Source organism: Streptococcus catagoni, assembly GCF_011421425.1.
Lineage (GTDB): Bacteria > Bacillota > Bacilli > Lactobacillales > Streptococcaceae > Streptococcus > Streptococcus catagoni.
Genome location: NZ_WPCW01000001.1, coordinates 57672 through 115342 on the forward strand (window position 1 = coordinate 57672; position 57671 = coordinate 115342).

At 36.6% G+C, this 57671-nt stretch carries 57 protein-coding genes, 1 pseudogene and 2 other annotated features (2 of these 60 cut by a window edge); of the genes and pseudogenes, 52 read left to right on the forward strand and 6 right to left on the reverse strand.

All coding sequences use genetic code 11. The features are described from left to right. The 3 genes and pseudogenes from pheT to HBN42_RS00295 form a co-directional block, all read left to right on the forward strand. On the forward strand, positions 1 to 283 hold the final stretch of the coding sequence (pheT, locus tag HBN42_RS00285) for a phenylalanine--tRNA ligase subunit beta (RefSeq protein WP_165992617.1). The gene continues 2123 nt to the left of window position 1, outside the view; 283 of the gene's 2406 nt are visible here — the last part of the coding sequence; its start codon lies off the left edge, out of view; its stop codon occupies positions 281 to 283. A 72-nt stretch (positions 284 to 355) separates the two neighbouring features. Next, positions 356 to 736 carry an OsmC family protein gene (locus HBN42_RS00290; protein ID WP_165992619.1) on the forward strand — a complete coding sequence of 127 codons (381 nt, stop codon included), beginning with the start codon at positions 356 to 358 and terminating at the stop codon, positions 734 to 736. A 39-nt stretch (positions 737 to 775) separates the two neighbouring features. Then, positions 776 to 985 (forward strand): annotated as a pseudogene (locus HBN42_RS00295) (hemin ABC transporter ATP-binding protein); the annotation flags it as partial. 34 nt (positions 986 to 1019) lie between these two features. On the opposite strand, the gene ypfJ reads toward HBN42_RS00295, so the two are convergent. After that, on the reverse strand, positions 1020 to 1928 hold the full coding sequence (gene ypfJ / locus HBN42_RS00300) for a KPN_02809 family neutral zinc metallopeptidase (protein WP_165992620.1): 909 nt from the start codon (positions 1926 to 1928) through the stop codon (positions 1020 to 1022). A 176-nt stretch (positions 1929 to 2104) separates the two neighbouring features. Here ypfJ and rexB point away from each other — a divergent pair, with 176 nt between their 5' ends. From rexB to rpsU, 4 genes are all read left to right on the forward strand, one after another. Continuing rightward, positions 2105 to 5347, forward strand: a complete 3243-nt coding sequence (rexB, locus tag HBN42_RS00305; RefSeq protein WP_165992622.1) for an ATP-dependent nuclease subunit B — start codon at positions 2105 to 2107, stop codon at positions 5345 to 5347. Further along, the gene (addA, locus tag HBN42_RS00310) at positions 5347 to 8997 is read left to right on the forward strand and encodes a helicase-exonuclease AddAB subunit AddA (RefSeq protein ID WP_165992624.1); all 3651 of its coding nucleotides are present in this window, start codon (positions 5347 to 5349) and stop codon (positions 8995 to 8997) included. The genes rexB and addA overlap by 1 nt, the downstream gene beginning before the upstream one ends. Positions 8998 to 9172: 175 nt before the next feature. Beyond that, entirely contained in the window at positions 9173 to 9277 is a 105-nt protein-coding gene (locus HBN42_RS10015) for a hypothetical protein (RefSeq protein WP_235925329.1), read from the forward strand. A 462-nt stretch (positions 9278 to 9739) separates the two neighbouring features. Continuing rightward, positions 9740 to 9916, forward strand: coding sequence for a 30S ribosomal protein S21 (gene rpsU, locus HBN42_RS00320; protein ID WP_000048058.1), 177 nt, complete (start codon positions 9740 to 9742; stop codon positions 9914 to 9916). A gap of 172 nt (positions 9917 to 10088) precedes the next feature. Here the strand turns inward: rpsU and mscL are convergent, their stop codons facing one another. Further along, positions 10089 to 10475: a large conductance mechanosensitive channel protein MscL gene (mscL, locus tag HBN42_RS00325; protein ID WP_165992626.1), complete on the reverse strand. Its 387-nt coding sequence runs from the start codon at positions 10473 to 10475 to the stop codon at positions 10089 to 10091. Between the two features lie 126 nt (positions 10476 to 10601). Between mscL and dnaG the strand changes: the two genes are divergently transcribed. The 21 genes from dnaG to HBN42_RS00430 all read left to right on the forward strand — a co-directional run bounded on the left by dnaG (position 10602) and on the right by HBN42_RS00430 (position 33235). Further along, a complete protein-coding gene (dnaG, locus tag HBN42_RS00330) occupies positions 10602 to 12413 on the forward strand; it encodes a DNA primase (protein ID WP_165993745.1) in 1812 nt (603 codons plus the stop codon). An 8-nt stretch (positions 12414 to 12421) separates the two neighbouring features. Next, entirely contained in the window at positions 12422 to 13531 is a 1110-nt protein-coding gene (gene rpoD / locus HBN42_RS00335; RefSeq protein WP_165992627.1) for an RNA polymerase sigma factor RpoD, read from the forward strand. Positions 13532 to 13831: 300 nt separating this feature from the next. Then, on the forward strand, positions 13832 to 14167 hold the full coding sequence (locus HBN42_RS00340; RefSeq protein ID WP_165992629.1) for a metal-sulfur cluster assembly factor: 336 nt from the start codon (positions 13832 to 13834) through the stop codon (positions 14165 to 14167). 105 nt (positions 14168 to 14272) lie between these two features. Then, complete coding sequence (locus HBN42_RS00345; RefSeq protein ID WP_165992631.1) at positions 14273 to 15193, forward strand: glycosyltransferase family 2 protein; 921 nt, start codon at positions 14273 to 14275, stop codon at positions 15191 to 15193. Between the two features lie 10 nt (positions 15194 to 15203). Beyond that, positions 15204 to 16058 (forward strand): dTDP-4-dehydrorhamnose reductase, encoded by an 855-nt coding sequence (gene rfbD / locus HBN42_RS00350; RefSeq protein WP_165992633.1) that lies wholly within the window; start codon positions 15204 to 15206, stop codon positions 16056 to 16058. Positions 16059 to 16175: 117 nt separating this feature from the next. Continuing rightward, the gene (cps2T, locus tag HBN42_RS00355) at positions 16176 to 17330 is read left to right on the forward strand and encodes a beta 1-4 rhamnosyltransferase Cps2T (RefSeq protein WP_165992635.1); all 1155 of its coding nucleotides are present in this window, start codon (positions 16176 to 16178) and stop codon (positions 17328 to 17330) included. Beyond that, a complete protein-coding gene (locus HBN42_RS00360) occupies positions 17320 to 18267 on the forward strand; it encodes a glycosyltransferase family 2 protein (protein WP_165992638.1) in 948 nt (315 codons plus the stop codon). Before cps2T ends, HBN42_RS00360 begins: the two co-directional genes overlap by 11 nt. After that, a complete protein-coding gene (locus HBN42_RS00365; RefSeq protein ID WP_165992640.1) occupies positions 18264 to 18989 on the forward strand; it encodes a glycosyltransferase family 2 protein in 726 nt (241 codons plus the stop codon). The genes HBN42_RS00360 and HBN42_RS00365 overlap by 4 nt, the downstream gene beginning before the upstream one ends. Beyond that, the gene (locus HBN42_RS00370) at positions 18989 to 19339 is read left to right on the forward strand and encodes a DUF2304 domain-containing protein (RefSeq protein ID WP_165992642.1); all 351 of its coding nucleotides are present in this window, start codon (positions 18989 to 18991) and stop codon (positions 19337 to 19339) included. Before HBN42_RS00365 ends, HBN42_RS00370 begins: the two co-directional genes overlap by 1 nt. Then, positions 19336 to 21096, forward strand: coding sequence for a hypothetical protein (locus tag HBN42_RS00375; protein WP_165992644.1), 1761 nt, complete (start codon positions 19336 to 19338; stop codon positions 21094 to 21096). The genes HBN42_RS00370 and HBN42_RS00375 overlap by 4 nt, the downstream gene beginning before the upstream one ends. 61 nt (positions 21097 to 21157) lie before the next feature. Next, complete coding sequence (locus HBN42_RS00380) at positions 21158 to 21982, forward strand: LicD family protein (protein WP_165992646.1); 825 nt, start codon at positions 21158 to 21160, stop codon at positions 21980 to 21982. A gap of 2 nt (positions 21983 to 21984) precedes the next feature. Then, complete coding sequence (locus HBN42_RS00385; protein WP_165992648.1) at positions 21985 to 22707, forward strand: IspD/TarI family cytidylyltransferase; 723 nt, start codon at positions 21985 to 21987, stop codon at positions 22705 to 22707. Between the two features lies 1 nt (position 22708). Further along, positions 22709 to 23764 (forward strand): NAD-dependent epimerase/dehydratase family protein, encoded by a 1056-nt coding sequence (locus HBN42_RS00390; protein ID WP_207927383.1) that lies wholly within the window; start codon positions 22709 to 22711, stop codon positions 23762 to 23764. Positions 23765 to 23771: 7 nt separating this feature from the next. Beyond that, positions 23772 to 24707, forward strand: a complete 936-nt coding sequence (locus HBN42_RS00395) for a glycosyltransferase (RefSeq protein ID WP_165992652.1) — start codon at positions 23772 to 23774, stop codon at positions 24705 to 24707. Between the two features lie 10 nt (positions 24708 to 24717). After that, positions 24718 to 26073: a DUF2142 domain-containing protein gene (locus HBN42_RS00400; protein WP_165992654.1), complete on the forward strand. Its 1356-nt coding sequence runs from the start codon at positions 24718 to 24720 to the stop codon at positions 26071 to 26073. A 4-nt stretch (positions 26074 to 26077) separates the two neighbouring features. After that, a complete protein-coding gene (locus tag HBN42_RS00405) occupies positions 26078 to 27502 on the forward strand; it encodes a flippase (RefSeq protein WP_165992656.1) in 1425 nt (474 codons plus the stop codon). After that, complete coding sequence (locus HBN42_RS00410; RefSeq protein ID WP_165992657.1) at positions 27495 to 28328, forward strand: glycosyltransferase; 834 nt, start codon at positions 27495 to 27497, stop codon at positions 28326 to 28328. Before HBN42_RS00405 ends, HBN42_RS00410 begins: the two co-directional genes overlap by 8 nt. Next, positions 28318 to 29451, forward strand: a complete 1134-nt coding sequence (locus HBN42_RS00415) for a glycosyltransferase family 4 protein (RefSeq protein WP_165992659.1) — start codon at positions 28318 to 28320, stop codon at positions 29449 to 29451. Before HBN42_RS00410 ends, HBN42_RS00415 begins: the two co-directional genes overlap by 11 nt. A gap of 28 nt (positions 29452 to 29479) precedes the next feature. After that, positions 29480 to 31405 carry an N-acetylmuramoyl-L-alanine amidase gene (locus HBN42_RS00420; protein ID WP_165992661.1) on the forward strand — a complete coding sequence of 642 codons (1926 nt, stop codon included), beginning with the start codon at positions 29480 to 29482 and terminating at the stop codon, positions 31403 to 31405. 85 nt (positions 31406 to 31490) lie between these two features. Continuing rightward, the gene (gene pepT / locus HBN42_RS00425; protein WP_165992663.1) at positions 31491 to 32714 is read left to right on the forward strand and encodes a peptidase T; all 1224 of its coding nucleotides are present in this window, start codon (positions 31491 to 31493) and stop codon (positions 32712 to 32714) included. Between the two features lie 32 nt (positions 32715 to 32746). After that, positions 32747 to 33235 carry an EbsA family protein gene (locus HBN42_RS00430; protein WP_165992665.1) on the forward strand — a complete coding sequence of 163 codons (489 nt, stop codon included), beginning with the start codon at positions 32747 to 32749 and terminating at the stop codon, positions 33233 to 33235. On the opposite strand, the gene HBN42_RS00435 is transcribed toward HBN42_RS00430, so the two are convergent. Continuing rightward, entirely contained in the window at positions 33222 to 33419 is a 198-nt protein-coding gene (locus HBN42_RS00435; protein WP_165992666.1) for a ferredoxin, read from the reverse strand. The genes HBN42_RS00430 and HBN42_RS00435 overlap by 14 nt on opposite strands. A 46-nt stretch (positions 33420 to 33465) precedes the next feature. On the opposite strand from HBN42_RS00435, the gene HBN42_RS00440 reads away from it, so the two are divergent. The 5 genes from HBN42_RS00440 (at position 33466) to rplT (ending at position 36018) form a co-directional block, all read left to right on the forward strand. Beyond that, complete coding sequence (locus HBN42_RS00440) at positions 33466 to 33978, forward strand: SAG1386/EF1546 family surface-associated protein (RefSeq protein ID WP_165992668.1); 513 nt, start codon at positions 33466 to 33468, stop codon at positions 33976 to 33978. A 14-nt stretch (positions 33979 to 33992) separates the two neighbouring features. Then, positions 33993 to 34670: a (d)CMP kinase gene (gene cmk / locus HBN42_RS00445; protein WP_165992670.1), complete on the forward strand. Its 678-nt coding sequence runs from the start codon at positions 33993 to 33995 to the stop codon at positions 34668 to 34670. 26 nt (positions 34671 to 34696) lie between these two features. Continuing rightward, positions 34697 to 34819: a sequence feature (ribosomal protein L20 leader region), on the forward strand. A gap of 14 nt (positions 34820 to 34833) precedes the next feature. Next, positions 34834 to 35364: a translation initiation factor IF-3 gene (infC, locus tag HBN42_RS00450; protein WP_165992672.1), complete on the forward strand. Its 531-nt coding sequence runs from the start codon at positions 34834 to 34836 to the stop codon at positions 35362 to 35364. A 40-nt stretch (positions 35365 to 35404) separates the two neighbouring features. Beyond that, positions 35405 to 35605 carry a 50S ribosomal protein L35 gene (rpmI, locus tag HBN42_RS00455; RefSeq protein ID WP_018365831.1) on the forward strand — a complete coding sequence of 67 codons (201 nt, stop codon included), beginning with the start codon at positions 35405 to 35407 and terminating at the stop codon, positions 35603 to 35605. Between the two features lie 53 nt (positions 35606 to 35658). Further along, complete coding sequence (gene rplT, locus HBN42_RS00460; protein WP_037625813.1) at positions 35659 to 36018, forward strand: 50S ribosomal protein L20; 360 nt, start codon at positions 35659 to 35661, stop codon at positions 36016 to 36018. 399 nt (positions 36019 to 36417) lie between these two features. Here the strand turns inward: rplT and HBN42_RS00465 are convergent, their stop codons facing one another. Continuing rightward, positions 36418 to 38589, reverse strand: coding sequence for an LTA synthase family protein (locus HBN42_RS00465; protein ID WP_165992674.1), 2172 nt, complete (start codon positions 38587 to 38589; stop codon positions 36418 to 36420). A gap of 134 nt (positions 38590 to 38723) precedes the next feature. Here HBN42_RS00465 and HBN42_RS00470 point away from each other — a divergent pair, with 134 nt between their 5' ends. The 5 genes from HBN42_RS00470 (at position 38724) to gorA (ending at position 43661) form a co-directional block, all read left to right on the forward strand. Continuing rightward, on the forward strand, positions 38724 to 39887 hold the full coding sequence (locus HBN42_RS00470; protein ID WP_165992676.1) for a class I SAM-dependent rRNA methyltransferase: 1164 nt from the start codon (positions 38724 to 38726) through the stop codon (positions 39885 to 39887). After that, complete coding sequence (gene aroD, locus HBN42_RS00475) at positions 39884 to 40564, forward strand: type I 3-dehydroquinate dehydratase (RefSeq protein ID WP_165992678.1); 681 nt, start codon at positions 39884 to 39886, stop codon at positions 40562 to 40564. The genes HBN42_RS00470 and aroD overlap by 4 nt, the downstream gene beginning before the upstream one ends. A gap of 67 nt (positions 40565 to 40631) precedes the next feature. Next, positions 40632 to 41798, forward strand: a complete 1167-nt coding sequence (aroC, locus tag HBN42_RS00480) for a chorismate synthase (RefSeq protein WP_165992680.1) — start codon at positions 40632 to 40634, stop codon at positions 41796 to 41798. Between the two features lie 58 nt (positions 41799 to 41856). Continuing rightward, the gene (locus HBN42_RS00485; RefSeq protein ID WP_165992682.1) at positions 41857 to 42195 is read left to right on the forward strand and encodes a YlbF/YmcA family competence regulator; all 339 of its coding nucleotides are present in this window, start codon (positions 41857 to 41859) and stop codon (positions 42193 to 42195) included. Between the two features lie 116 nt (positions 42196 to 42311). After that, the gene (gene gorA / locus HBN42_RS00490; protein WP_165992684.1) at positions 42312 to 43661 is read left to right on the forward strand and encodes a glutathione-disulfide reductase; all 1350 of its coding nucleotides are present in this window, start codon (positions 42312 to 42314) and stop codon (positions 43659 to 43661) included. 95 nt (positions 43662 to 43756) lie between these two features. On the opposite strand, the gene HBN42_RS00495 is transcribed toward gorA, so the two are convergent. Next, complete coding sequence (locus HBN42_RS00495; protein WP_165992686.1) at positions 43757 to 44179, reverse strand: DUF6556 family protein; 423 nt, start codon at positions 44177 to 44179, stop codon at positions 43757 to 43759. A gap of 231 nt (positions 44180 to 44410) precedes the next feature. On the opposite strand from HBN42_RS00495, the gene HBN42_RS00500 reads away from it, so the two are divergent. The 9 genes from HBN42_RS00500 (at position 44411) to HBN42_RS00540 (ending at position 51896) form a co-directional block, all read left to right on the forward strand. Continuing rightward, a complete protein-coding gene (locus tag HBN42_RS00500; RefSeq protein ID WP_165992688.1) occupies positions 44411 to 45553 on the forward strand; it encodes a cysteine desulfurase family protein in 1143 nt (380 codons plus the stop codon). 1 nt (position 45554) lies between these two features. Further along, on the forward strand, positions 45555 to 46769 hold the full coding sequence (gene thiI / locus HBN42_RS00505; protein ID WP_165992690.1) for a tRNA uracil 4-sulfurtransferase ThiI: 1215 nt from the start codon (positions 45555 to 45557) through the stop codon (positions 46767 to 46769). 79 nt (positions 46770 to 46848) lie between these two features. After that, entirely contained in the window at positions 46849 to 48042 is a 1194-nt protein-coding gene (locus tag HBN42_RS00510; protein ID WP_165993746.1) for a CapA family protein, read from the forward strand. 372 nt (positions 48043 to 48414) lie between these two features. After that, positions 48415 to 48489 (forward strand) — a sequence feature (ribosomal protein L21 leader region). Positions 48490 to 48523: 34 nt separating this feature from the next. Further along, positions 48524 to 48838 (forward strand): 50S ribosomal protein L21, encoded by a 315-nt coding sequence (gene rplU / locus HBN42_RS00515; RefSeq protein ID WP_165992693.1) that lies wholly within the window; start codon positions 48524 to 48526, stop codon positions 48836 to 48838. Positions 48839 to 48847: 9 nt separating this feature from the next. Beyond that, positions 48848 to 49171: a ribosomal-processing cysteine protease Prp gene (locus tag HBN42_RS00520; RefSeq protein ID WP_165992694.1), complete on the forward strand. Its 324-nt coding sequence runs from the start codon at positions 48848 to 48850 to the stop codon at positions 49169 to 49171. Between the two features lie 26 nt (positions 49172 to 49197). Continuing rightward, on the forward strand, positions 49198 to 49491 hold the full coding sequence (rpmA, locus tag HBN42_RS00525; protein WP_012658244.1) for a 50S ribosomal protein L27: 294 nt from the start codon (positions 49198 to 49200) through the stop codon (positions 49489 to 49491). Between the two features lie 153 nt (positions 49492 to 49644). Continuing rightward, complete coding sequence (locus tag HBN42_RS00530) at positions 49645 to 50556, forward strand: LysR family transcriptional regulator (RefSeq protein WP_165992696.1); 912 nt, start codon at positions 49645 to 49647, stop codon at positions 50554 to 50556. A 1-nt stretch (position 50557) separates the two neighbouring features. Next, positions 50558 to 51004 (forward strand): signal peptidase II, encoded by a 447-nt coding sequence (gene lspA, locus HBN42_RS00535; protein ID WP_165992698.1) that lies wholly within the window; start codon positions 50558 to 50560, stop codon positions 51002 to 51004. 1 nt (position 51005) lies between these two features. Next, positions 51006 to 51896, forward strand: coding sequence for an RluA family pseudouridine synthase (locus tag HBN42_RS00540; protein ID WP_165992700.1), 891 nt, complete (start codon positions 51006 to 51008; stop codon positions 51894 to 51896). Positions 51897 to 52158: 262 nt separating this feature from the next. On the opposite strand, the gene HBN42_RS00545 is transcribed toward HBN42_RS00540, so the two are convergent. Beyond that, the gene (locus HBN42_RS00545) at positions 52159 to 53331 is read right to left on the reverse strand and encodes an IS30 family transposase (RefSeq protein WP_165992702.1); all 1173 of its coding nucleotides are present in this window, start codon (positions 53329 to 53331) and stop codon (positions 52159 to 52161) included. Between the two features lie 369 nt (positions 53332 to 53700). Here HBN42_RS00545 and sagA point away from each other — a divergent pair, with 369 nt between their 5' ends. From sagA to HBN42_RS00570, 5 genes are all read left to right on the forward strand, one after another. After that, on the forward strand, positions 53701 to 53865 hold the full coding sequence (gene sagA / locus HBN42_RS00550) for a TOMM family cytolysin streptolysin S (RefSeq protein WP_165992704.1): 165 nt from the start codon (positions 53701 to 53703) through the stop codon (positions 53863 to 53865). Between the two features lie 220 nt (positions 53866 to 54085). Then, the gene (locus HBN42_RS00555; protein WP_165992706.1) at positions 54086 to 55036 is read left to right on the forward strand and encodes a SagB/ThcOx family dehydrogenase; all 951 of its coding nucleotides are present in this window, start codon (positions 54086 to 54088) and stop codon (positions 55034 to 55036) included. Further along, the gene (locus HBN42_RS00560) at positions 55033 to 56097 is read left to right on the forward strand and encodes a streptolysin associated protein SagC (protein WP_165992708.1); all 1065 of its coding nucleotides are present in this window, start codon (positions 55033 to 55035) and stop codon (positions 56095 to 56097) included. The genes HBN42_RS00555 and HBN42_RS00560 overlap by 4 nt, the downstream gene beginning before the upstream one ends. A 12-nt stretch (positions 56098 to 56109) precedes the next feature. Further along, positions 56110 to 57468 (forward strand): YcaO-like family protein, encoded by a 1359-nt coding sequence (locus HBN42_RS00565; RefSeq protein ID WP_165992710.1) that lies wholly within the window; start codon positions 56110 to 56112, stop codon positions 57466 to 57468. Continuing rightward, positions 57443 to 57671: the beginning of a CPBP family intramembrane glutamic endopeptidase gene (locus HBN42_RS00570; protein ID WP_165992712.1), read on the forward strand. It continues 443 nt past the right edge of the window; the window shows 229 of its 672 coding nt (coding positions 1–229); the start codon lies at positions 57443 to 57445; its stop codon lies beyond the right edge, outside the window. The genes HBN42_RS00565 and HBN42_RS00570 overlap by 26 nt, the downstream gene beginning before the upstream one ends.

Here is a 57671-nt window from a genome sequence, read left to right on the forward strand (position 1 = left end):
AAAGGTACCAGCCGTATCTCGTGATATTGCCCTCCTTCTCAATCAGACAGTTAGCCATCAAGAAATTATTGATGTTATCCAATCTGTCGGCATTAAGACCCTAAAAAGCATTAAATTGTTTGATGTTTATGCTGGAGAAAACATCGAAGAAGGTAAAAAATCAATGGCTTATAGCCTAAGCTTCCAAACTCCTAAGGAAAGTCTAAGAGATGAAGAAGTAAGCAAATATGTTGAAAAAATAACAAAAGCACTGGAAATGCAAATTGGTGCTCAGATTAGATAGTTTACAAGAGGGGTTCTTTTATATAAAGAGCTCTTTTTGCTATAATAAAGCTAAAATAGTGGGGGAAATAAGATGTATCAAACAAAAATAAACAGTATTGGCTACTTACAGACCTCTTCTCAGGCTTATGGAGAATCAGTAGAACTTTTTGCTGATACCGACCTGGGGGAAACACCAATGAGTCTGGTAACCATTGCTCTTGCTTCCTGTGTTAACATGTGTGTGCAATCCTTTTTTTACCATCGTTTTTCACAGAAAGACGTTCAGGTAAGAACCAATGCCCAGCTCTCAGAAAGAAGTGTTTTCTTGCAGATTGAGATCCTTGGGCAGGATACCTTAGAAGTGGCCAGTAAAGAGCAGCTTATTAGCTTTATAGAAAGCCATTGTAAGGTCAAGAAACTATTGGCTACAGATATTCATTTTGACTATGAGTTTTCTGGATCAAAAGAGTGAATGGGATGATAAGGGAGTTTAGGGAGGTTTTTAGCAATTAATGATCCTGCCTTAATCTTAGCTGATGAACCTACAGCTAGCTTAGATACTGAAAAAGCTTATCAAGTAGTAGTCTTATTAGCACAGGAATGTCGTGAAAAAAGGAAGAGCATCATTATGGTAACCCACGATAGAAGGATGATTAAAGACTGCGACCAGGTCTATAAGATTGAAGATGATCTAGTAAGTAAAGAAGCACAAAAGAGTTAGGAAGCTTATTATAAGCTTCCTAACTCTTTTTGTCTTATAAATCATTATAGGGAACAGCAAAGGTATCACCATGCTTAAAGTCGCCATAGTTAAAACCTCTGTTAAACCATTTTTGTCGTTGTTTGGAGCTGCCATGGGTAAAACTATCTGGAACAATTCGTCCATAGGCTTTCTTTTGAAGCTGATCATCGCCAACAGCACCTGCTGCAGTCAGAGCCTCTTCAATATCACCCTTGTCTAGTAGGTCTTGCCCCTGGACATAGTGTGACCAGGCCCCAGCATAATAGTCAGCCTGTAATTCTAATTGGACATTGAGCTGGTTGACTTCTTTGTTACTTTTTCCTTGACGAGCTCGGGCATACTTTTCCATTGTTCCTAGTTCGTTTTGCACATGATGGCCTACTTCATGGGCAATGACATAGGCCATTGCAAAGTCTCCAGCGGCTCCATACTTGGAGGAGAGCTCATCATAGAAGGAGATGTCTAAATAAACCTTATTGTCTCCTGGGCAATAAAAGGGTCCGGAAGCAGCCTGCCCAGTCCCACAAGCTGTCCGGGTTGAGCCTGTGTACAAGACTAGAGTAGGCTTTTTATAAGTTAAGCCTTCTTCTTTAAATGTTTTTGTCCAATAATCTTCGGTAGAGGCAAAAACCTTACTGACGAATTCAACCTGCTTATCATCGGCCTTATCTCCACTGGTTCTGGTCACCCTGGTTGACTGATAATTATTGCTATGTTGTGATTGGCCTCCACTTAATATGCCTGAGAGCCCACCGCCTCCTATGAGGATGATAAGGATTAAAAGAACAAGCTTTGTCTTCCAACTCCCACTTGAAAAAAGAACTTGCAGCAGCCTGCCAGAACGTCCACTAGTGTAGGAATCTGAGGATTGACCACGACGATCTTCAACATTTTGGCTTTCTCTTAGCTTGTCAGTCTTCATCTTCGTCTCCTTGAATTTCTTTTAAAACTATTATAAAGGATTTTTATGAGAATTGCATGATTATTTAACTTAAATTTTCTCTTTCTTTAGCAAGAGGAGCTGCTTTTTTCTTAATGGAAAATCCTTGTCTATTTGCTATAATAGTAAAGACAAGGCTAAACTAAAAGAGGGACATTATGAGGTTACTTTATACAGAAATCCATTATTCTATAAGGGAAATATTAACAAAAGAAGCACACGACTATGCTAAAAAGGGCTACCGTGTTTTTTATATTGCCCCAAGCTCCCTTTCATTTGAAAAAGAAAGAGCCGTTTTAGAAGAGCTTCCAGAAGAAGCTTCTTTTGATATTACCATTACACGTTTTGCTCAAATGGCTCGCTATTTTACGCTTAATAGCCAAAAAAATACTGAGAACCTAGATGATAATGCCTTGACAATGTTGATATATAAAGCACTTTTACAAATTGATGAGAAGGATTTGTTACTCTATAGTGCCTTAAAAGCAGATTTAACCTTTATTCAGGAACTACTGGATTTGTATAAGGAGTTGAAGACTAGTCAGTTAAGTGTCTTTGACTTAGTGCTAGAAAATGAGGCAAAAAAACAGGATCTGATTACCATTTTTACGAAATTAGATGAGCTCCTCAGTCAGACCAATTACACCTTCTCAAGCAAGCTGATAGACTTTGCAGAAGAGATCGAAAGTGGTCATCTGGATCAAAATTTAGCCAAAACAGTTATTATTATTGATGGTTTTACACGTTTTTCAGCAGAAGAAGAGTATCTCATTCACCAGCTTAATAAGCGATGCAAAGATATCATTATTGGGACTTATATCAGTAAAAAAGCTTATAAAACTAACTTTTTTGCAGGAAATGTCTATGAGGCTAGTTTAGATTTTGTGGCTAAATTGGCTGCTGACTACCAAAGAAAACCCGAGTATGTAGAAGGAGTGAAGGAGTATTGCCAAAGCTTTCAGAAGCTTTCTCACTTCTTTGAAGCTAAGCATGACTTTACTCAATTGGAACCATTGCTGGAGGAAGAAGATAAAAAGCACATCAGTATCTGGCAAAACAGTGACCAAAAAGAAGAAATTGAAAATGTTGCTAAAGACATCCGTCAAAAGCTCTATACGGGCCATCGTTATAAGGATATTTTAGTATTATTGGGTGACGTTGAGGCTTATCAATTACAAATTGGACATATTTTTGATAAGTTTGACATTCCTTACTATTTTGGAAAGGCAGAGACAATGTCTCACCATCCTCTGGTTCAGTTTATAGATTCCCTAGAAAGGTGTAAACGATATAACTGGCGCAGAGAAGATCTTATTAATCTCCTAAAATCAGGACTCTTTTCTAAAATCACAGAGAATGAATTAGATCATTTTGAATCTTATTTGGATTTTGCTGATATTCATGGTTATACAAAGTTTTCTAAAGATTTCACCATTAATTCAAAAGCTAAGCAGGATAAGCTTAAGTTTGACCTGAAGTCCCTAAATCAACAGAGAAAGCTAGTCTTTTTTCCACTTCAAAAACTCTTTAAGAGTCAAAAACAATTGGGTTCTTCATTGATCAAACAGGTAATGGCATTCTTTTCGGAGATCTCCTTGGCAGCTAATTTTCAAAAAATGAGCCAGGGACAAAATGAAACGATTCTGGAAAGAGAAGAGCAGGTTTGGAAGACCTTTACAGATATTTTAGAACATTTTTATCATATTTTTTCTGATCAGAAAATGACTCTAGATGAAGCACTTTCTCTGATAAAGGTTGCTATGCTGTCAGCTGATTACCGTGTCATTCCTGGAAATCTTGATGTTGTTTCTGTCAAATCCTATGATTTGATTGAACCCCATCATAAAGCCTTTGTCTATGCTATTGGTTTGACCCAGTCCAACTTTCCAAAGGTAGTGATCAACCATAGCCTCATCAGTGATCAGGAGAGGGCTAAAACAAATGAATTGAGACAGGCCTTTAAACATTTTGATATTGCCAGTGAAGAAAGTGGTAAAAAAGGTCTCTACACTGCCTTATCCTTATTTAATGCAGCCCAGGATCAGCTGATTTTGAGTTCACCCCTGGTTTTAAATGAGGTCAGTGAAGAGCAATCTGTCTACTTAAAGGAATTGCTTTCCTTTGGAGTTCCCTTTATTGAAAAGGATCGGGAGCCCTTAACCAATCTGGATGCTGATATTGGTAACTATAAATCTCTCTTATCTAAAATGATTGAGATTAATCGGAGTGAGCTGGACTTAAATCCTGATGAAAAGAATTTCTGGACTGTTATGCTCCGCTATTTGAAAAAAAGACTGGAAGCTAATACACTCTTTTGGGAGCAAAATCCTAATCATATCCAAACAAAAACTGTTTCAGAAGAGGTTATGAACCTACGTTTTCCAGAAGATAAGCCCCTTAACCTTTCTACTTCTGCACTGACTATTTATTATGAAAACCAATATAAGTATTTCTTACAATATGTCCTTGAACTTCAGGAATTAGAATCCATTCATCCAGATGCTAGACATCATGGAACCTACTTACATAGGGTTTTTGAGATGGTTCTTGCTGATCAAAGTCAGATCTCTTTTGATGAAAAGGTGGATAAGGCTTTGCAAGTGGTTAATCAAGAAAAGATTTTCAAACAATTTTACCAAGAAGATGCAGAAGCAAAGTACAGTCTTAGGGTTCTAGAAGATATTGTCAAAGCCACAGCCAGTGTCCTTAAGATCAATCAGACTATAGAAACGCTAAGGCAGGAAGAAAGATTTAAGCTGCCCCTAGGGGACAAGCTTATCATTAGTGGAACTATTGATCGAATTGATCGTTTATCAGATCAAAGTCTTGGTGTGGTTGACTATAAGTCAAGTCCCAATAAGTTCGATATTGAAAAGTTTTATAATGGTTTAAATTCACAGTTGATCACTTATTTGAATGCTTTACAAGAGGTGATGAAGGAAGATAAGTCCAGCAAGCTTTTTGGAGCCATGTATTTACATATGCAAGAGCCCAAAATGGATCTGTCTCATTTCAAAAATGTCGATGAAAAACTGATTGAAAAGGTATATGATGACCTTAAATATAAGGGAATCTTCCTAGAAACTGAAAAAGATAAGCTTGCTAATGGCTTATATCAGATTAAAAATAATATTTTTACAGCAGAAGAGTTGGAACTGTTACTGGCTTATAACCAGAATCTCTTTTTAAAAACAGAAGGAGCCATTCGTCGGGGACACTTTTTGATTAATCCTTATACCGAAGATGGTAAGACAGTAAAGGGTGATCAATTAAAGGCTATTACGCGTTTTGAATCAGACTTGGATTTAGGCCAAGCCAGACATCTCCTTAAACTTCCGGCTAAAGAAAAACGTCAGGGCTTCTTAGAGCTCATGCGAAATGAACAAAAAGGAGGTCTCTAATGTTATTTCCACTCTTTTTAAGTCCAGAAGAAATCAAGTCCTTACAAGCTGACGAAGCCCTTTCTGATCAGGTACAAAAGAGGACTCCTGAACAGATTGAAGCTATTTACACCAGCGGGCAAAATGTCTTAGTATCGGCCTCTGCGGGTTCTGGGAAAACCTTTGTTATGGTTGAGCGCATTATCGACAAGATTTTACGTGGTGTTTCCATTGAGGATCTCTTTATTTCCACTTTTACAGTTAAGGCTGCAAGGGAATTAAAAGAACGTCTAGAAAAGAAACTCCTAGAAGAAATCAGGAAAACAGGAGATACTTCTCTTAATACCTACCTGAATAAGCAGTTGCAATCCCTCTACTTAGCAGATATTGGGACTATGGACGCCTTTACACAAAAATTAGTCAGTGACCATGGCTATAGCATAGGCATATCCCCAAAATATCGCATCATGCAGGATAAGTCTGAACAAGATATCTTAAAAAATACTGTTTATAAGGAGCTATTTGCTGATTACCTTGAAGGTGACCATGCTGAAAGCTTTATTAAGCTGGTGAAGAATTTTTCTGCCAATGCTAAAAATTCAAGAGTCTTTAGGGAAGCAGTCTATAAAATCTACTATTTCAGCCAATCAACAGCCGATCCAGAATGGTGGATGGAAAAGAGGTTTTTAAAGGCAGCAAAAAGCCTGCAAAGTTATAAAGACTTACCAGATCAAACGATAGGAACCTTCTTGTTCTCCATGCAAGATACGGCGGATCAATTAAAAGATCTAACAGAGCTTGAGGACTATGAGCAGTTAACTAAAAAAGGTCTACCAAGCAAAAAATACCTTAAGCACTTAGAGATCATTGAAAGACTTTATGATTGGGCTAAGCATTTTGATCATTACTATGGTAAGGAAAAAATTGGGCAGCTAGCTCTGGATTTAACAAAACTTTTACCAACAAGCAGTTATATCACCCTTCTTGGACAAAAATATCCCATCTACAAACAATTACAGGAACAGATAAGATCCTTAAGGCACCTAGATACCATTCTCACTTATCAGGGAGAATCCCTGCCACTCCTGGAACTACTACAGGCATTTGTAACTGACTTTTCAAGGAATTATTTAGAAGCTAAAAGACAAGAAAATGCTTATGAATTTTCTGATATCGCTCATTTTGCAATCAGAATTTTAGAAGAATATCCAGACATTCGTCAGACCTATCAACAGAAATACCATGAAGTGATGGTAGATGAGTATCAAGATAACAATCATATGCAAGAACGTCTTTTGGAACTATTGAGTACAGGTCATAACCGTTTTATGGTAGGTGATATCAAACAGTCTATCTATCGTTTTAGACAGGCTGACCCACAGATTTTCAATGAAAAGTTCAAAGATTACCAAGAAAATCCAGACCATGGCAAATTAATTTTGCTAAAAGAAAACTTTAGAAGCCAGTCTGAGGTGATTAATGCGACCAATGCTGTTTTTTCTCACCTCATGGATGAAAATATTGGAGATATCCTCTATGATCAGACCCATTTTTTAGTAGCTGGCAGTGATCGTCAAAAAGTAGCAAAAGATAAGAACAAGTGTCAGCTCTTAATTTATGATCTTGATAGTCAGGAAAATTCATCCAGTTCTAGTTCCGAAGAAAGTGATGATATGGGAAATCAGCTATCAGCTGGAGAAATCAAACTCGTTGCCAAAGAAATCATTGCCTTACATCAAAAAGAAAAGGTAGCTTTTTCAGATATTACCTTACTTGTCTCATCAAGAACCCGAAATGATAGCATTTTTCAAACCTTTGATTATTTTGGTATTCCCTTGGTGGCTGATGGAGGCCAGGATAATTATTTGAAGTCAGTGGAAGTCATGGTCATGCTAGATACCCTGAGAACCATTAATAACCCTCTAAATGACTACGCCCTAGTTGCCTTATTAAGATCCCCAATGTTTGCTTTTGATGAAGATCAATTAACAAGAATAGCTCTGCAGAATTCCCAAGGAGAAGTAGCTGAGAGTTTTTATGAAAAAATAACTGCTTCTTTACAGTCTAAGGGTCAACATCCCCAACTAATTGGCCAAGAATTGTTCCAAAAGTTAGCATATTTTGATCAGACCCTAAAAGATTGGCGTACTTTTTCAAAGACCCATTCCTTATATGATTTAATTTGGAAAATCTTCAATGACCGCTTCTATTTTGATTACGTCAGTGATTCACCAAAAGGAGAGCAGGCTCAGGCTAACTTGTATGCTCTAGCCTTAAGAGCCAGTCAGTTTGAAAAAACAGGTTTTAAGGGACTCTCACGTTTTATTGGGATGATTGACAAGATTTTATCCAGTCAGAATGATTTGGCTGATGTGGCCGTAAGTCCAGCTAAAAATGCTGTTAATTTGATGACAATTCACAAGTCCAAGGGATTGGAATTTAAATACGTCTTCATTTTAAGTTGTGATAAAAAATTTAGCATGGCTGATGTGCAGTCACCCCTCATTTTAAATCGTCAAACTGGTATTGGGATCAAATACCTGGCAGATCTTAAGGATCAATTGGGAGAAGAGCAGCTTTCAAGTGTTAAAGTTTATTTAGAAACTCTGCCTTATCAGCTGCACCGAGACCAATTGAAACGGGCAAGCCTATCTGAACAAATGCGCTTACTATATGTGGCTATGACCAGAGCTGAAAAGAAATTATTTTTGGTTGGCAAAGGAAGTCAGGAAAAATTAAGTCATAAATATGATGGTAGTCGTCAGGGCAATCATTTGCCTCAGTCACTAAGAGAAAGTAGTCAGACCTTTCAAGACTGGTTATTGGCCATTCATGAAAGCTTTAAAAATGAAAATCTTTTTTACGACATTAGCTACGTTGGTGAGGATGAGCTCAGTGATGAAAAAATTGGTCAACTTAAGCTTGAACCTAAATTGAAAACTGATAATCTGAGGGATAATAGACAGTCTGAGCAGATTGTGCGTGCTTTGGATATGCTGGAAAAAGTTGAAGAAATTAATGAAAGGTATAAGGCTGCAATTAATCTGCCAACAGTTAGAACTCCTAGTCAGGTTAAGAAGTTCTATCAATCCATGATGGATACAGAAGGTGTTGATATTATTGAAAAAGACTATCAAAAAGCCCAAGAATTTAAATTGCCAGATTTCTCAGATCAGCATAAAATTGAAGCCAGTCAAATTGGTTCTAGCCTACATGAGCTAATGCAAAGGATCAAGATAAGTGAAAAGGTGACCAAGGAAGATATCTTAAAAGCCTTGGATGAGGTTGAAGCAGAAGCAGAGGTAAAAGAAAAAATTGATGTCCTAAAAATTCAGACTTTCTTTGAAGACAGCCGCCTTGGACAACTGATTCAAGAAAAGAAGGATAAACTGCACCGAGAAGCAGCTTTTGCCATTTTGAAAAAGGATCTCTTAAGCCAGGAAAAATTTGTAGTACGTGGGATTATAGATGGCTACCTTTTGCTTGAGGATCGCATTATCTTGTTTGATTATAAGACAGATAAGTACAAAAATAGTCTGGACTTAAAGGATCGCTATACTCAGCAATTAAGTCTGTACGAAGAAGCCTTGATCCAGGCTTATGGAATCAAAAAGGTTGATAAATACCTTGTCCTCTTAGGTGGTGAGAAATTGGAAGTTCTGGAACTTTAAGCTTAAAACCAGCTGAAAAGCTGCCATAGTAAATGGCACTCTCAACAGCTCTGCAATTAAAAAAATGTTTTAAGTGTCGCTTTATGTTTGACTAATGAAGTAAATAAAGGTGAGTTTTTAAGTATAGTTGGTCCATGGATCTGGTAAGAGTACACTATTAAATATTATCTCTGGTTTGCCAACTCCTACAAGTGGGGGCTATTTAGAAGATCAAAATCTATATGAGTTAAATTCAAGCAAGTTAGCTAGATTACGAAGGGAGAGAAAAAGAAACATTTGAAATAAAACAATTATTTATTTTAGGATTAAGACCACTAGATATTTTTTTTAAAAAGAATTTGAAATCCTCATTTATTCATTTACAACACTGGTAATATCTTTGATGTGTAATTTTGTGTTGAGTTTAATGTTTGTTAGAATAACCCAACTGTTTAATAAAACTATGATTTGGATTAATATCTGGCTGCCATCTCTCTTACTATCGTTAGCAATATTTGTATTAATGTCAATTGTAGCAATGGCTAAAGTGATAAGCACTAAGTGGGATATTTTAGAATTTAATGTAGATACAGATTTCTAATATGCTGAAGTTTTTCAAATGATTTCATGCTTCTAAGCTACCTTAATATTTCTTTACTTAGTATGTGCTAGAATTTTAGAAAGTTTATTGACATTTTCCGAAAAGTTATGTAATATATTTAAGAACGTGAAAATGTTACAATATCTTGAGGAGGTGAAACACATGTCAAAAACAGTAGTACGTAAAAATGAATCACTTGACGATGCACTTCGTCGTTTCAAACGTTCTGTTACTAAAGCTGGTACTCTTCAAGAATCTCGTAAACGTGAATTCTACGAAAAACCTTCTGTAAAACGTAAACGTAAATCAGAAGCAGCTCGCAAACGTAAAAAATTCTAATTTTAGATGATATTAAAAGCAGTCTCCTTGAGGCTGCTTTTAATATCATCTTTGTTCTTTACTGACTCTACCTAAGAGTATAAACTTACCTTTCTGGTAAACTTTCTTAAAGAAAAACACCGCAAAATCTCATTTTTGCGGTGTCAGTCTGTTTTTAATCCCTGAGAGGAAATTAAATGTTTTTTTGAGCAAGCAAGTCACGGATTTGAACTAAAAGCTCTTCTTGAGTAGGGCCTGCGATGACTTCTTCCTCAGCTTCAGCTTGTTTTCTAAAGCTCATAGCTTTATTGGCAGCCTTAACAACGAAGAATAAAGTTGTACCAACAACTAAGAAATTAAGAACAGCAGCTAGAAAATTACCATAGTGAACTCCGTTCCATGATAATTGTGCGATATTGGCAACACCAGCTGCTTTTAGTACTGGGTTTAAGATAAGTGGAGTTACCACATCAGCTACTAAAGAGTCAATAATAGCTTTGAAAGCAGCTCCAATAACAACGGCTACAGCAAGGTCTAAAACATTGCCCTTAAATAAAAATTCTTTTAGTTCTTTAATCATGAGAATCCCCTTTTTTAATTTTTACTAATCATAACATAAATTTAATAAAACTTCCAATTCTTTACCCTGCTTTTTTAAAATTTACAAAGCAATTGACAAATGTTATAATGAAATGTAAAAAATATACTGGGCTTTTTATGGGGAGGTGACAACTTGGCTATTGATAAAGAACTGATTTCTCAAATAAAAGATAGTGTTAATATCGTTGATGTCATAGGCGAAGTTGTCAGTCTTTCAAAAGCTGGACGTCATTATCTAGGCCTCTGTCCTTTTCATAAAGAAAAGACCCCATCCTTTAATGTTGTTGAAGATAAGCAATTTTTTCATTGTTTTGGTTGTGGCAGGTCTGGTGATGTTTTTAAATTTGTGGAGGCATATAGGCAGGTTCCTTTCTTAGAGAGTGTTCAGATACTAGCTGATAAATCTGGAATTGCTCTAGACCTAAAACCCAATAACAAGCCTCTATCTTCTCAAAAAAATGCTCATCAGACCTTAATAGACATACATGAGGATGCCCAAAAATTTTACCATGCAGTCCTAATGACAACAAAGATAGGGCAAGAAGCAAAGTCCTATCTTTATAGTCGTGGTCTCAATGATCAATTAATCGAGCATTTTAAGATTGGTCTAGCACCAAGTGAATCGAATTATTTGTACCAAAGCTTAAAAAAGAAGTATGATGATGAAAAGCTAGCTGCTAGTGGTTTATTCAACTTATCAGAAACCTCTAATACTGTTTATGATGCCTTTCGTAATCGTATTATGTTTCCCCTAACAGATGAATACGGGAATATCATAGCCTTTTCAGGACGTCAATGGACTGAAAGTGATCGTGAAAAGAAAGTTGCAAAATACAAAAATTCAAGGGCAACGGTCTTATTTAATAAGTCTTACGAATTTTATCACTTAGATAAGGCCAAGCCAGTCATAGCCAAAAGCCATGAAGTCTACCTAATGGAAGGTTTTATGGACGTCATTGCTGCTTACCGAGCTGGTTTTGAAAATGCCATAGCTTCAATGGGAACAGCACTGACAAATGAACATATTGCACATTTAAAGAGAATCACTAAAAAAATTATCTTGACCTATGATGGTGATGATGCTGGTCAAAATGCTATTGCCAAGTCCTTAGAACTTTTAAAAGAATTTCAAGTTGAGATTGTCAGGATACCTAATCAGATGGATCCTGATGAATTTGTTCAGAAAAATTCTCCTGAGGACCTAGCCCAGCTACTGAAAAATTCGCGTATTAGTAGTTCCGAATTTTACATTGATTATCTAAAACCTGATAATATGGATAATCTCCAATCACAAATTGCTTATGTGGAAAAGATTTCACAGATTATCGCTCAGGTATCGTCAATAACAGCTCAAAATTCATATATCAATAAGGTTGCTGATTTATTGCCTGATTTTGACTATTTTCAAGTTGAACAGACCGTTAATAGCTTTAGATTGCAAGATAGGCAAAGAAGGCAGGCGCAAAACCAAGAACCAACTAAGCAACTAGTAAATTTACCCCTTTCTCGAAGCTTAACGGCTTTAGTCAAGACAGAAAATCATTTACTTTACCGTTTGCTTCATCATGATTTTCTTTTAAATGATTTTCGAAACAGAGAAGATTTTCACTTTGAAACAGCTGAATTACAAGAGTTGTACCAACTACTAAAAACTAATGGAGAGATAACATCATATGATCTATTAAACTTATCTCCGCAAGTAAACCAAGCCTATTATGGTGTTTTGGAAGAGAATCTTCCAGAGCAGATAGCAAATGGTGAGATAGATGATATACTTCGGAAACGTCAGAATCTCCTTTATGATCGAGATATACATAAACAAGGAAAACAAGTTAGGGAATCTAGTAATAAGGGTGACCACCAACTAGCTTTAGATGTTTTAGAAAACTTAATTGCTCAAAAAAGAAAAATGGAATAGAGGAAAATATGGCAAAAGAAAAGGAAATGATCACTTTTAATGTTCAAGTTGCAGAATTCATCCGTAACCACAAAAAAGAAGGTACAGCTGTTGATGAAGAGGTAACTGAAAAACTTGTTATTCCATTTACATTGGAAGCTGAACAAATAGATGATTTATTAGAACGTCTAACGGATGGCGGTATTTCCATAACAGATAAGGATGGTAATCCTTCTATAAAATACGTTGTTGAAGGTCCAAAACCTGAAGAACTAACGGATGAACAATTGATTGGTAGCAATTCTGCCAAGGTCAATGACCCAGTCCGTATGTACCTTAAAGAAATCGGTGTTGTTCCTCTCTTAACTTCTGAAGAAGAAAAAGACCTGGCTGTCCTTGTGGATCAAGGTGATTTAGAAGCCAAACAGCGTCTTGCTGAGGCCAACTTACGTTTGGTGGTATCTATTGCTAAACGTTATGTAGGACGTGGTATGCAGTTCCTCGATTTGATCCAAGAAGGTAACATGGGGCTTATGAAAGCTGTTGACAAATTTGACTATTCCAAAGGTTTTAAATTTTCAACCTATGCAACCTGGTGGATTCGTCAAGCTATCACCCGTGCCATAGCAGACCAAGCACGTACCATTCGTATTCCAGTTCACATGGTTGAAACCATCAATAAACTGGTTCGTGAACAAAGAAATCTTCTTCAAGAATTGGGTCAGGATCCAACACCAGAACAAATAGCTGAACGTATGGAAATGACACCAGACAAGGTACGTGAGATTCTAAAAATTGCTCAAGAACCGGTCTCTCTTGAAACACCTATTGGTGAAGAAGATGATAGTCACCTAGGTGATTTTATCGAAGATGAGGTTATCGAAAATCCAGTTGACTACACGACTCGTGTCGTTCTACGTGAACAATTAGATGAAGTGCTAGATACCCTCACAGACCGTGAAGAAAATGTTCTTCGTCTACGCTTTGGACTTGATGATGGAAAAATGCGCACACTGGAAGATGTTGGTAAAGTCTTCAACGTGACCAGAGAACGTATCCGACAAATAGAAGCTAAGGCTCTCCGCAAACTCCGCCACCCAAGCAGAAGCAAACAATTAAGAGACTTTATAGAGGATTAGAACACCACAGTGTGGTGTTCTAACGGCGAGTTAGAAATAAAATACGAGCTTTGTGGTCCAGTGGCAGCTATCAGCGGTTCTCCCGAAAACAGAGAAGAGAACCTTACCTTAGCTTCTTAACCGCTCCCTGAAAACAAAAAAGGAGCGCAAATCTGAGTGACCTTTTTAAAGCCGATCCAGCATTAGGATGCTTTAGTCTCCTATAGTAGGATTATCTTTCTTGGCTCCATGCCCTAGGCTCAGATGCTTCTAACGGGCATTCTCTTTTAAAACTGTACGTTTCTTAGGAAGGAATGGGAATTGACTGAAAAAAAATATACTGATGAAGAAGTAGTGAAAATAAAAGATCGCATTCTAGAAGCCTTAGAAATGGTTATTGACCCCGAGTTGGGCATTGACATTGTCAATCTAGGATTGATCTACGAAATTCGTTTTGAGGACAATGGTTATACAGAAATTGATATGACCTTAACGACCATGGGCTGCCCATTGGCAGATTTATTGACAGATCAAATCTATGATGTCATGCGTGATATCCCTGAAGTGACTAAAACAGAGGTTAAACTGGTCTGGTATCCAGCTTGGACAGTAGATAAGATGAGTCGTTATGCCCGTATTGCATTGGGGATTAGATAAAAGACATTCAAGGGATGAAATATTCCCTTTTTTGGTGTATGATATGACTAGGTTAAATTTTCAACATTTTAAATGTTCGATATTTGAAAGGAATTTAGTAATATTATGGCAGCTATTTCTGAGAAACCAAAGGTAATGATCTGCTTGGCGACATATAATGCTGAGAAATATTTGCCAGAACAAATGGATAGCCTATTGTCTCAGACTTACTCTAATTGGGTTTGCAAAATCAGAGACGATGGCTCGACAGACCAAACACTGAGTATTATCAATGATTATTGTAAAAAAGATCCTAGATTTGATTTCATTAATCCAAGAGAGAGAAACAATTTAGGCAGCCATCGTTCTTTCTATGAACTGGTCAAATGTGCACAGGCAGACTATTATTTTTTCTGTGACCAAGATGATGTCTGGAAGGATAATAAAATTGAAGTATTCTTAGCTAGGGTAGGTAAGGATACCAACGAACCGACCTTAGTATATTCCACCTGGACAAGCGTAGATGAAAACTTAAATTTTTTAAGTGAAAATGATGCTCAGACACAGATCAATGAACAAATTGCTTTTAATCAAATAAATGGGATGTCCATAATGATCAATCACCCCCTGGCAACTATTTGGAAATATAAGGATTGGGGCTCCCATGATTCCTATATTTCACTATTAGCTCTGGCAGTTGGGGAAATTATTTATATTCCTGAAAGTACCATATTATGGCGACGACAAAAGAAATCTGAATCTATAGAAAACTATGGTCGTAAATACGGCCTAAAGACATTCTGGGAAATGATGAATGCGTCATTTGTCAGGGCTGATTTAATATTGAAAGACTATAGTGAACTTATGCAAGATGATCGTAAAACATTTTTCCAGCAGTTTGTAGATTTATCAGATGCCAACTTTATCAAAAGAGCATCATTATTAGGCACCTTAAAGCTCAGAAGAAAATCTCTATTGGAAACACTGAGTATGAACATACTTTTATTAACTAATTTTGGTAGAACCTCTAATAAAGAAGAAAAGTAGGAGAAAATGGATGATTTTAATAACAGGTAGTAAGGGACAATTAGGCAGTGAACTTCGATTTTTACTAGAAGAGCGAAATGAAGAATATGTAGCAGTTGATGTAGCTGAAATGGATATCACAAAGCCAGAAGAGGTTGACGAGGTCTTTTCACAGGTAAAACCAAGCTTGGTATACCACTGTGCAGCCTATACGGCAGTTGATGCTGCTGAAGATGAAGGCAGAGCTCTAAACCAGGCTATCAATGTGGATGGTACAGAGAATATTGCCAAGGCCTGCCAAAAATACGATGCAACACTTGTTTATATTTCAACAGATTATGTTTTTGACGGTGAAAAACCAGTAGGAGAAGAATGGCTGGAAACAGACAAACCAGATCCTAAAACAGAATATGGTCGCACAAAACGACTAGGTGAAGAGGCTGTTGAAAAATATGCACCAAAATTTTACATCATCAGAACAGCTTGGGTATTTGGCCATTATGGTAAGAATTTTGTATTTACCATGCAAAATCTTGCAAAAACGCATCCTCGTCTAACAGTGGTTAATGATCAGCATGGACGCCCAACCTGGACACGCACCCTTGCAGAATTCATGTGCCATCTAGCTGAAAATAAGAAAGGTTATGGCTATTATCATCTTTCAAATGATGCCAAAGAAGATACAACATGGTACGATTTTGCAAAAGAGATTCTTAAAGATACAGAAGTAGAAGTTGTCCCTGTAGATTCGTCTGCCTTTCCTGCCAAAGCTAAACGCCCTTTAAATTCAACAATGAATTTGGACAAGGCAAAGGCTACAGGATTTGTAATACCAACTTGGCAAGAAGCCTTGAATGCCTTTTACAAACAAGAAGTGAAAAAATAATAAGAAAGCAAGAGCTAGAGAGAAATCTTTAGCTCTTTTTAATGGCCTGAAAGTCGCAAAAAACTATTAAATATGCTACAATACATAATGATTATATTTAGAATGGGGCACTTTAGGATGCAGAACATTTTTATTATCGGTAGTCGCGGATTGCCAGCTAAATACGGTGGTTTTGAAACTTTTGTGGAAGAATTAGTAAGCCATCAGGTATCTGAAAATATTCAGTATCATATTGCCTGTTTAAGTGATCGTAAGCATCAAAAGCACTTTGACTATAAAGGTGCTGATTGTTTTTATATTAAGCCTCCGAAAATTGGTCCAGCCCGAGTTATTGCCTATGATATGATGGCTATTAACTATGCTCTAAAGTATATTGACAACAATCACATTAAAAATCCGATCTTTTATATTCTTGGAAATACCATAGGAGCCTTCATGGGTCCCTTTCTTAGGAAGATAAAGCAAAGAAATGGTCGTTTCTACATTAATCCTGACGGTTTAGAATGGAAAAGAAGCAAGTGGTCAAAACCTGTTCAGAACTATTTGAAATATGCTGAAAAGCAAATGACAAAATATGCTGATTTGGTGATTTCAGATAATCTAGGCATTGAAAGCTACATCAAAGAGACCTATCCCTGGGCCAAAACACGCTTTATTGCTTATGGGACAGAAATCCTCCCTTCAAATTTATCATTCAAAGATTCCCACCTTAGAGACTACTTTGATTGCTTTAAAATCAAGGAGAAGGATTACTATCTGTTGATTGGACGCTTTGTTCCTGAAAATAATTATCTAACCATTATCAAAGAATTTATGCAGTCTCAAACAAAAAGAGATCTACTGATTATCTGTAATCATGAAGGTAATTCTTACTTTGAAACCTTAAAGGCAGAGACAGCTTTTGAAAGTGATCCTCGGATTAAATTTGTGGGAACACAGTATGATAGAGAACTACTCACTTACATTAGAGAAAATGCTTTTGCTTATATCCATGGTCATGAGGTTGGTGGAACCAATCCTGGTCTCTTAGAGGCTCTGGCACATACTAATTTAAACTTAGTCTTTGGTGTTGATTTTAACAGGTCTGTTGCTAAAGATTCAGCCCTTTATTGGTCCAAAAAAGACAAGGATCTAGCACAGTTGATTGATAGTGTCGATCCTGGTTTTAATGATCAAGCATTGGGCAAAAAAGCAAAAGAAATTATTAGGGAAGAATATACTTGGCAAAAGATTGTTGGGGAATATGAGGCTTTATTTTTAAATGAAAATTAATATCTTGATGTCCACCTATAATGGTGAAAAATATATTGCTCAACAAATTGAAAGCATCCAAAATCAGACCATACAAGATTGGAATTTACTGATTAGAGATGATGGCTCAACAGATAAAACACCTGAAATCATAGAAGACTTTGTCAAAAAAGATCAGCGTATCCACTTTATCAATAGAGATCAAAGGGTTAATTTTGGCGTTATCAAAAATTTCTATACCTTAGTTAAGTACGATCAGGCGGATTACTATTTTTTTAGTGACCAAGATGATATTTGGCTGCCTAAGAAGATAGAAATACAACTTGAAGAGATTGAAAAGCACCCACAAAACCTGCCTTTGATGGTCTACATGGATTTAAAGGTTGTGGATCAAGACTTGAATGTCATCAATGAAAGCATGATTCGTTCTCAATCGGGACATGCCAACACCAAATTAATCCAAGAATTATCTGAAAATGCTGTGACTGGCGGTGTAGCTCTCATCAATTCTGCCCTAGCAGATAGGTGGACAACTACCGAAAATATCATCATGCATGACTGGTACCTTGCTTTATTGGCAAGCAGTTTAGGGAGATTAATTTATATTGATCAGCCTGGAGAGCTTTATAGACAACATGAAAATAATGTTCTTGGAGCAAGAACATTGGATAAACGCTTTAAAATTTTCCGAGAAGGTCCTAGGAAGATCTTCATCAGATATTGGCAATTAATTCATGACTCTCAAATGCAGGCTAAAAACATTTTGGATGCTTTCCCAAATGAATTATCCGCTAAAGATAGAGGAGTCATTGAAAATTACATTGATATTGATCAACAACCTTTTTTTGAAAGAATTCGTCGAATATTTAAGTATGGGTATACCAAAAATCAGCTGAAACATATTATTGTATTCAGACTATTATTACTATCAAATATATATAATGTGAGAAAAAAATGAAAAAAGTGCTACTAATCATCCCAGCTTACAATGAGCAAGGAAGTATTGAAAAAACGGTCAGAACAATCGAAGCCTATAAAGAGAATCACTCCTTGTCCTTTGACTTGGACTATGTGGTGATCAATGATGGTTCAACAGACCAAACAGCCTATATTTTGGATTCAAAAAAGATTAATCATATTGATTTAATTCAGAACCTTGGTATTGGTGGAGGTGTGCAGACAGGATACATGTACGCTCTTAGCCAATCCTATGATGTGGCCGTCCAATTTGATGGTGATGGTCAACATGATATTAGAAGCATCGTTGACATCGTTATGCCTGTTATCAATGAAGAAGCAGATTTTGTTATTGGTTCCAGGTTTATAGATAAAACAGTGGATAATTTCCAATCTACCTTTATGCGCCGATTAGGAATCAATTTAATTTCCTGTGCCATTAAACTAACAACTGGCAAGAAAATCTTTGATACCACTAGTGGTTACCGAGCTGGGAATAAGAAAGTTATTTCTTACTTTGCAGATAGATACCCAGTGTCCTATCCTGAGCCAGAATCAATTGTCAGGATCTTGAAAAAGGGACTTGTTGTTAAAGAGATGCCTGCAAACATGTTTGAACGCCTTGAGGGTGTCTCCAGTATCAGTACTTTCAAATCTGTTACCTATATGATTGATGTACTTATTTCTATATTGATTGCTGGTTTTATGAAGGAGAAAGATTAATGAGTTTATTTCTACAAATTGAAATGTTTATTTTGGCGATAAGCCTATTATATATCATCGTTCGTATGGTTAATAAACATTCATTTTCTGTGAAGCGAGCTACTCCCTGGTTACTGGTTGGTTTCTCACTAGTCTTCATCAGTATCTTTCCACAAGCCGTCTCCATTGTAGCACACAGAGCAGGATTTGCTTTAACAATGAATTTCTTGTTATTTGTGGCCGTACTGTTTTTATTTGTCTTTGAAATTTTTGATACAAGTAGTAGTAGTAAAAAAGATGAACAAATAAAGAAATTAATTCAAGAAGTATCATTGCTTAAAAAAAAGATAGAGGATGAAAAATTTAAATGAAAAAGTATTTAATATTCTTTCTGAGCCTGCTCTTATTACTGACGGGATGTAAGAATTCAAATAATACACAGAAAATCTATAAAAAAGTCAACGTTGAAACCTTTTACCATTTCAACAACAAACCAATGTATGGTATTCATATTGAAGCATTTAATTATGAAACAGCCTTTAGAAAAATAAAATCTGGAAAATTCCAAAAAAATGACTTTGAGCATTATACTTTTGATAGTGTCAGAAAACAATATTCTGTAGAGGGTAGGACCGTTTCCCTAGGTAAATATCAATTTGGAGAAGGAATCAAAAATACTTCAAATGATGCAAAAGAAATCATCAAGATACTTTTTGAAAATGATTTAGACTATTTGACCTATATGAATGGGTTAAAAGAAAGGGTGAACTTGCTTAACCCTGATAATCCAAGATATAAATTTACAGACAAAAATGGTAAGGCAGTTGGTAAGATTGAAAGTGGTGTCAGCATCCTAAGAGACACAACAGGTACAAGTCGTTATAAACTGGTTGATATCAAGGAGAACTCTGTTGTTTACTTAGGAAACACGAAACTACCTCAGAAGGCTATTATTTTAAATGATAAAAAGACCAGAAAAGATATCAGTGCTGACTATGGAGAAGAAATCACCTATAAAATTCCTCTAGTGTCAAAAGACATGGCTATTCAAGTTTCTCCTAACTTTGTCGTTGATTCTGTTAGTCAGCCCTATCGTAGAGAGATTGAACCAACCCTAAAAAAAGAAGCTCAAGATGGAAATTTAGTTGATGTTTCTGGCAGTCCAACCATTGCTAACAAGGTTATCAAATACTCATTCCTCAAGAAAAATTTTGATGACGCAGATATCAAAAAAGCAGATGAGGACTTGGCCAAATCTGTTTCTAAACTACATTCAATTGAAAAGTTAGTCTTTGAGTTTGGAGAAGATCTTCCAAAAGAAATTGTGATTAAGGGACATGTTTCTTCCATGAAAAACTATCATCTGCCAGTGATTATTGAAAAAGCAGATGAATCTATCGAGTCTGTGAACAAGTCTATTGATGTTTATAGTTCAAGTTTTTCACAAGGTATTTATCTTACTAATAAAAGTGGAAATATCTTGACACCTCAAGTTAAGAGTTATGGTATTAACTTTGTGACTTTAGATGGAAAAACAAATAAACCCGTTTCGCATATTGATTTTATGCTGGGAAGAATCAAAGATAAAAGTATTGAGATCCTTAAAAAAGAAAATGGCAAAACCACTTGGAAAAAGACAGACTTATCAATGAAGGAGCTTGTTAAATCATCTTCAAGTCTTGATCCTTTTGTCTTTACTGGAAATCATTATACTTACATTGATGGTACAAGACGTGAGTTGCCTATTAACGAAGACTTTTGGATATATGATCGAGAAACTCAGAAAAAAGAAAATCAACCACTTTTCAAAATTAGAGGCCTCTCTAAAAATTATAAGTATTTTGTCTTGCCTGCAAGTAAAACAAAATTGATTGTCAATCAAAACAAGCCTCTCTATTTCTCAGTCAATAAAAATACCATTTCTGAATCTAAGTCTAGTAACTATGAATTAAATGGCTTTATTTCTGATATGAAATATGGAAAAGAAGAGTATCATACAATTCCTACCTTGAAAAAAGGAGACACCATGAATGCTCCTAAGAATCCTCTTATTAAGATCATTCTGATATTGATTTCTGTTTTCCTTATCTATACTTTTACAATCCTTTTTGTACTGAAGAAAAAATAAGAAAAGCAAGTAGTATTTTTAAAGAGCTAAATGAAGGGCTTGCTATGAAAGGAAAACAAGAATGAAAAAAATGTCAGTGGAAGAGATTAGGAAAGTTCAGCTAGAGATGCTTTCTTATATTGACAAATTAGCGCGTGAAAATAATATTGACTATTCTCTTGGTGGAGGAAGTCTTTTAGGAGCTATAAGACATAAGGGCTTTATACCATGGGATGATGATATAGACTTGATGTTAAAACGTTCTGAGTATGAAAAGTTAATGACCATATTAGCTAAAGCAGACAATCCTGATTATAAATTGTTACACCATTCTGTGGAAAAAAATTTATGGCCCTTTTCAAAGCTTTATCATACCAAATCAATGTATATGAGTGAAACAGATCGGATCCATCCTTGGACAGGTATTTTCATTGATATCTTCCCTATGGATAAGCTTCCAGAATCTTCTGATGAAAGGCAAAGCTTCTTCAAAAAAGTTCATTCAGCAGCAGCCAATTTGATGTGTACAACTTATCCTAATTTTGCCAGTGGTTCCAGAAAATTATATGCCTATGCCAGATTGATTTTAGGAATGCCTAGGTACATGCTTTATCACGGTCAAGCTAAAAAACGAGCAGAGATTGTTGATAACATTATGGGAACATATAATGACAAAGATGTTCCTTACATTGGTTATACAGATTCCAGATATCGTTTGAAAGAATATTTCCCTCTTGAGATTTTTGATCACTATGAAGATGTTCCTTTTGAACGGTTAAGGGTAAGAAAAATTAAAGATGACCATGTCTACTTAAATCAGCTCTATGGTGACCATTATATGGAGCTACCGCCAGAAGACAAACGCGAAAATCACAGTTATTATACCTGGTATTGGAAAGAGGATTAAAAATGAATATAGGTGTTATATTTGCAGGTGGTGTGGGAAGCCGAATGAAATCTAAGGGAAAACCTAAACAGTTTTTAGAGGTTCATGGCAAACCAATTATCATCCATACCTTGGAAGTCTTTGAAAATAACCATGAAGTTGATGCCACAGTAGTAGTCTGTGTTGCGGATTGGATAGAATATTTACAAAAGGCAATTGAAAAATTTAATCTAAAAAAGGTGAAGGCTGTAGTGCCTGGTGGCGAAACAGGGCAATTATCCATTTTTAATGGACTTGAAGCTGCAGAAAAAATTTCTCTTAGTGGAGAGGATGTTGTTCTTATTCATGATGGTGTTCGTCCCTTGATTACAGAAGAACTCTTATCAGATAATATTAGAACAGTTCTGGAAAAAGGCTCTGCCATTACTTCTGTTGCAGCTAAAGAAACTGTAGTTCTCATTAATGAAAAAGACGAAATCGAAGAAGTAGTTGATCGAACCAGATCCTTTATTGCCAAGGCTCCTCAGAGTTTCTTTTTAAAGGATATATTGTCCGTTCAAAGAGATGCCATTTCTAAAGGCATTACCAATGCTATTGATTCTAGCACGCTAATGGGAATGTATGATAAGAAGTTGACAATTGTAGAAGGACCTTATGAAAATATTAAAATAACAACACCAGATGATTTTTATACCTTCAAGGCCCTTTTTGATGCAAAGGAAAATGCACAGATTTATGGATTTTAAAATGATAAATTATTCAAATAACATTGTACAAAAAGATTTACAGCAAATCATAGGAGACACTTCAGTTTCTTGGGAAAAATTAGCCAATAAAACGGTCCTTATTACAGGAGCTAATAGCATGTTGGCTACCTACATGATTTACACCTTAGTATTTTTAAATGAGGCTAAGCATCTCAATATAAGTATTGTTGCTACAGCAAGAAATCTTGAAAAAGCTCAACAACGTTTTGGAGAATTAGTCAGTGGTCATAAAATAGACCTGCTAGAATATGATGTCAATCTTCCCTTAACCTATGATCAGGATGTTCATTACTTGGTACATGCGGCTAGTAATGCTAGTCCCCAGTTTATCATGAAAGATCCAGTTGGAATTTTCAAGGCCAATACACTGGGAACCTTAAACTTACTTGATTTTTCACAGCAAAAATCTCTTGAGAATTTCTTATTTATGTCTACAAGAGAAGTTTATGGAAAATCCATTAGTGATGATATTGACGAAGAGTCCTATGGTCCATTTGATATTCTTGAGAGTAGAGCCTGCTATCCCGAAAGTAAGCGAGCAGCAGAGACTTTGCTACGTTCTTATTATGATCAGTATGGTATTCCCTTTACCATCGCAAGACTTGCCCATGTTTATGGACCAGGAATGGAAGTGAACAATGATGGTAGAATAATGAGCGATCTAGTGAATAATGTTTTGAGAAATGAAGATATTATTCTTAAAAGTGATGGTTCAGCAGAACGAGCATTTTGTTACTTATCTGATGCTACTTGTGCCCTATTTTTAATTCTTTTGGATGGAGAAATAGGCCAAGCCTACAATGTCGCTAATGAAGATGAACCAGTGATGATTCGTGATCTAGCTGACTTATTGGTCAAGCTATTCCCTGAAAAAGGTTTAAAGGTTGTCTTTGATATACCAAAAGAGACTAGCAAGGCCTATAGCAAAATGGGAAGAACACGATTAAACACAAAAAAATTAGAAAAATTAGGTTGGCATCGTGATTTTTCATTAATTGATGGCATTAAAAATACAATTTTAAGTTTCGAGGAATAATAAAGTAATGGTAAAAACAGCAGTACTAATGGCGACTTACAATGGTCAACATTTTATAGAAGATCAACTGGATTCTATTAAAAATCAGACCTTGAGTCCTGATTATGTATTGATGAGAGATGATTGTTCAACGGATAAAACTGTTGAAGTTGTCACCAATTATATAAAAGAAAATGAGCTAAAGGGTTGGCAGATCATCTCCAATGACACAAATTTAGGTTGGCGTCTCAATTTTAGGCAGCTACTCCTAGATAGTCTGCCTCTAGATGTGGATTATCTTTTTTTTAGCGACCAAGATGATCTCTGGTATCTTGATAAAAATGAAAAACAAGTTAAGATAATGGAGAGTCATCCCAATATTGATGTATTAAGTGCTGATATTGATATCAAGAAAATGTCTGAAGAGGCTACAGAACCAAATAATTTTAAATTTGATACTAGCCAAGACTTATCACAATACCCCCTAGATTTTTCCTATCATAACTACCGTCAAGGTTGGACTTTTTGCCTGCGAAAATCCTTAGTAGACCTTATTATGCCTCATTATAAAAGTGGTTTAATCCTCTCTCATGATAATCTGATGACAGGTATTTCAAGTCTGCTAGGAAGTGGATACAACTATAATCATCCTGTTGGACTTCACAAGCGTCATGCCACTAATGCCAGTGGGAATTTACTTAATATCCATAGCAGCCATGATAGGCATCTTGCTGAATTAAAACTGGTTCTTAGTTATTTTACGATTGCTAGAGATGTATTGACCCAGTTACAGCACAAAAACTTAAGCACAATCAATCACTACTATGCTTTTAATCAGAAGAGACTTGACAATGCTAAGAAGCGCAAATTGATGGCCACTCTAGCTCAGGTTTGTTTCAAGGGAAACTATTATGATAGCTTTTCAAATAGAGTAAGAGATCTCATTTTTATATTCAAAAAATAACGGAGTTTCAATGAAATTTATAACTAAAAATGCTTTAAATTTATTTTCAAATAAAACAATCCATAAAACTTTTTTGGTTATTGGATTGACAATAACGATGTTCTTTAGTTTTTTACTACCCTTTTTCAATGAACCTGATGGACAATACCACCTTGCGGTGTCAGGAAGAATATCAAATAGCGTCATTGATACATCTAAATACGGTGAGATGAACATTACTTCAGGTATGAAGAGCCAAAAGGACTCTTACAAGGATGGGACTCGTTTTGAAAAGTACTATTTAAATAAAGCCAACTTTATTTCTTGGAAACAGGCACCTAGAGAAATTAATTATTCTAAGTTTAATTTTGTCTTTTGGGGACATCTCATACCAGCTTTTGGATTAAAGGTCGGCAGAATAGTTTACCCTTCTATGGGTTCAATGATCACCTTCGCCAGGCTGATAACATCCTTTTTTGCCATTGTCTCGCTGACTTTTATTATCAAAAACTTAAAAAAAGCCAAGCTTATTTATTTTGCAGTCTTTTTAAGCCCAGTTGCCCTCAATTCCTTTGCAAGCTTGTCTTATGATGCAACAGGTTTTGTTATAGTAGCTGCCTTTGTAGCCATCTTGATTAATATTCTGGTGGATAAGGAGCTGACCAAAAAACGCATCGCACTCTTATTAGCGACCTGCTTCTTAATAATTATTGCTTGTAAACAGAATTACTGGCTCTTATTATTATTAACTCCATTTGTTCTGATGGAGGCAAATCATCAGTTTTCTCAAAAACTCAAGCTAAGGTTTTTAAAAGTAGTAGAACTCTTTAAAAAGAAGTGGTGGTTAAAGTTTTTAGCTGCCTTCATGGTTTTAGCCTTTGCTTTTCTCATAACACGTTCTCACGGTGGTATATTTGTTGTCTTTAGACGTTATTTGATGACCTTTGGCTATAATTATTCAGGTGCTAATTTGTTAAGTAACGATATCACCTCTTGGCTAGCAGCTCCTTACCCTAGTGAAAATTATATTCCAACCTGGGTCTCTGCTGTTTGGTACCTGATGGTCTTTGCCATTCTCTTTTCAGAAGAAAAGTTCATCAAAAACAAATATATTGGTTACTTGTTCTTAGTCTTCTTTTTCATTGGCGTTTTCGGGGTTTATTTCATAATGTTGGAATACAACGGAGCCCGTACCAGCTATATCGAAGGAGTACAGGGACGATACTTTACCCCAACCATTATCCTCCTTCAGGTCTTTGCTGCAAGTGTAAAAACAAGGATCAATGAGTATGGACAAAAATTAACCCCTCTCTTTTTAACAGGACTGATTGTCGTATCAAATGGTCTGCTCTTATTTGATACCGTCGTTGGACTAATTATGAGGTAAGCTGATGAAATTAGTAAAAAATATCATTTATAATACCTCCTATCAAATTCTGACTCTGATCATTCCTTTGTTTACAGTTCCTTATGTATCGCGTGTTTTATCACCAGAAGGAGTGGGGATTAATGCCTACACAAATGCCATTGTAACCTATTTCACCTTAATTGGAGCACTAGGTATTGCTCTTTATGGGAACAGAGAGATTGCCTTTGTCCAAAAAAATAAATACCGAAGAAGTAAGGTTTTTTGGGAATTGGTTTTCTTAAAGACTATTTCTGTAGGCCTAACATCGCTATTATTTTTAGCCTTTGTCTTTTTTGCCAAGGATTTACAAATTTATTATCTCTTAAATGGGATCAATTTAATTGCAACCTTAACAGATATTTCATGGTATTTCATTGGTGTTGAAGATTTCAAAAAAATAGTTATCAGAAATACCTTTGTCAAACTAACAACAGTCATCTTGACTTTTGTCCTTGTTAGAACAAAGGCTGATTTGGGACTCTATATTTTCTTGATTTCTTTTTCTATGCTTTTGGGAAATCTGACAGTATGGCCGTTTTTAACCAAAGAAGTCATTTGGATTCCCTTGAAAAAACTATCTATAGGTCAACACATTAAACCAACCTTGATGCTATTTTTGCCACAAATTACCATGCAAATTTATTTGTCCTTAAATAAGAGCATGCTGGGGGCTTTAGATGGCGTGGTTAGTTCAGGTTACTTTGATCAATCAGATAAGCTAATCCGTATTTTATTCACGATTGTTACAGCAATTGGGGGCGTTTTTTTACCACGTCTGTCTAGTTTATTCTCAATGGGTCAACAACTTGAAGCAAAACGTTTACTCTTAAAACTAGTGGATTTAAGTAACGCAATTTCCATGCTGATGATTGGTGGGGTAGTAGGAGTGTCTTCTACCTTTGCTGTTTTTTTCTTTGGTAAGGGCTATGAACCAGTTGGTCCATTAATGGCTGTTCAGTCCTTAATGATTATCTTTATTTCTTATGGGAATGCCTTAGGAACGCAGTATTTACTAGCTTCTAAGAGAACCACAGCCTATACCATGTCTGCAGTTGCCGGACTGATTACAAATGTTGTCTTAAACTTGTTACTCATCCCTATCTTAGGAACAATGGGCGCAGTGATTTCAACAGTTATAACAGAATTGGTTGTATCTGGCTATCAGGCTATTTCCCTCAGGGATATTTTTACCTTTAAAGAATTAACAAGAGGTTTGTTACGTTATTCAGTTGCTGCCACTGTAGTAGCTGTTCTTATTCATTATTTAAATACCATTATGAATGCAACCTTAATAAATTACGGGCTGCAGGCACTCTTGGGAACCTTAATTTATGTTATCATTGTTTATGTAACAAGGACACCTGTCTTAGAACTATTTAAAGATATGAGAAGAGATAAAAATGCTTAAAATTTTAGCAGGGATTGTGACTTTCAATCCTGACTTAGGTAGATTGGAAGAAAATATCAATGCCGTTGTCAATCAGGTTGATGACCTCATTATTGTCGACAATGGTTCAGATAATCTATCAGAAATAAAAAGAAAATTCACAACAATAAAAATAATAGAGCTAAATGAAAATTTAGGAATTGCTTGCGCTTTAAATAAAATTGGAGTCTATGCTATAGAGCATCAGTTTGATTGGTTTTTGACCTTGGATCAAGATACCATTGTTAAAAAGGAGTTAATAGCTACCTACAAGCAGTATAAGGATCTGCTCAGAGCCGGAATGCTAACCTGCCTCTTCCAAGACTTAAACAAGGAAAAGGTCGTTGAAACTGATAAAGACTATGAGGTTGTTGAAAAGTGCATAACCTCTGCGGCCCTTATGAAAACAGAGATCTTCAAAAATTCTGATGGTTTTGATGAGCAAATGTTTATAGATTTAGTGGATTATGATATAAACTATCATTATAGTCAGCTCGGCTATTATACCTATAGGATTAATAAGCTCGGATTTTACCATGAAGTGGGAAATGCCAAGCAGAAAAAATTGTTTGGAAAAGTTTTCTATGTCTATAACCATTCCGCATTTAGAAAGTATTATATGATCCGAAATGCCCTATACTTAGATCGAAAATATGGGAAAGACATTACAAAGGGTAATACAGCCTTTATTAGAGACGAATTTATCAGAGTTTTACTTTTTGAGTCTGAAAAAAGACAGAAATTGCTAGCCATGATAAAAGGCTTGCGTGATGGATTAATGATGAAGGTGAAAAGAAATGAAGACTAGGAAAACAATTGTTTTTTTCTCTGGTTACTTTCTCCCTTTTTTAGGGGGGATTGAACGCTATACAGACAAATTAACCAATGAACTCGTAAAGTTAGGCTATGATATTATCATTGTTACTTCTAATCATGATCACTTACCAGATTTTGAAGAAGATAATCATCGAAGAATATATCGACTGCCAACTAAAGATTTATTTAAGCAGCGTTATCCAATAATAGATAAGAATGCTAAGTTTAAAGAGCTCTATGCCCAGCTAGAAAATGAAGAAGCAGATTATGTGATTTGTAATACACGTTTTCAGTTAACAACTCCTCTGGGGTTAGCATTTGCCAAGAAAAAAAAGATTCCAAGTTTAGTCTTAGATCATGGTAGCAGTCATTTTACAGTTAATAATAAGCTGCTTGATGTTTTTGGTGCTTTTTATGAACACTTACTGACGGCCTATGTCAAATCCTTTAAGCCAAACTTTTTTGCAGTTTCACATAGAAGCTCTGATTGGCTGAAACATTTTCATATTGAGACTAAAGGAGTTATTTACAATTCCGTCTCGGAAGATCTTAACCTTGCCTTTAAAGATGCTTCCTCTCTTGAGAAAGATGAAAAGGACATCTATATTAGCTATGCCGGCCGGATTTTAAGAGAAAAAGGAGTGGAAATGTTAGTGAGAGCATTCTCCGCAGCACAATTTCCTCCTCATATCCATTTACAGATAGCAGGAGATGGCCCCTTACTTGCTGAACTGCAGGCTCAAAATAAAAATGCCAACATTCATTTCCTAGGTAAGCTCAATTTTGATCAAACTATGGCTTTAATGTCTCAAACAGATATCTTTGTCTATCCTTCAATGTATCCAGAGGGCTTGCCAACCTCTATTCTTGAAGCTGGACTTTTAGGATGTGCAATCATTGCCACTGATAGAGGAGGAACAACAGAAGTTATCACTGATCGTAGCTTAGGAATCATAATAGAAGAAAATGAGGGGGCGCTGCAATCGGCCTTAGAAGAATTAGTCAACCATCCTGATAAGCGTAATGAACTTAAAAGGAACATCCAAAAAAGGATAAAAGACAACTTTGTTTGGGAAAAGACAGCTAAAAAATTAGTTAAGGAACTTTTTCCTTAATCATTTTAAGTAGTCTTTGGAGAGAGAAATGAAAAAAAGTTATAAAAGCAAAAAGTTCTATTTATTGGCAGGATTCACCTTGGCAAACCTTATGGCAGTGGGTCTAGTTCAGGCAGAAGAAAAGACCAGTGATCAAAGTAAATTGCAGACTCTTAATCAAGCTGATTATTCTAGTCCATCTAAAGCAGTTGCTAGCAATCCTCTATCTGTCCAATTTGATCAGACAGGATCTCTAAGCTCAAGTGGGCAGGCTAATGTTATTGTTGATAAGACAACTCAACAAAGTAGTAGTGAAACAACCCTTAAATCTTCTCAAGAGCAGCCAGTGAGTCAGAGCCCAAAGGCAAAGGAGGAAGTCGTAGTCGTAAAAAGCTCGACAAGTAGTGGAAGTATTGCCAATGCTAGTCTAAGTAAGCAATCAGCTAGTGTCGCAGATAGACCAGAACCTAATATTTCTTATGCTAGCCATGTTAAGGATATAGGTTGGCAGGCACCAGTCAAAGAAGGTCAAATCAGTGGAACTAGTGGACAATCAAAGCGAGTTGAGGCTATTCAGATAAGTTTAGATGCACCTTATGAATCTGATATTGAGTACGCTTCACATGTGGCAGGTTTGGGTTGGCAGCCTACTGTTTCAGCTGGTCAAATCAGTGGAACTACAGGAAAATCCAGAGCTATTGAAGCAATTCAAATTAATTTAAAGGGTGAATTAGCTCTTTATTATGATATCTACTACAGAACGCATATTGCTAGTTATGGTTGGTTAGGCTGGGCAAAAAATGGGGCTAGTGCAGGTAGCCAAGGCTTATCCAAGCAACTAGAAGCCTATGAAATTCAACTAGTTAAAAAAGGTGATCTGGTGTCCTTTGATACTAATAATTCTTTTCTCATCTTTACAAAACCCAAATTAACATATCAGGCTCATGTTCAAAAAGATGGTTGGCAAAACTTTGTGACTGAAGGTCAAAGAGCAGGTACAACAGCAGAGTCAAAAAGGATTGAAGCTTTTAAAGTCTTTTTAGGTTCAACACGTTTTGGAGATATCCAGTATCAGTCTCATGTTCAAGACATAGGTTGGCAAGACTATGTGTCTTCTGGTCAAATCAGTGGAACCACAGGACAGTCTAGAAGAGTGGAAGCAGTGAGACTAAGACTGACAGGCTATTTAGCACAACGCTATAGCATTAAATATCGTGTTCATGTCCAAGATATAGGCTGGCAAGATTGGGTTTATGATAATTATTTTGCTGGAACAACAGGTAAGGGCAAACGCATTGAAGCCATAGAAATTCAAATGGTAACCAAGGTTGCTAAACCAAGAGGACTTTCTGCTTCTCAGGGTAATTATGGTGTAGTCAATAGAGTGATTTACCTTGATGCAGGTCACGGTGGCTATGATTCAGGAGCTTCTTATTTTAACCAGGATGAAAAGGTTCTCAATCTACAAATGCAAAATCTAGTTAAGGCCAAACTGGAAACAGCTGGCTATACTGTTTTAACAACTAGAACATCAGATACCTACGTAGATTTGATTCCAAGATCAGAAAAAGCTAATCAGTCCCTTTCTGACTTGTTTATTAGTCTACATTTTAATGCTGCACCTAATGACTCAGCAAATGGTATTGAAACTTACTATTATCAATATTACGAAGAATACCCTTCAGCCATTAATCAAGATTACCATAACGATGCAGAAAGGCTGGCTAGAAGTTCATATTTGGCGGAAGCTATCCAAGCGGCTACTGTCTTAAATACCAAGGCTAAAAACAATGGTGTTTTAAGAAATACCTTTGCTGTTCTTAGAGAAACCACAGCTCCAGCTGTCCTCTTAGAATTAGGCTACATGTCAAACCAGGCAGAATTTCAAAAGATAAATACGGCAGCTTATCAAGAAAAACTAGCTCAAGGTATTGTATCGGGGATTTTATCTTATTATAAAGCCTATACCATTTAGATTGGAGACTTAAAAAACTTCTTGTTAACAGGTTTTTTAAGTCTTTTTATGCTATAATAAAAGTGAGAAATTATTGAGGTGATTTATGGTATACGATAATCTTTTAAACAGATTTATAAAATATGTCAAGATAAATACACGGAGTAATCCAGAAGGTCAGAGTGTTCCAAGTACTCAAAGTCAAGTAGACTTTGCCCTAAGTATATTGAAACCTGAAATGGAAGCCATTGGACTTAAGGATGTTCATTATTTAGAAAGTAATGGTTACCTTGTTGGAACATTGCCAGCCAATTCTGATAAGTTAACACGTAAGATTGGCTTTATTGCTCATATGGATACTGCAGATTTTAATGCAGAAGGTGTTAATCCTCAAATTATCAAGAATTATCAAGGAGATGTTATTCCCCTAGGTCAGTCAGGTTATTCCTTAATTCCAGGTGAATTCCCTCATTTGAAAAATTATTTAGGACAAACCTTAATCACTACTGATGGAACAACTTTACTGGGTTCAGATGACAAATCTGGAATAGCAGAAATTATGACTGCCATAGAATATCTGGTTAAGAATCCTGCTATTGAACATTGTGAAATTAGAGTTGCTTTTGGTCCCGATGAGGAAATCGGTGTAGGTGCAGATAAATTTGACGTGGAAGACTTTAATGTTGATTTTGCTTATACCGTAGACGGTGGACCACTTGGAGAATTGCAATATGAAACATTTAGTGCAGCTGCTTTAGATGTGAAGTTTATTGGCCGTAATGTTCATCCAGGAACAGCCAAGGGTCAAATGATTAATGCTCTTCAGCTAGCCATTGACTTTCATAATCAATTACCAGAAAATGATAGGCCAGAAACAACAGATGGTTATCAAGGTTTCTACCACCTGCATGGCATGGACGGAACAGTAGATGAGGCGAAAAGTTCTTATATTATCCGTGATTTTGATGATCAATCCTTTGCAAGTAGAAAAGAAGCTGTTCAAGAAATTGCTAATAAAATGAATGAAAACTTGGGTTCAGATCGAGTTCAAATCACTTTAGCGGATCAATACTATAATATGAGAAAAGTGATTGAAAAGGATATGACACCAGTTGAAATTGCTAAGTCTGTTATGGAAAATCTGGCTATTGAACCAATAATCGAACCTATTCGTGGAGGAACAGATGGATCAAAGATTTCCTTCATGGGCATACCAACTCCAAACCTCTTTGCTGGAGGAGAAAATATGCATGGAAGATTCGAGTTTGTTAGCCTACAAACAATGGAAAAAGCAGTGGACGTAATTCTTGGAATTGTCCAAAAAGCTTGATAGGCAAATCGTAATGAAGGAGTGACAAATATATGATAAAGTTATTTGGTAAAATTAGATATCATTGGCAACCAGAGTTATCATGGTCTATTATTTATTGGTCAATTGCTATTGCTCCTATATTTATAGGTCTATCTTTACTTTATGAAAAAACCGAGATTCCAAGTCGCGTTTTCATTTCTTTTGCCATATTTATTGTATTAGCGGGCATTGGTTTGTATCGATACTTTATTATTGAAGACAATGGTATTTTGCGAATTGTTTCTTTGAAAATTTTTGGTCCCTATAAATTGAAAATTTCTTCCATCACTAAGATTGAAGTTACCAAATCAACAGTGAGTATATTTGTTGGTGAAAAATACTATCTTTTTTACATGCGAAAATGGCCCAAAAAGTATTTTTTAGATGCCTTAGCTATCAATCCCCATTTCAAAGGGGAAGTTCATTTGATGGATAATTTCATCAATTTGGATTATTTTGAATGTTATAATAAAGAAAAAAAGCCACTTACTGTATTATAAGGGCTTTGGTTGGACAAGACTTGACAGCTAAAATGGTATCTTTATCAGATGGAGAGATTTCAACTTGACTGTCATTAGTATCGGTGAACTTTACAATACCGTCATCTTGATAGTCAAAGAGTTTTGAGTAGGTCTGACAAAGTCCACAGGCGATACATTTTTCGGGAATAATAGATACTTTCATAGTACTATTCTAATATGATTTTGTTAAATTAACAAGGGGGAACATCATGGCTAAAGAACCATGGGAAGAAAAAGTAGTTAACGACAATAAGAAAAGTAGGACACAAAAAGCTAAAGGTCCCATTTTAAGTACACCATGGCTGACAGCCTTATTGAGCGTTTTTTTTGTCATCATTGTAGCGATTTTATTCATCTTCTTCTATACATCTAATAGTGGTGGTGATAGACAAACTGAAACCAGCGGTTTTTATGGAGCATCTGTTTCAAAGTCCAAGGAAGCGTCAGAAGCTAAAGCTAGTTCTCAGTCAAAGAAAAAATCAAAGTCTCAATCTAAAAAAAGCAAGTCTTCAAGTGAAAGCAAGTCATCTTCAAGCACAGAAACAAGTTCAAGCTCTAAAGAAGGAAAAGGTGACACAATTGTCGTCTTACCAGGTGAAGGAGCAGGTGCCATTGCAGCAAGAGCTGGTATCAGCATTGAAGAACTTCAAAGACTCAATCCAGATCACATGACTCAGGGTTACTGGTATGCTAATCCTGGAGAAGCCGTATATATTAACTAGTTAAAGAGGAAAAGATGAAAGCCATTAGAATTGCCATTGATGGACCTGCCTCAAGTGGAAAAAGTACTGTAGCCAAGATTATTGCCAAAAATCTTGGCTACACCTATTTAGATACTGGAGCCATGTACCGTTCAGCAACTTATATCGCATTAAAGAACAATTATTCAGAACAAGATGTGAACCTGATATTAGAACAACTTGCCAAAAACCCTATCTCCTTTAAAAAGGCTGAAGATGGTAGTCAGCTCGTCTTTCTTGGTGAGGAAGACGTGACTCTAGCTATTAGGCAAAATGATGTTACAAATAACGTCTCCTGGGTCTCAGCCATAGCTGATATTCGCCAAGAGCTAGTGGAGCAGCAAAGACGTATTGCTCAGGCAGGTGCCATTATTATGGATGGTCGTGATATAGGGACAGTTGTTCTTCCTGATGCAGAATTAAAAATATTTTTAGTGGCTTCTGTCGAAGAAAGAGCAGAGCGTCGTTATAAAGAAAATATTGAAAAGGGTATTGAAACTGATTTAGAGCTCTTAAAACAAGAAATTGAAGCAAGAGATTTCAAGGATAGTAACCGAAAAGTATCTCCTTTAAAGGCCGCTGATGATGCCATTATATTTGATACCACAGGTGTTGATATTGCAGGAGTTGTTGCTTTTATTCAAGAAAAAGTAGAAAAAATGATTGACAACTAATATATCCTATGATAGTATAGTAACAATGAGAAAAGTAGAAGTGAGAGCTTCTCGCCTTACGACTTAGGTTGTCTGGCCCAACATGTCAAGATCCATTAGGATATTATGTGTGCGGGCTTGCTTTGACAGGTCCGCTTTTTCTTTTCTCTAAAAAAATAAAGAGGTGAAGGTCATAGCTAAGAAAGATCTATTCATTAATGATGAAATTCGCGTACGTGAAGTTCGTCTTGTCGGTCTAGAAGGTGAACAATTAGGCATTAAGCCACTTTCAGAAGCGCAATCTCTTGCAGATGCTTCAAATGTTGATTTGGTTTTAATCCAGCCACAAGCTGTTCCTCCAGTTGCCAAGCTCATGGACTATGGAAAGTTCAAGTTTGAGTATCAAAAGAAACAAAAAGAACAACGTAAAAAACAAAGCGTTGTAACCGTTAAAGAAGTACGTCTTAGCCCAGTTATTGATAAAGGGGACTTCGAAACTAAGCTTCGTAATGGCCGTAAATTCCTTGAAAAAGGAAATAGGGTAAAGGTTTCTATTCGCTTTAAAGGGCGTATGATTACTCACAAAGAGATTGGTGCGAAGGTTCTAGCTGATTTTGCTGAAGCGACTCAAGATATTTCTATCATTGAGCAAAGAGCAAAAATGGATGGTCGTCAAATGTTTATGCAACTTGCACCGATTACCGACAAGAAATAATTGTCAAAGTTTGATATTATGTTAAGAGGAGAATACTACAATGCCAAAACAAAAAACACACCGCGCATCAGCTAAACGTTTTAAACGTACAGGTTCTGGTGGTTTGAAACGCTTCCGCGCTTTTACATCACACCGTTTCCACGGAAAAACTAAGAAACAACGTCGTCATCTTCGCAAAGCTTCAATGGTAAGCTCAGGAGATTTCAAACGTATTAAAGCAATGCTTACAGGTCTTAGATAAAAAGACTGTAAACAGTTACTAGAGATTATTAGAATTATTTGGAGGAAATATAAATGGCTCGTGTTAAAGGTGGAGTTGTTGCACGTAAACGTCGCAAACGTGTTTTGAAATTAGCTAAAGGTTACTATGGAGCAAAACATATCTTGTTCCGTACTGCAAAAGAACAAGTAATGAATTCTTATTACTATGCATACCGTGACCGTCGTCAAAAGAAACGTGACTTCCGTAAATTATGGATTACACGTATTAATGCAGCAGCTCGCATGAATGGCTTGTCTTATTCACAATTGATGCATGGTTTAAAACTTGCTGAAATCGAAGTAAACCGTAAAATGCTTGCTGATTTAGCAGTTAATGATGCTGCTGGATTTACAGCACTTGCTGATGCAGCAAAAAACAAACTTGGTAAATAAAGAGCAAGTAATAGTGATAAAACTGGAGAACTGATCTTCAGTTTTTTTATATGGTCAAAAATAAGGAATAGCTTATGCTATTCCTCAGATTGAAGACAAATCCAATTTACCTAGACCAATAGGCTAAGAAGCTCTGCAGGCTATCAATAGATTTCCTATTTCTGCGAGCAAAACGAGCTTATTAAGGCTACCTCCGCCGTTCTGAAAGTGTCTAGAATGCCTTTAATATAGGCGTTTTAGATACCGGGAACTTGCCAGATTTTAGGCTCGAAAGTTAGGTATGGAATTCTTTGGTTTTTCTAAACAGTCACTCCCCTGACTGTTTAACCTGTCCGACAGCACCTAAGGAAGGTAGCAAAAAATAACTTTTTCTTCAAACTAAATAAGGAATAGCTCATGCTATTCCTTATTTTCTTTTTCACTATGTTTTTGGTTTGCTTTGTTCTTATCATCTTGATCAGGATTGAGTTCCAAATAAGACGGCGCCTTGAAGAGTTTTTGTGTTGATTTTCTACCATGGAGACTATAAAGACTGGTGGATTTTGATCCTAATTCATCTTCTATTTTCTTCATTTGCTTCAATTGTTTGGTGTAAACATATTTTGTAGGGTCAACAGGCTTCAAACCATTTTCTTTGTCAAACCTTAAGAGGTCTCCTGTCTGCACAGCATCACTGGCAGACAGTTGTTTTGAAGTTGCTTCTTTGATGGCTTTGGTCTTCTCAATTGTTTTTTCATCAGGATTTGTAATTTCCTCACCTGTAGCGGTATTGTATAAGCGTCCACTGTAGTTTGTGTACTCAGGGGTTATGTAGGTACCTGAAGTTCTCTGTGCTACAATTTGTTTATTTTGAGGGGATAGGAGGTCTTGGCCTAATTGTATAAATTTATCAGTATGTATACCTAAGATATGGAGCAGGGTTGGTAGAGCATCAATTTCCCCACCAAAGGTATTTTTAATACCTCCCTGATGATAACCAGGTATATGAATCATATAGGGTACACGTTGTAACATGGCATTATCATACTCAGACCAGGTTTCAGGATCCTTGCCAAGTAATGGTGCCAAGCTTGAATTACGTGAATTAGAGATACCATAGTGGTCACCATAGAGTACAACAATTGAATTATCATATAATCCTGATGCCTTTAGATAATCAAAGAAGGACTTAATGGAAGCATCTAAATAATTGGCTGTGGCAAAGTAACCATTGATGGTCTCATCTTTGGTTTTAGCAAGTGGGAAACCTTCTTCATCTTTCTCACCTTTTAGACTTGTGTAAGGGTAGTGGTTACTTACAGTGATAAATTTAGTATAGAATGGTTGCTGCATTCTTTCTAGGTACTTAATGGAGTCATTAAACATGTACTTGTCATTTAAACCATATTGGAAAGAATTGCTTTCGTTTTGTTTTGAAAAATATTTGGAATCAAAGAAATAGTTATAGCCCCACTGTTTATAGGCATTATTTCTGTTCCAAAAAGTACCAACGTTACCATGAAAAACAGCACTGGTGTAGTTTCCATTTTGATTTAAGATGGTAGGGGCAGCAAACTGTGTGTTCTCACCACCATAGTTGACCATATATGATCCACTGTTTAAACCAAATAAGGAATTTTCCATCATTGTTTCAGCATCAGAAGTTTTTCCTGCCTTAACCTGATGGAAGAAGTTTGAGAAGGAGAGAGTTGAATTAGAATGATACAAAGAATTTAAAAATGGTGTCACTTCATATTCTTTATCTCCTGATTTCAATTTATAATCAATGACAAATTGTTGGAAACTTTCCAGATGGAGAACAATAACATTTTTCCCCTTAGCAATACCAAAGTACTTAGGGTCAGGGGCTGCATAGTGTTCTTTGACATAGTTTCTAACATCAGTCAGTTCGCCAGCTGTTGCATCATTTCTTTCTTTTTGTGCTTGATAAGTTTGATTCCCACTATAAACAGTAAAGGCTGGTAAGCTTAAGGCTCTAACAATATAGGTATTTGAAAAACCACGCGTTAGTAATTCAGGACGGTCAATCTCAGCTAAAAAAAGATTGATCGAAACCATTAAACAAGACAGGGCTGTAACAGCAAAAGAAGCTCTTTTATTAAAAGGGCGGTCATCTTTTTTGATTTTCTTGCTGACAAAAAGGACCGTAAGGACAATGAAATCTAAAATATAGATGATATCCCATATTCGTAGAAGATTTAGAGCAGAATCTCCAAGTCCAGCAGATACCTTACTAGATGCCAACATGGCACTGACTGTAATAAAGTCAGAGAACTCACGGTAGTAGATAGCGTTGGAAATAAGTAATAGATTAATGACTATGTAAATAATCCAAGATACGCTATAGAAGACTTTAGTATTTTTGATATAAAGAGCCAAACCTAAAAACAATAATGCCAAAGGTACAGGATTTATAATGGTTAAAAAGACTTGATATAGGTTACCTAAATCAAGAGAAAAGTCAGCATAATAGGCCCAAAGGGTCTTCAGCCAGTATGCGGTTAGCAAGGTTATAATAAAGCCTAACCTTGTATTTACAAAATTTCTTAAAAAGGTTTTTATATTCTTCACACTAGGAACTTCCTCATCATTTTTTTCCTAAAGATAAAATCTCAAAGTAAATTATAACAAAAAATGGAGGTCATTGCTTGCTAGAAGTTTAAATTTTCTAGGAATTTTTAAGAGTTTTTGTTATAATATAGACTATGAATAAACTCTATATTAATTCTTTTGTTGAAAAAAAATTATCGGCAGGGATTCAATTACTAGATGAAAGAGATTTTACTAATGCTGAAATCAGTGATCAACTGGTTCACCTTTATTCAAAAAAGAATCATTTTCTTGGTACAGCTTACCTTTCAAAGCAGAATAAAGGTATTGGTTGGTTTCTTGGCTCTGGTCTTCAAGAACTGTCAGTTTCATTTTTTATAGAACTATTTCTTGCTGCAAAAGAGAAACGAGTAGACTATGCAGAATCAGCTTTAACAAATGCCTACCGACTTTTTAACCAAGATGGTGATAACTTTGGTGGCTTAACCATTGATCTTTATAAGGATTATGCTGTCTTTTCTTGGTACAATACCTTTGTTTATCAAAACAAAGCATTAATTGTCGAAGCTTTTCAGCAAGTTTTCCCAGAACTTAAGGGAGCTTATGAAAAGATACGCTTTAAGAATGGACCATATGAATCCAAGCATTTATATGGGAAAGAAGCTGAGGATACCTTCATTGTTCTAGAAAATGGGGTTAAATACCAAGTTTTCCTCAATGATGGACTAATGACTGGAATTTTTCTAGATCAACACCAGGTTCGTAATGGATTGGTTGATGGCTTAGCAGCTGGTAAAGTTCTTCTCAATATGTTTTCATATACAGCAGCCTTTTCAGTAGCTGCCGCCATGGGTGGGGCAAGTGAAACGGTATCAGTGGATTTAGCAAAGAGATCAAAGGAATTATCCATAGCACATTTTAAAGCAAATGGCCTTGATTTAGAAAAACATCACTTTTTTGTAATGGATGTTTTTGATTATTTTAGATATGCTCAACGAAATAACTTAAAATTTGATATAATAGTTATAGATCCACCTAGTTTTGCTAGAAATAAAAAACAAACTTTTTCGGTTTCAAAGGATTATCATAAACTTATTAGTGAAGCCCTAACCATCCTAAATCCAGACGGTAGGATAATTGCTTCTACTAATGCCGCAAATGTGTCAGTTGATCAATTCAAAAAAGAAATTAAAAAAGGAATAGAAAACGCTAACCTTCAAGAAATGACTCTTCAGCAGCTTCCAAGTGATTTTCAGGTAAATAAAGCTGATGACAGAAGTAATTATTTAAAGGTGTTTACAATAAAGGTAGAAAAATGAAAATAGTAGCTCCAATAATGCCTAGTAATTTTGAAGAGGCTCAATCAATTGATGTTTCAAAATATGACGGTGCCGATTTAATTGAGTGGAGAGCAGATTTCCTCCCTAAAGAAGATATTCTAACGATAGCTCCAGCGATTTTTGAAAATTTTGCTGGAAGAGAGATTATTTTCACCTTGAGAACAGATAGAGAAGGTGGAAATATCAATCTAACAGATGAAGAATATATTGCAATCATTAAAGAAATTAATGCAATATATAATCCAGATTTTATTGATTTTGAGTATTTTTCTCACAAGGCTGTTTTCAATGAAATGTTGGATTTTCCAAATTTGATCCTATCCTATCATAACTTCGAAGAAACACCTGAAAATTTGATGGAAGCATTCTCGGAAATGACTAAACTTGCGCCACGAGTTGTTAAAATTGCCGTTATGCCAAAAAGTCAACAAGATGTTCTTGATTTGATGAACTATACCAGAGGTTTTAAGGCACTGAATCCAGAACAAATTTATGCCACCATTTCAATGGGAAGACTTGGACGCTTATCACGTTTTGCTGGAGACGTAGTAGGTTCTTCATGGACCTTTGTTTCCCTAGATTCTCAAGTTGCACCAGGCCAAGTTTCATTAAATGATATGAAAAAGGTCATAGAAATCTTAGAATCAGACAAGTAAAAATAGCATGAAAACATTATTCTAACTTGTTAGGGTAATGTTTTTTAGAATAAATTTAGGAGAAGGCATGAGATATTTAACGGCAGGTGAATCACATGGTTCAAAGCTAACAGCTATTATTGAAGGCATTCCTGCAGGTATGAAACTTAGCTGTGAAATGATCAATAAAGAGTTAGAAAGAAGACAAGGTGGTTACGGTAGAGGTGCCAGAATGGCCATTGAGCGTGACAGGGTTGAGATAAGCTCTGGGCTAAGACATGGCCTAACCACTGGCGCACCAATATGCCTAACCATTCTCAATAAGGATCATGTCAAGTGGCAGGACATTATGGCCATCGAAGATCTGGGAGAAAAAGTTAAAGGAAAACGCAAGGTGAAACATCCTAGGCCAGGTCATGCTGACTTAGTCGGAGGTATTAAGTACCGTTATGATGATTTGAGAAACTCTTTAGAACGTTCGTCTGCTCGAGAAACAGCTATCCGTGTAGCAGTAGGAGCCATTGCCAAGCAGCTTTTGCAGGAGCTAGATATTGATAGCTTCCATCATGTCCTTGTTTTTGGGGGTAAAAAAATCATCCTAGCTTCTGATATTAGTATGGATCAACTAAAAGAGCGGGCCTGCCAGTCAGAACTTTCCATAGGCAACCAGCAAATGGAAGAGGAAATAAAAGCTTATATTGATCAGATCAAAAAAGAAGGAGATACCATAGGTGGCATTTTAGAAACCGTTGTAAGAGGTGTTCCAACTGGATTAGGATCCTTTGTACATTGGGATAAGAAATTGGATGCTAAAATAGCACAGGCTGTTTTATCCATCAATGCCTTTAAGGGTGTGGAATTTGGCATGGGCTTTGATATGGCCTTTCATAAGGGTTCTCAGGTTATGGATGAAATTGCTTGGAGTAAAGAAGAAGGCTATTTCAGAAAGACCAATCACTTAGGAGGATTTGAAGGAGGAGTGACAAATGGTCAACCTCTTATCATAAAAGCTGTGATGAAGCCAATACCGACTTTATACAAGCCTTTAATGTCTGTTAATATCGAAACCCACGAGCCCTATAAGGCAACCGTTGAACGCTCGGATCCCACAGCTCTGCCAGCAGCTGGCCTTGTCATGGAAAATGTTATTGCCACAGTCCTTGCCGCAGAAATCCTTGATAAGTTTCCTTCAGACAATATTGTTGATCTGAAAGAAGCCTTTAATGCTTACAAAGCTTATGTGAAAAGTTATTAAGCGACATAAAAGAGATTATTATGGTATGATTAAAGCATAAAAAAGAAGGAGACTTGACATGTCACAAGAAATTTATGATTACGCAAACAAGCTTGAAAGATCTATCAGAGCCTTACCTGAATACCAAAAAGTTAAAGCTTCAAAAGAGGCTATTCATAGTGATCAAGAAGCTAGTCAGATCTTTGGAGATTTTATTGCCATGCAAGAAAAATTACAAGGTTTGATGCAATCTGGCCAAATGCCAACTAGTGAAGAACAGGCCTCTATCCAAGAATTTAGCAACAAAATTGAGGGAAATGACTTGTTGAAAGATTATTTCGATGCCCAGCAAGCCTTATCTGTTTACATTGGTGATATCGAACGGATCATCTTCGCCTCTCTAAAAGATTTGTTATAAAAAATGAAACCTCTAAACTGTGATGAGCTTAGAGGTTTTTCCATGTAATTTCTAATTCTTGAGTCCAAAAAAGTTTTGTGATACATTAAATTAAAAGAAAGTAAAGGGAAGAACTAATGAAGACATATGATTATATCGTTATTGGTGGAGGCAGTGCCGGGATAGCTTCCGCAAATAGAGCGGCTATGTATGGTGCCAAAGTCCTACTGATTGAAGCAGGAGAGATAGGGGGAACCTGTGTTAATTTGGGCTGTGTTCCCAAAAAAGTGATGTGGTATGGAGCGCAGGTTTCAGACACCTTGAGCACCTTTGCCCAAGATTACGGTTTTAACATTCCTTCTTATGATTTTGATTTTTCAAAACTGAAAAAGAATAGACAAGCTTATATTGGTCGTATCCACCAGTCATATGAAAAGGGCTTCCAAAACAATGGCCTTGAACAGCTAAAGGGCTTTGCTAGCTTTGTCAGTAAAGATACTGTTGAAGTGTCAGGAAACTTATATAGTGCCCCTCATATCTTAATTGCTACAGGAGGCCATCCTGTCATCCCTGATATTCCAGGGGCAGACTATGGGATCAGCTCAGATGGCTTCTTCGCCTTAGATGATATCCCAAAAAGAACAGCTGTAGTTGGGGCTGGTTATATTGCAGTTGAGATTGCTGGTGTTTTACAGGCCTTAGGTTCTGATACCCATCTTCTGGTTAGACATGACAGACCCCTCAGAAGCTTTGATAAGGACATTGTCAAGATACTAGTCGAAGAAATGGAAAAATCAGGACCAAAACTACGACCTCACACTGATGTCAAAGAACTAAGTCAAAATCCTGATAAGAGCTTGACTCTGCACTTTAAAGATGGCCACTCCCTTGTTGTTGATCAGGTTATTTGGGCTATTGGACGTAAGCCCAATACCAAGGGCTTTGGCCTTGAAAAAACAGGAGTTGAGCTTAATGAACAAGGCTACATCCAAACAGACCAATACGAAAACACTTCTGTAAAAGGAATCTATGCCGTAGGAGATATCAATGGGAAGTTAGCCCTGACTCCTGTAGCAGTAGCAGCAGGAAGACGCCTATCTGAGCGACTCTTTAATCATAAAGCCAATGAAAAATTGGACTATGAGAACGTCGCTACAGTAGTCTTTAGCCATCCTGCCATTGGCTCAATAGGTTTAACAGAAGAAGCAGCTATTAAGAAATATGATGCTGACAAAATTAAGGTTTACCAAGCTTCATTCACATCCATGTACACTGCGGTCACAGAACATCGACAAGCCTGTAAGATGAAACTTGTGACATTAGGAACGGACGAGAAGGTGATTGGCCTGCACGGCATTGGCTATGGCGTGGATGAAATGATTCAAGGCTTTGCAGTGGCTATCAAGATGGGGGCTACAAAGGCAGACTTCGACAATACTGTTGCCATTCACCCCACAGGAGCCGAAGAATTTGTAACTATGAGATAAAAAAAGAGACTTCAGATTGAAGAATGAGATTTCTTTGAGAAATAGCAAGTTAAAAAGTGATGACGAAGAGAAGTCATCACTTTTTTAGTCTTTCATTAAGGTGCAGATGAGCTTGTAGTAGTCGAACTGCTTGGTTCTGTTGAGGGAGCTGGATTGGTGTGGCTTGTGTTGCTACTTGAGTGGTCAATACTTTGATCAGTATTAGAAGATGGCAAGTTACTTGAAGATGTGGTGCCATTATTATTTGTTGAAGCTTCGGTATTATCTGTATTACTTTTTTCTTTTTCCTTCTCAATAATTTTAACAATTGTAGAGGAGGAATCATGGGATGATTTATTATTACTTGAACTTGTTTCAGGATGAAGCGCACGGTTAATAGTAATAGTTGCAACAATGATACTCAAAATACTACCCACTAAAGCAATGGTTTTTTGCAGTGCTGTGAAACCACTTTTAATATGCTTACTTGGGACTGCTTTATTAGGATCCTTATTTTTTCTAGAATATTGGGATGACATTATGACTCCTTTTCAAATTTTCATACTTTTTGAATGATAACTTTGCAATAACTATTGAAAGTTCAATTAATAGTATAAGCTTGATTAAAAACTAAGTCAACAATTTACCCTAAGGCTCCAAATCAAAAGATCGCTTTCTTGATTGGTATTAAATTTTCTTGAAAAGACATCTTTTTCATTTCAGTTTTTTTGTGTTAAAATAATGTAATTGAGTATAAATGAAGGTGACACATGATCTATTTTGATAATTCTGCAACAACTATCCCCTATAATGAAGCTTTGCTAACCTATCAGGAAGTGGCTAAGAAAATAATTGGAAACCCATCTAGTTTACATCAGTTGGGAAGCAATGCCAGTCGTGTCCTAGAAGCTTCCAGGAAACAAATTGCTGACTTGTTAAAGGTTGGAGCAGATGAAATTTTCTTTACCTCAGGAGGTACAGAAAGTGATAACTGGGTTATCAAAGGTGTGGCACTTGAAAAATTATCATATGGTAAGCATATTATTGTTTCAGCGATTGAACATCCAGCTGTAAAAGAAAGTGCTAAATGGTTAGAAAAACTTGGCTTTGTTATTTCCTATGCTCCCGTGACCAAGAGTGGATTTGTTGATCTGGAAAAATTAGCAGGGCTGATCAGAAAAGATACCATCTTGCTCTCGATTATGGCAGTGAATAATGAAATTGGTTCTATCCAACCTATTGAGGCCATTTCAGAACTCTTAGCAGATAAGCCCAATATCAGTTTCCACGTGGATGCTGTTCAGGCTATTGGTAAGATCCCCCTATCAAGCTATCTAACCAAACGAGTAGATTTTGCCTCTTTTTCTGGGCATAAGTTTCACGCTGTCAGAGGAGTTGGCTTTTTATACAAAAAGAATGGAAAACGCTTGACCCCACTCTTAAGTGGTGGTGGACAGGAAAAAGAAGAACGGTCTACAACAGAAAACCTGGCAGCCATTGCTAGCATGGCTAAGGCCCTAAGATTGACTTTTGAGAAAGAGAACTTTGCTGTCAAGAAGATGCTGGCTATGAAACTTGTCTTAAAGAAGGCCTTAGAGAGTTATGAAGACATCACCCTCTTTTCTAATCTTGATAATTTTGCTCCTAATATCCTTACCTTCGGCTTAAAAGGGGTGCGAGGAGAAGTCCTTGTGCATGCTTTAGAAGAACATTCTATTTTTATTTCGACAACCAGTGCTTGTTCTTCCAAGGCCGGAAAACCATCAGGAACTCTTGTTTCTATGGGGATTCCAACAAAAATTGCTCAGACTGCTGTCCGCATTAGCTTAGATGAGGACAATGATATGAGTCAAATTGAACAATTTTTAACTATCTTTAAACAGATTTATCAAAAAACACAGAAAGTCAGATAAGATGCAATATTCAGAAATTATGGTTCGCCATGGCGAATTATCAACTAAAGGAAAAAACCGGATGCGTTTTATAAATAAATTAAAACGTAATATTCAAGATGTCCTGTCAGTCTACCCAAAGGTTAAAGTCAGATCAGACAGAGATAGAACACATGTCTTTTTAAACGGAACAGACTATAAGCCTGTTGTCGAGTCCTTAAAACTTGTTTTTGGTATTCAAGGCCTATCACCCGTCTATAAGGTGGAAAAGAAGGTGGATGTACTGATCTCTTCTGTACAGGAGATAATGTCTGGACTCTACCGTGAAGGCCTAAGCTTTAAAATATCTGGTAAACGAAGTGATCATCAATTTGAATTAGATAGTCGTCAGCTAAATCAAGTATTGGGTCATGCAGTTTTTGAGATTTTACCAGATATCACAGCTCAAATGAAAAATCCTGACGTCAATCTGAAAGTTGAAATCAGAGAAGAAGCTGCCTATATTTCTCATGAAGACATTAAGGGAGCAGGCGGTTTACCAGTTGGTAGTTCAGGCAAGGGAATGCTAATGCTATCAGGAGGTATTGATTCTCCAGTAGCCGGCTACTTAGCCTTAAAACGTGGAGTTGCTATAGAGGTTGTCCATTTTGCTAGCCCTCCCTATACAAGTCCAGGTGCCTTGAAAAAGGCTCAAGATTTGACCAGAAAACTGACCCGTTTTGGTGGGAATATCCAATTTATAGAAGTACCTTTCACTGAAATTCAAGAGGAAATCAAAAATAAAGCTCCTGAAGCTTATTTGATGACCTTGACCCGACGTTTTATGATGCGAATTACTGATAGAATTCGAGCAGAGCGTTCTGGTCTTGTCATTATTAATGGGGAGAGTTTGGGTCAGGTAGCTAGTCAAACCTTAGAGAGCATGCAAGCTATCAACGCTGTTACCTCAACGCCAGTTATTAGACCTGTCGTTACCATGGACAAGTTAGAAATTATTGATATTGCTCAAGCTATTGATACTTTTGATATCTCTATTCAACCTTTTGAGGATTGTTGTACCATTTTTGCACCTGATCGACCAAAAACGAATCCTAAGTTATCTAATGTTGAAAAATATGAAGAACGTTTTGATATTGAAGCTCTAGTTATAAGAGCAGTTGAAGCTGTTAACATTAGTGAAATCAGTCCTGAGATAGAGAAGGACACAGTATCTGAATTAATCACGGACCTACTCTAAGCAGATTTCCCAATGGGAGTCTGTTTTTTTTAGTGAAAGAGCTTGCAAACATGTTATAATAAAAAGAAAAGGGGGTAGGATTTTGAAAAACAGCAGCAATGAAAAAAAGTGGATTGCTTTTGCGACTAGTATCATCTTAGCCATTGTTTTGTTTTCACTTATTTTTGATTTTTTAGGTCTAGGTAAAAAATTACAATCCAAAGATAGCAAAAACTCAGCGCCTAAAACAGCCCGTGTGCTTGCAAATGGGGATATCCTCTTACATGATGTCTTATATACAAGTGCTGAAACCAGTAAAGGTAATTATGACTTTACCCCCTATTTTGAATATGTCAAAGAAAGAATTAGTGAAGCAGATCTGGCAATCGGTGATTACGAAGGAACCATTAGCCCAGATTATCCTTTGGCAGGCTATCCTCTTTTTAATGCCCCAAAAGAAATTGCCAAAGCCTTGAAAGATACTGGTTATGACCTTGTCGATTTAGCCCATAATCACATCTTAGATTCAGGTCTAGAAGGCGCTCTTAACACTAAAAAAGTCTTTGCTGAACAGGGCATAGATAGTATTGGTATCTATCAAAAGAACCGTCAAAAGGAAGATTTTCTGATTAAGAAAGTTAATGGTATTAAGATAGCCATACTTGGTTATTCCTATGGTTATAATGGTATGGAAGCTAATTTGAGCAAGGATCAGTACCAGAAACATATGTCTGACTTTGATCAAGATAAGATGGAAAGTGAAATAAAAAAAGCTGAGAAGCTTGCAGATGTTACTATTGTTATGCCACAGTCTGGCGTTGAGTATGAATTACAACCAAATGAAGAACAAAAAACACTTTATCGCAAAATGGTTGACTGGGGAGCTGATCTTGTTTTAGGTGGACACCCCCATGTGGTTGAACCTGCAGAGGTCATCACAAAAGGCAAGGATAAAAAGTTTATTATCTATTCTATGGGGAATTTTATTTCCAATCAACGCCTTGAAACAGTTGATAATATTTGGACTGAACGTGGGCTTTTAATGGATATTATCTTTGAAAAGAAGGATAAAAAAACAAGAATTAAAACTGTGAAAGCTCACCCGACCATGGTTCTAGCCAAGAGCAAAGGTGTAATAGGAAAGGATGGTTATGAACTCTATAACTTCCGAACCCTTGTTTTAGAAGATTTTATCAAAGGTGGAAAGTACCGTAAACAAATTGATCAGGCAACTCAAGAAAAGGTTGATAGAGCCTATAAGGAAATGAAGGAACATGTCAACTTAAAATGTTAAGAAAACTATTAACTGCGAATAAGTCTAGATACTTGCAAGAGCACTAGCTAAAGAGACTAAGTGAGAGCGGGAGTTAAGAAATTAATCTTGGAAGAGATAGTAGGTGCTTATTTAAAAATGTTTATAGTGGGGAATCCCAAGTCTAACAAATGACTTTGTTACTGAATGCTGCGAGAGCCAAGAAGTTATAGATATTGGTTTGGAATAGATATTTCACATAGATGATCTGGTGTGCTGCATAAGTTGCAAGTTTAACTGGAGATGTTTAAGCATTCCTACTTTGTGTCCAAGTACAGATTTAGATGCTAATATTGAAAAAATCACTTGCATCCCTAGAAAAGTGTGTTATAATGGTAATGTTGACTATATGCACATCCTGTGCAACCGCGCGTAAATCGTTCCTTAAGTAGAGCAATCTCACGATTCCAGGCGAGTCTTCACAGAGGGAAACCTCGCAAAAAAATAATAGGAGGTGCATCATATGAGCACATACGCAATCATCAAAACTGGTGGAAAACAAGTTAAAGTTGAAGTAGGTCAAGCAATCTACGTTGAAAAAATTGACGCAGAAGCTGGCGCAGAAGTAACTTTTAACGAAGTTGTTCTTGTCGGTGGTGACAAAACTGTAGTTGGTACTCCAGTTGTTAAGGACGCTACTGTTGTTGGAACTGTTGAAAAACAAGGAAAACAAAAGAAAGTTGTTACTTTCAAATACAAACCTAAAAAAGGTAGTCACCGTAAACAAGGTCACCGTCAACCTTACACTAAAGTTGTCATCAACGCTATCAACGCTTAATTTTATATCATGATAAAAGCAATTTTTACTCGTCAAAAAGATGGTTCATTGAGCAGTGCAACACTGTCTGGCCACGCTGGCAGTGGTGAATTTGGCTTTGATATTGTTTGTGCTTCAGTCAGTACTTTAGCTATTAACTTTGTTAATTCAGTTGAGATGCTAACAGATACACAAGCAGATATAAAAATGAATGACGTTGAAGGTGGATATATGAAAATTTCTGTTCCACATGACAATCAGGAGAAAGTTCAGCTTTTATTTGAATCTTTTCTTCTGGGAATGACTAATTTATCTGAGAATTCTTCGGAATTCGTCCAAGTAAAGGTCATCTAATTTAATTTAAGAGAGGAAACAACATTATGTTAAAAATGAATCTTGCTAACTTGCAACTTTTCGCCCACAAAAAAGGTGGAGGTTCTACATCAAACGGACGTGACTCACAAGCTAAACGTCTAGGAGCTAAAGCAGCTGATGGTCAAACTGTAACAGGTGGATCAATTCTTTTCCGTCAACGCGGAACTCACATCTACCCAGGTGTAAACGTTGGTCGTGGTGGAGACGATACACTTTTTGCTAAGGTTGAAGGTGTTGTTCGTTTTGAACGTAAAGGTCGTGATAAACGTCAAGTATCTGTTTACCCAGTTGCAAAATAAATACTTAAAGATTATAGAGAAGTTATCTGATTGTTCAGGTAACTTTTTTTCTGATCCAAAATATGAGATCTTTTGCCTTTAGACTAAGCCTGTAGATTTTTTAATTGGCTTGCTTTATGGTATAATGAAGTTTATCAGAATGAGGGATAGAAAATGAATATACAACAACTAAGATATGTGGTGGCTATAGCAAACAATGGAACATTTAGAGAAGCAGCTAGTAAACTTTATGTTAGTCAACCCAGTCTATCTGTTTCTATCAAAGATCTTGAAGAAGAAATGGGATTTCAAATTTTTAAGAGAACCACAACAGGAACAGTTCTGACCAATCAAGGTCTGATTTTTTATGAAAAGGCCTTGGAAGTTGTCAAATGCTTTGATTCATTTGAAAAACAATTCTCACAATCAGATTTTGATCAAAATGAATTTTCCATAGCTAGCCAACACTATGATTTCTTACCCCCTTTAATCACAGCCTTTTCAAAAGTTAATAAAGAGTACAAAGTCTTACGCATCTTTGAAACAACAACCATTCAGATCTTAGATGAAGTAGCACAGGGAAATAGTGAGATAGGTATTATCTATCTTAATGGCCAAAACCGTAAGGGACTCTTTCAAAGAATGGAAAAATTAAGTTTGGAGTTTGTTGAAGTGACACCTTTCCAAACACATATCTATATTGGACAAAATCATCCTTTGGCTCAAAAGGAGGCCCTGGTTCTGGATGATTTAGCAGGCTATCCAATTGTTAAATTTACGCAAGAAAAAGATGAGTATTTATATTACTCTGAGAATTTTGTTAATACAAGCCAAACAGACCTTATCTATAATGTGACAGATCGTGCAACTTTAAATGGTATATTAGAAAGAACAGATGCCTTTGCGACAGGTTCAGGATTTATTGATCGTAGTAGTGTCAATGGCATCAAGGTTATTCCCATCATAGATCATATTGAAAATAAGATGGTCTATGTCAAACGTAAAGATAAACATTTAACACCTGCTGCCCTAACCTTTATCAAACTCTTAAAAGAATATTTTAACAATCAAGATAGAAAGTCATAAAATGAAGTCCTTTAAACTCTTATTGTCGTCTTTGCTCCTTATTTTTTTGGATCAGCTGAGCAAATATTGGATTGTCAACAATCTCTCCTTGGGGGAGATCCGTCCTTTTATTAAAGGTGTACTTAGTCTGACCTATTTACAAAATCGCGGAGCTGCTTTTTCAATTTTACAAAATCAACAGTGGTTTTTTATTCTAATGACGCTATTTGTGGTTGGCGCAGCCCTTTATTATCTCCTTAAGACACCCACCTTATCCTTCTGGAAAAGTCTGGCTTTAACACTGATTATCTCGGGAGGACTTGGAAATTTTATCGATCGTCTACGTCTAGGTTATGTTGTTGATATGATACATCTTGACTTCATTGATTTTGCTATTTTTAATGTTGCTGATTCCTATTTATGTGTAGGGGTTGCACTTTTGTTGATTATCCTATGGAAGGAAGAATAAGATGGAACTCATAATTCAAGAAGCTGGGAGTCGCTTAGACAAGACTCTAGCTGACTTAACGGATTTGACTAGAAGTCAGGCCAATAATGAAATAAAAAAAGGTAGTGTTCTTGTAAACGGACAAGTCTCTAAGGCTAAATATAGTGTCAAAATAGGAGATCTTATCACTTATCAGCTACCTGAAGAAGAAATGATTGATTACCAAGCAGAAGATCTCCCTATTGATATCATTTACGAAGATAAGGATCTTGCTGTTATTAATAAGGCTCAAGGAATGGTTGTCCACCCATCGGCTGGGCATCATTCAGGTACACTTGTCAATGCCCTTTTATACCATATTAAAGATTTATCTTCTATTAATGGTAAGGTACGTCCTGGTATTGTTCATCGTATTGATAAGGATACTTCAGGTTTGTTGATGGTTGCTAAAAATGATCTTGCACACCAAGCCCTGGCTGAGGAACTAAAAGAAAAGAAATCCTTACGTCAGTATGTGGCTATAGTTCATGGCAATTTACCCAATGATCGTGGCATGATTGAAGCACCAATTGGCAGAAGTGAAAAGGACAGAAAAAAACAAGCTGTTACGTCTAAAGGTAAAGAAGCCCTAACACGTTTTACAGTTTTAGAACGTTTTGGTGATTTTACCCTGCTTGAGTTGACCTTGGAAACGGGTAGAACCCACCAAATAAGGGTCCATATGGCTTATATTGGTCATCCTATTGCGGGAGATCCTTTATACGGACCTCGCAAGACACTCAGTGGCAAAGGGCAGTTTTTACATGCTAAAACCTTAGGTTTTACCCATCCTAGCAGCCAAGAGCTGATGACCTTTACTGCTGATGTTCCAGAAATCTTTCAACAGACACTGGATCAGTTAAGACAGAAATAAAAATTTTGCTAAATTCCCAAAGTAAGTTCCAGCTCTCTTAAAAGTGGAAGTTAGTGTGGGAAAAATCAGTAAAACCAGAGGAAAAACGTCTCAGACTAAGTTCCACTGGTTTTTATAATGCCTTATTTGATAGGCTTTCTGAGAATAATTGAGAGAAAAAAGGGTACACGAAAACACCTTAATCTGAAAGCGTTTCAGATTAAGTTCCGCTAGACTGGAAGTTAGTGTGAGACGTTTCGGCGGTATCGTTTAAGGTGTTTTCTTAGAGTTTATCGTGGATTAATTTAGGGGATTGTACGACTTCTGTTGCAGGAATTTCTTGTATCCCTAGAAGTTGAGCTTCCTCTTTTCCATAAGTAAAGGTAAAGAGTTCATAAGCTGTCTTTCCATTCAGAGCAGCCCTCTTAACACTGTTCACATGAGAGCAGACAAGGTTAATGTCCTCCTGAGTTAGGTTATCAAACGGTGTTCCCTTAGGTAGGATGTCGCGAATCATCGTATGATTTTTCTCAATTCTCCCTTTCTGATTCGAGCGATTAGGGTCACAAAAGAATAGCTGAGATTGGCTATGGTAATCACTCTCAATATCATCAATTCTGGCAAACTCTCCCCCGTTGTCCGTCAGGATGAGTGGGAAGGTCTCTGAAAACTCCTTACCAGCTAGATTGAAGTCCCGTTTAATGGCTTGTATGTGTTTGGCAACTTCAGTGGCCGTCTTATTATCTAAAAGCTTTGCGAAAATAAAGTTACAGAATGAGAGATGAAAGGTCAATAACACCTTACCACCAGTTCGTCCCATAACGGTATCCATTTCTAGCCAAGAGTTCACGTCATTCTCTTTAAGATAATTTAGAAAATCCTCGTAACGTCTTCCTTCTTTATCAACCTTAGGAATAGGTGGTAGCGTTGCTTTTTGACGCTTTTTGAATTTAACCACTCGGGGCATGTCAATTGGGGCAACAGACAAGTATCCTTTATGAAGGTGTCTATACACGGTTGATTTACTGACGTTCAAGTCATTAGTCGCCATGATATGATAAATGTGTTGTCCCTTCTTGATGCCTTTCGAAATGACCTTATCCATTTCCCAAAAATCCTCTTGGTTAAGCGTTGTTCCTTCTCTAGCCTCTACAAGAAGTTGTTCATAGTTCTTCTGAGCCTTCTTGGCATAGTAGAAGACTTTCTTATAGCCACATTTCATTCTCTTTTTAGGGCAAGCATTACAGACATAAGGAGCTTTTTTTAGCGAGGGACAGTCAGGGCATGTTTCTGTCCCGTCTTTGATGCGTTGATGTCGCTTTACTTCTTTAGAAATAGTTGTAGGATCTTTGTGGATAGACTGTCCAATCTCTTTGAAAGTCAATCTTTGTTCTAATCCTAGTTGAATATCCATTCTATCTGAAAGTGTTAGATGTTTATGTTTTTGTGTTGTCATGATAGCCTCTTTCTAGCAGAAGAGTCTCAGACTTAATTCCACCACAAAAATTCGTTTCAGACTAACTTCCAGTTTTGGGGACAAAGAGGAACTTACTTTGGGAAGTTACATTTTTGTCATTTTTTACTAATAATGGAAAGAAAGGGTTTATATTTAAGTCATTTTTTACTAATAATGGAAAGAAAGGGTTTACATTTTTGTCATTTTTTATTATAATATAGATGATAAGAGTTGAATAGTTGTTTCGTTACAATAGTACAAACTAGCTAGCCTTGTCTTGTAACCCCTCTTTTAAGCCTAGCTTCAAAGACAAGCTATTTGTATTCTTATCAGTTGTTTATTTATTTGTTGGATAAGGAGGTAAACGTTATGTTACAATTTACTTCAAATATATTAGCTACTAGTGTAGCCGAAACAACTCAAGTTGCACCTGGAGGTTGTTGTTGCTGCTGCTGTACTACTTGTTGCTTCTCAGTGAATGTTGGAGGCGGTAGTGCTCAAGGCGGTAGCGGAAGCTACACACCAGGTAAATAATCTATTTAATATCTCTATTTGATGGGGGGTATCAGTGAAATGGTTTGCTAGCGACTAGGTTACGGTTAGTAACGGCTGATGTAGCCGATATTAAATAGGGGTGTTAGGACATGAGGCAGTGGTAATCGTCTTGGTTCTAGTGTCTCAAAGTAATTAGCAGGTACTGAACAGTACCTGCTAATTACTATATGTTTATTAGAATAAGATAGGAAAGATTACGATGCCATTTTTTACGAAAGAAAAACCTGTTTTAGACAATCGTCCCCCGTTGACTTCGGAAAAGGCAAGACAATTATTTGAATTTAATACTAATCATTTATCGTTATCGGGTTATCATCATCAAACAGTGCTAAAAACGTCAAAGCAGTTAGTTGCTCAGCACTTAATGCCTAATGAGATAGATAACCTTAGCCAACGTTTTTTGATGAATTACAAATCTAATAATAATTACTTGGGCTTTCAAGCTAGTGTGGTTGATTTTTTTACAGATTCTGCAGTGGCAACTTTTTCAAGTAGCGCTTATTTTGAAAGCAGAGAAGATATTATCCCTCTCCCTAAACCGTCGAAGGTAACAACAGCACTTTCCACCTGTATTACTCAGAGAAGGAGTCATCGGCAATTTTCAGATCGAGAAATGCCCATACAAGATTTAGCTAACCTCCTTTATTATGCCTGTGGTGTTAGTGCTGAAGTGCCAATTAAAAATGGTATGCCAGATAAGGTTACGTTAAGGAACTGTGCATCTGGGGGTGGCCTATACCCTATTACCTTAGTCTTTTATGCGAGAAATATCAGTAAGCTTAAAGACGGGTTTTACGAATATTTACCTTATCAACATGCGTTACGGTGCTATTATAGTAGTCCTGAGGAAAATATTAGGGCTTTTGCAGAATACGGTGCCATTAATGCTGAGAACTGCAACCTCGTCATTATTTATGTGTACAACTACCTCAAAAACACGCGTAAATATGGTAATCAAGCAACTGCCTATGCTTTCATTGAATCAGGTGAGATAGCTCAGAATATTCAATTAACAGCGACTGCCCTTGTTTATGGCAGCATTGATATCGGAGGCTACAATAAGGAATACCTCCAAGAAAAATTAGGATTAGATGGTTTGAGTCAACACGTGATTCACATGACGCTTGTAGGAAATAAGGAGTCTCAATGAAATATCAATTAAATAGTAATGTTCGCATTGTCCAATTTCAGGATACCTTTTGTTTCAGAAAAGGTATCTGGGATTTTAACGAAGCTGTCTTAGATGTCTCACAAGAACCTCAAGGATTAAAAGAAGCTTATCGAGAAATTGTGACCACCTTGATTGAAGGTGGCGTTCTTGATACGGACTATTATGAAAACAGTTTGGACGCAGATCTGTTTGCAAGCTTCATGGAAGTGATGACAGCTTTATATTATAATGATGTGTTGATGCTAGAAGATGATTACGCCCTTGAAGAAAATGTCATGAAAGTTTTAATGGGGGATTTTCGATTTATGGCAGCAGCAGGGCATACCAAAAATACTGCTCCTGTCCTCTTTATCAGTGATTCAACCTATGTTAATGAATCGGCCAAGCTGTTAGCTGATCACTTGCAATTACCTTTGCAAGTGGCTAGTGATGACTTGAAAATGTTAATTCAACAAACTGATGTAACTTCTCGCTTGGATGCTTTGACCCATCATCGCCATATGAAATGTTTGTCTGAATCCTTAGAAAGTTATCAAAGTATTGTTGTTTGCCAAGAGCGTTTGAATATTATGATGTTACGTCATTTGAACGAAGTTAGTGTATCGCTTAATAAACAATTGGTGCTAGGATTTGTTGATGGTCCATTCTTACATGCTTGTACGCTAAATCCTCCTCATAGTGCTGACTTTGATAGCTTGGAAAGACGGGTTTTGGCACGTTTGCAAGATCACGCTCTCTACCAACACTTTGCTAATCAAGTTTTACCACCAACTCAGGAAGTCAGCAAAGCTTATCTTCCCTTGCTGAATGTTTTGATGAATTTGGTTGTTAGTGAAGCCTTTATTATTGCTCAAACAGGAAGTTCAAAATTTGAAGGGCGTTTACTAAGTATTTATTTGCCGACACTTGAAATCCAGGTGCAAGATATTCTAAAAATGTCAAATTCTCAAGCACAAGGAGCTCTGGCAAAACTAAAATATGAGGATCAGCAAGTGTCAACACGTGAAATTGTTAGAAAACTCCTTAGTGAAGAAGAGTAAGGAGGTGAAATGATGTTACAGTATTACCCTTCCTTTAATCATATCTTTGATGATCTCAAAGGTTTAAGTGGTAACAGAACAGGCATTCTAAATCAATCCCAAGCTCCTGTTTGTAATCATCCCCACGATGTCTATTTAAAGAGTGTTACTGGTCAGATGCCTGATTATCACAAGCAATTTATTGGCGAATTGAGTCAGGTCAGTTATCATATTATTGGTTACGGTAGCCATTACGAAGAAGCCCTTATTAGATATTTAGGAGAAAGCATTGAACGTTATGCGAGTATTATTTCAGGTGACTTGTTATCGGATAGGATTGTCTATGCTTCCTATAAGGAATTGAGCCAGACAGATCGTGTCATGCCTTTAGAATACCTGCAAGTCTTTACCCAAGATCAAATTGACCGCTGCCTAGATTTGCACATGGTGATGTGTGATAAGATGGTGACTGAAGAGGATGTTTTAGGCTGGGTCAAGTGCCCAATGTTCTTTGAGGATCAAGATATGTATGTTCCGGCACAAATGCTTTGTATTGGGTATAAGACCAATGAAGCTGTGGGAGAAAAACATATTATTCCAGGGTTTTCAACGGGTACAGCTTCTCATACTAGTTTAGAAGCAGCTATGTGCAATAGCCTTATTGAATACATTCAAATTGATTCCATGATGCTGAGTTGGCATACCAAAAAACCTTGTCCTAGGATCATTATCGATGACCCAGATATTCAAGCAATTCTAGAAGAAGCTAGGTTAGGGAAAGACAGTTTATACGAGATTATTCCTATTGACATGACGGTAGGAGAAGATAACCCGCTTTATACCTTTGGGATTATCCTTAAAAATAAATACAATGAAGGCCCTTATCTCCTCTTTGGTGTTCAAGCTGGTTTAGATCCTAAACATACCTTGCTAAGAGGTATCATGGAAGCTGCAGCCATTAGTTATAGTTATTACTATAATCTTTTGTATAAAAAGGAAGCTCTTGACAATATTGAGAGCGAGAATCCCCTCTTTTTAGATTTGGATAGTAATGTGTTTTATTACGCTCATCCCAAAGACCAACACCATAAATGGCAAGCTTTTGAACCTTTGATTTCAGGAGAAGTCCTCCTTAGTGAGCTAGAAGACCACTCTGGTCGAGATAAGAAAGAGGATTTGAAAATCTTATTGGCATATACTAAAAAAGTTAGTCCTAATGCAGTCTTTCTTGATATTACCCCTCCTGAAGCCTCAGAAAAAGGGTGGTATGTGACCCGTGTGCTAACACCTGAACTTCTTGAAATGTGTATCCCAGCCTTTCCTTTTGATAATCATCCACGGATGAGACAGTTTGGAGGTGTGACAAATGCCTTTGTTCACCCAATGCCTTAACCTGTGTCTATTAGTGGTCACCTTTTGCCCATCAATCCCGATGCAAGCTATTTTTGGGAAAGGCAATGCTGGCGATGGGTTTAATCTGATTGGTTTTCTAAGAGCAGTTCTGGTGTACTACTTGATTGCTTTAACAGGTGTTTACCTATTATCGCCTCAAATCAGCTTCTCTTTTGGGGCAGTTAATGGAAAACTGATTCTCA

Excerpts from the sequence above, each read along its gene's own strand:
- HBN42_RS00420 (WP_165992661.1), top strand. The coding sequence starts at position 29,480 with ATGAAAAAAAGTTATAAAAGCAAAAAGTTCTATTTATTGGCAGGATTC.
- thiI (WP_165992690.1), top strand. The coding sequence starts at position 45,555 with ATGCAATATTCAGAAATTATGGTTCGCCATGGCGAATTATCAACTAAA.
- rpmI (WP_018365831.1), top strand. The coding sequence starts at position 35,405 with ATGCCAAAACAAAAAACACACCGCGCATCAGCTAAACGTTTTAAACGT.
- lspA (WP_165992698.1), top strand. The coding sequence starts at position 50,558 with ATGAAGTCCTTTAAACTCTTATTGTCGTCTTTGCTCCTTATTTTTTTG.
- HBN42_RS00375 (WP_165992644.1), top strand. The coding sequence starts at position 19,336 with ATGAAAAAGTATTTAATATTCTTTCTGAGCCTGCTCTTATTACTGACG.
- HBN42_RS00400 (WP_165992654.1), top strand. The coding sequence starts at position 24,718 with ATGAAATTTATAACTAAAAATGCTTTAAATTTATTTTCAAATAAAACA.
- gorA (WP_165992684.1), top strand. The coding sequence starts at position 42,312 with ATGAAGACATATGATTATATCGTTATTGGTGGAGGCAGTGCCGGGATA.
- HBN42_RS00395 (WP_165992652.1), top strand. The coding sequence starts at position 23,772 with ATGGTAAAAACAGCAGTACTAATGGCGACTTACAATGGTCAACATTTT.
- rpoD (WP_165992627.1), top strand. The coding sequence starts at position 12,422 with ATGGCAAAAGAAAAGGAAATGATCACTTTTAATGTTCAAGTTGCAGAA.
- rpmA (WP_012658244.1), top strand. The coding sequence starts at position 49,198 with ATGTTAAAAATGAATCTTGCTAACTTGCAACTTTTCGCCCACAAAAAA.
- HBN42_RS00495 (WP_165992686.1), bottom strand. The coding sequence starts at position 44,179 with ATGTCATCCCAATATTCTAGAAAAAATAAGGATCCTAATAAAGCAGTC.
- rexB (WP_165992622.1), top strand. The coding sequence starts at position 2,105 with ATGAGGTTACTTTATACAGAAATCCATTATTCTATAAGGGAAATATTA.
- rpsU (WP_000048058.1), top strand. The coding sequence starts at position 9,740 with ATGTCAAAAACAGTAGTACGTAAAAATGAATCACTTGACGATGCACTT.
- rplU (WP_165992693.1), top strand. The coding sequence starts at position 48,524 with ATGAGCACATACGCAATCATCAAAACTGGTGGAAAACAAGTTAAAGTT.
- HBN42_RS00405 (WP_165992656.1), top strand. The coding sequence starts at position 26,078 with ATGAAATTAGTAAAAAATATCATTTATAATACCTCCTATCAAATTCTG.
- HBN42_RS00410 (WP_165992657.1), top strand. The coding sequence starts at position 27,495 with ATGCTTAAAATTTTAGCAGGGATTGTGACTTTCAATCCTGACTTAGGT.
- HBN42_RS00365 (WP_165992640.1), top strand. The coding sequence starts at position 18,264 with ATGAAAAAAGTGCTACTAATCATCCCAGCTTACAATGAGCAAGGAAGT.
- HBN42_RS00390 (WP_207927383.1), top strand. The coding sequence starts at position 22,709 with ATGATAAATTATTCAAATAACATTGTACAAAAAGATTTACAGCAAATC.
- HBN42_RS00430 (WP_165992665.1), top strand. The coding sequence starts at position 32,747 with ATGATAAAGTTATTTGGTAAAATTAGATATCATTGGCAACCAGAGTTA.
- HBN42_RS00415 (WP_165992659.1), top strand. The coding sequence starts at position 28,318 with ATGAAGACTAGGAAAACAATTGTTTTTTTCTCTGGTTACTTTCTCCCT.
- HBN42_RS00560 (WP_165992708.1), top strand. The coding sequence starts at position 55,033 with ATGAAATATCAATTAAATAGTAATGTTCGCATTGTCCAATTTCAGGAT.
- HBN42_RS00485 (WP_165992682.1), top strand. The coding sequence starts at position 41,857 with ATGTCACAAGAAATTTATGATTACGCAAACAAGCTTGAAAGATCTATC.
- HBN42_RS00520 (WP_165992694.1), top strand. The coding sequence starts at position 48,848 with ATGATAAAAGCAATTTTTACTCGTCAAAAAGATGGTTCATTGAGCAGT.
- HBN42_RS00345 (WP_165992631.1), top strand. The coding sequence starts at position 14,273 with ATGGCAGCTATTTCTGAGAAACCAAAGGTAATGATCTGCTTGGCGACA.
- aroC (WP_165992680.1), top strand. The coding sequence starts at position 40,632 with ATGAGATATTTAACGGCAGGTGAATCACATGGTTCAAAGCTAACAGCT.
- HBN42_RS00290 (WP_165992619.1), top strand. The coding sequence starts at position 356 with ATGTATCAAACAAAAATAAACAGTATTGGCTACTTACAGACCTCTTCT.
- HBN42_RS00435 (WP_165992666.1), bottom strand. The coding sequence starts at position 33,419 with ATGAAAGTATCTATTATTCCCGAAAAATGTATCGCCTGTGGACTTTGT.
- aroD (WP_165992678.1), top strand. The coding sequence starts at position 39,884 with ATGAAAATAGTAGCTCCAATAATGCCTAGTAATTTTGAAGAGGCTCAA.
- HBN42_RS00530 (WP_165992696.1), top strand. The coding sequence starts at position 49,645 with ATGAATATACAACAACTAAGATATGTGGTGGCTATAGCAAACAATGGA.
- HBN42_RS00380 (WP_165992646.1), top strand. The coding sequence starts at position 21,158 with ATGAAAAAAATGTCAGTGGAAGAGATTAGGAAAGTTCAGCTAGAGATG.
- HBN42_RS00385 (WP_165992648.1), top strand. The coding sequence starts at position 21,985 with ATGAATATAGGTGTTATATTTGCAGGTGGTGTGGGAAGCCGAATGAAA.
- rfbD (WP_165992633.1), top strand. The coding sequence starts at position 15,204 with ATGATTTTAATAACAGGTAGTAAGGGACAATTAGGCAGTGAACTTCGA.
- HBN42_RS00360 (WP_165992638.1), top strand. The coding sequence starts at position 17,320 with ATGAAAATTAATATCTTGATGTCCACCTATAATGGTGAAAAATATATT.
- mscL (WP_165992626.1), bottom strand. The coding sequence starts at position 10,475 with ATGATTAAAGAACTAAAAGAATTTTTATTTAAGGGCAATGTTTTAGAC.
- HBN42_RS00545 (WP_165992702.1), bottom strand. The coding sequence starts at position 53,331 with ATGACAACACAAAAACATAAACATCTAACACTTTCAGATAGAATGGAT.
- HBN42_RS00370 (WP_165992642.1), top strand. The coding sequence starts at position 18,989 with ATGAGTTTATTTCTACAAATTGAAATGTTTATTTTGGCGATAAGCCTA.
- addA (WP_165992624.1), top strand. The coding sequence starts at position 5,347 with ATGTTATTTCCACTCTTTTTAAGTCCAGAAGAAATCAAGTCCTTACAA.
- HBN42_RS00540 (WP_165992700.1), top strand. The coding sequence starts at position 51,006 with ATGGAACTCATAATTCAAGAAGCTGGGAGTCGCTTAGACAAGACTCTA.
- cmk (WP_165992670.1), top strand. The coding sequence starts at position 33,993 with ATGAAAGCCATTAGAATTGCCATTGATGGACCTGCCTCAAGTGGAAAA.
- HBN42_RS00440 (WP_165992668.1), top strand. The coding sequence starts at position 33,466 with ATGGCTAAAGAACCATGGGAAGAAAAAGTAGTTAACGACAATAAGAAA.
- HBN42_RS00500 (WP_165992688.1), top strand. The coding sequence starts at position 44,411 with ATGATCTATTTTGATAATTCTGCAACAACTATCCCCTATAATGAAGCT.
- ypfJ (WP_165992620.1), bottom strand. The coding sequence starts at position 1,928 with ATGAAGACTGACAAGCTAAGAGAAAGCCAAAATGTTGAAGATCGTCGT.
- HBN42_RS00470 (WP_165992676.1), top strand. The coding sequence starts at position 38,724 with ATGAATAAACTCTATATTAATTCTTTTGTTGAAAAAAAATTATCGGCA.
- cps2T (WP_165992635.1), top strand. The coding sequence starts at position 16,176 with ATGCAGAACATTTTTATTATCGGTAGTCGCGGATTGCCAGCTAAATAC.
- sagA (WP_165992704.1), top strand. The coding sequence starts at position 53,701 with ATGTTACAATTTACTTCAAATATATTAGCTACTAGTGTAGCCGAAACA.
- HBN42_RS00555 (WP_165992706.1), top strand. The coding sequence starts at position 54,086 with ATGCCATTTTTTACGAAAGAAAAACCTGTTTTAGACAATCGTCCCCCG.
- HBN42_RS00565 (WP_165992710.1), top strand. The coding sequence starts at position 56,110 with ATGTTACAGTATTACCCTTCCTTTAATCATATCTTTGATGATCTCAAA.
- rplT (WP_037625813.1), top strand. The coding sequence starts at position 35,659 with ATGGCTCGTGTTAAAGGTGGAGTTGTTGCACGTAAACGTCGCAAACGT.
- pepT (WP_165992663.1), top strand. The coding sequence starts at position 31,491 with ATGGTATACGATAATCTTTTAAACAGATTTATAAAATATGTCAAGATA.